Annotated in this window: 45 protein-coding genes and 1 pseudogene (1 of these 46 running past the window's edge); 17 read left to right on the top strand and 29 right to left on the bottom strand. The window is 58.9% G+C overall.

Annotated elements, in window-relative coordinates:
* The 5 genes from L8K08_RS25015 to L8K08_RS25035 all read right to left on the bottom strand — a co-directional run.
* Nucleotides 1-901, bottom strand: a 901-nt coding sequence (locus tag L8K08_RS25015) for an MFS transporter (RefSeq protein WP_242200596.1), incomplete at its 3' end; no start/stop codon positions are given.
* A complete protein-coding gene (locus tag L8K08_RS25020) occupies nt 891-2,492 on the bottom strand; it encodes a carbamoyltransferase C-terminal domain-containing protein (protein ID WP_242200599.1) in 1,602 nt (533 codons plus the stop codon). The genes L8K08_RS25020 and L8K08_RS25015, both read right to left, overlap by 11 nt.
* A 10-nt stretch (nt 2,493-2,502) precedes the next feature.
* Nucleotides 2,503-3,582, bottom strand: coding sequence for a SagB family peptide dehydrogenase (locus tag L8K08_RS25025; RefSeq protein ID WP_145157619.1), 1,080 nt, complete (start codon nt 3,580-3,582; stop codon nt 2,503-2,505).
* A 920-nt stretch (nt 3,583-4,502) separates the two neighbouring features.
* Nucleotides 4,503-4,796, bottom strand: coding sequence for a fructose-bisphosphate aldolase (locus L8K08_RS25030; RefSeq protein WP_242200600.1), 294 nt, complete (start codon nt 4,794-4,796; stop codon nt 4,503-4,505).
* 1,092 nt (nt 4,797-5,888) lie between these two features.
* On the bottom strand, nt 5,889-6,554 hold the full coding sequence (locus L8K08_RS25035) for a polysaccharide lyase family 7 protein (RefSeq protein ID WP_242200602.1): 666 nt from the start codon (nt 6,552-6,554) through the stop codon (nt 5,889-5,891).
* A 309-nt stretch (nt 6,555-6,863) separates the two neighbouring features.
* Between L8K08_RS25035 and L8K08_RS25040 the strand changes: the two genes are divergently transcribed.
* The 3 genes from L8K08_RS25040 to L8K08_RS25050 are packed head-to-tail and all read left to right on the top strand — an operon-like array spanning nt 6,864 to nt 9,828.
* Nucleotides 6,864-8,969 carry an EAL domain-containing protein gene (locus L8K08_RS25040; RefSeq protein WP_242200604.1) on the top strand — a complete coding sequence of 702 codons (2,106 nt, stop codon included), beginning with the start codon at nt 6,864-6,866 and terminating at the stop codon, nt 8,967-8,969.
* Between the two features lie 42 nt (nt 8,970-9,011).
* On the top strand, nt 9,012-9,512 hold the full coding sequence (locus L8K08_RS25045) for a M48 family metallopeptidase (RefSeq protein WP_094949103.1): 501 nt from the start codon (nt 9,012-9,014) through the stop codon (nt 9,510-9,512).
* 19 nt (nt 9,513-9,531) lie between these two features.
* The gene (locus L8K08_RS25050) at nt 9,532-9,828 is read left to right on the top strand and encodes a winged helix-turn-helix domain-containing protein (RefSeq protein ID WP_106575620.1); all 297 of its coding nucleotides are present in this window, start codon (nt 9,532-9,534) and stop codon (nt 9,826-9,828) included.
* A gap of 105 nt (nt 9,829-9,933) precedes the next feature.
* Here L8K08_RS25050 and L8K08_RS25055 read toward each other — a convergent pair whose 3' ends face one another.
* The gene (locus L8K08_RS25055) at nt 9,934-10,386 is read right to left on the bottom strand and encodes a GNAT family N-acetyltransferase (RefSeq protein WP_242200606.1); all 453 of its coding nucleotides are present in this window, start codon (nt 10,384-10,386) and stop codon (nt 9,934-9,936) included.
* A 198-nt stretch (nt 10,387-10,584) separates the two neighbouring features.
* Between L8K08_RS25055 and L8K08_RS25060 the strand changes: the two genes are divergently transcribed.
* Nucleotides 10,585-11,322 (top strand): transporter substrate-binding domain-containing protein, encoded by a 738-nt coding sequence (locus L8K08_RS25060; protein WP_242200609.1) that lies wholly within the window; start codon nt 10,585-10,587, stop codon nt 11,320-11,322.
* A 277-nt stretch (nt 11,323-11,599) separates the two neighbouring features.
* On the opposite strand, the gene yccS is transcribed toward L8K08_RS25060, so the two are convergent.
* The 10 genes from yccS to betI form a co-directional block, all read right to left on the bottom strand.
* Nucleotides 11,600-13,783, bottom strand: coding sequence for a YccS family putative transporter (gene yccS / locus L8K08_RS25065; RefSeq protein ID WP_145157603.1), 2,184 nt, complete (start codon nt 13,781-13,783; stop codon nt 11,600-11,602).
* 215 nt (nt 13,784-13,998) lie between these two features.
* On the bottom strand, nt 13,999-15,177 hold the full coding sequence (locus L8K08_RS25070) for an NAD(P)/FAD-dependent oxidoreductase (RefSeq protein ID WP_242200611.1): 1,179 nt from the start codon (nt 15,175-15,177) through the stop codon (nt 13,999-14,001).
* A gap of 164 nt (nt 15,178-15,341) precedes the next feature.
* Nucleotides 15,342-16,679 (bottom strand): ATP-dependent RNA helicase DbpA, encoded by a 1,338-nt coding sequence (dbpA, locus tag L8K08_RS25075; RefSeq protein WP_232626477.1) that lies wholly within the window; start codon nt 16,677-16,679, stop codon nt 15,342-15,344.
* A gap of 130 nt (nt 16,680-16,809) precedes the next feature.
* A complete protein-coding gene (gene mdtD, locus L8K08_RS25080) occupies nt 16,810-18,237 on the bottom strand; it encodes a multidrug transporter subunit MdtD (protein WP_242200613.1) in 1,428 nt (475 codons plus the stop codon).
* 36 nt (nt 18,238-18,273) lie between these two features.
* Complete coding sequence (locus tag L8K08_RS25085; protein WP_242200615.1) at nt 18,274-19,164, bottom strand: alpha/beta hydrolase; 891 nt, start codon at nt 19,162-19,164, stop codon at nt 18,274-18,276.
* A gap of 297 nt (nt 19,165-19,461) precedes the next feature.
* Complete coding sequence (locus L8K08_RS25090) at nt 19,462-20,778, bottom strand: TldD/PmbA family protein (RefSeq protein ID WP_242200617.1); 1,317 nt, start codon at nt 20,776-20,778, stop codon at nt 19,462-19,464.
* Nucleotides 20,778-22,220: a TldD/PmbA family protein gene (locus tag L8K08_RS25095; RefSeq protein WP_242200619.1), complete on the bottom strand. Its 1,443-nt coding sequence runs from the start codon at nt 22,218-22,220 to the stop codon at nt 20,778-20,780. Before L8K08_RS25095 ends, L8K08_RS25090 begins: the two co-directional genes overlap by 1 nt.
* A 195-nt stretch (nt 22,221-22,415) precedes the next feature.
* A complete protein-coding gene (betA, locus tag L8K08_RS25100) occupies nt 22,416-24,119 on the bottom strand; it encodes a choline dehydrogenase (protein WP_242200623.1) in 1,704 nt (567 codons plus the stop codon).
* A 141-nt stretch (nt 24,120-24,260) separates the two neighbouring features.
* Entirely contained in the window at nt 24,261-25,733 is a 1,473-nt protein-coding gene (betB, locus tag L8K08_RS25105; protein WP_106575609.1) for a betaine-aldehyde dehydrogenase, read from the bottom strand.
* Between the two features lie 110 nt (nt 25,734-25,843).
* The gene (betI, locus tag L8K08_RS25110; RefSeq protein WP_145157581.1) at nt 25,844-26,437 is read right to left on the bottom strand and encodes a transcriptional regulator BetI; all 594 of its coding nucleotides are present in this window, start codon (nt 26,435-26,437) and stop codon (nt 25,844-25,846) included.
* 391 nt (nt 26,438-26,828) lie between these two features.
* On the opposite strand from betI, the gene L8K08_RS25115 reads away from it, so the two are divergent.
* Entirely contained in the window at nt 26,829-28,763 is a 1,935-nt protein-coding gene (locus tag L8K08_RS25115; protein WP_242200749.1) for a BCCT family transporter, read from the top strand.
* Between the two features lie 188 nt (nt 28,764-28,951).
* Here the strand turns inward: L8K08_RS25115 and choV are convergent, their stop codons facing one another.
* The 3 genes from choV to L8K08_RS25130 all read right to left on the bottom strand — a co-directional run bounded on the left by choV (nt 28,952) and on the right by L8K08_RS25130 (nt 31,986).
* Complete coding sequence (gene choV, locus L8K08_RS25120; RefSeq protein WP_106575606.1) at nt 28,952-30,130, bottom strand: choline ABC transporter ATP-binding protein; 1,179 nt, start codon at nt 30,128-30,130, stop codon at nt 28,952-28,954.
* Nucleotides 30,127-30,972 carry a choline ABC transporter permease subunit gene (gene choW / locus L8K08_RS25125; RefSeq protein ID WP_242200625.1) on the bottom strand — a complete coding sequence of 282 codons (846 nt, stop codon included), beginning with the start codon at nt 30,970-30,972 and terminating at the stop codon, nt 30,127-30,129. The genes choV and choW overlap by 4 nt, the downstream gene beginning before the upstream one ends.
* Before the next feature lie 66 nt (nt 30,973-31,038).
* A complete protein-coding gene (locus tag L8K08_RS25130; protein WP_145157577.1) occupies nt 31,039-31,986 on the bottom strand; it encodes a choline ABC transporter substrate-binding protein in 948 nt (315 codons plus the stop codon).
* Between the two features lie 210 nt (nt 31,987-32,196).
* Here L8K08_RS25130 and L8K08_RS25135 point away from each other — a divergent pair, with 210 nt between their 5' ends.
* The 3 genes from L8K08_RS25135 to L8K08_RS25145 all read left to right on the top strand — a co-directional run bounded on the left by L8K08_RS25135 (nt 32,197) and on the right by L8K08_RS25145 (nt 35,388).
* Nucleotides 32,197-32,349, top strand: coding sequence for a hypothetical protein (locus tag L8K08_RS25135; RefSeq protein WP_178119641.1), 153 nt, complete (start codon nt 32,197-32,199; stop codon nt 32,347-32,349).
* A 51-nt stretch (nt 32,350-32,400) separates the two neighbouring features.
* Nucleotides 32,401-33,777, top strand: a complete 1,377-nt coding sequence (locus tag L8K08_RS25140) for an L-serine ammonia-lyase (protein ID WP_242200627.1) — start codon at nt 32,401-32,403, stop codon at nt 33,775-33,777.
* Between the two features lie 507 nt (nt 33,778-34,284).
* Nucleotides 34,285-35,388, top strand: coding sequence for a GlxA family transcriptional regulator (locus L8K08_RS25145; protein WP_005792167.1), 1,104 nt, complete (start codon nt 34,285-34,287; stop codon nt 35,386-35,388).
* A 150-nt stretch (nt 35,389-35,538) separates the two neighbouring features.
* Here L8K08_RS25145 and L8K08_RS25150 read toward each other — a convergent pair whose 3' ends face one another.
* The 6 genes from L8K08_RS25150 to L8K08_RS25175 all read right to left on the bottom strand — a co-directional run bounded on the left by L8K08_RS25150 (nt 35,539) and on the right by L8K08_RS25175 (nt 40,967).
* Complete coding sequence (locus tag L8K08_RS25150; RefSeq protein WP_145157573.1) at nt 35,539-35,802, bottom strand: hypothetical protein; 264 nt, start codon at nt 35,800-35,802, stop codon at nt 35,539-35,541.
* A 377-nt stretch (nt 35,803-36,179) separates the two neighbouring features.
* Nucleotides 36,180-37,340: a gamma-butyrobetaine dioxygenase gene (locus L8K08_RS25155; RefSeq protein ID WP_242200630.1), complete on the bottom strand. Its 1,161-nt coding sequence runs from the start codon at nt 37,338-37,340 to the stop codon at nt 36,180-36,182.
* A 9-nt stretch (nt 37,341-37,349) separates the two neighbouring features.
* Nucleotides 37,350-37,829 carry a thioesterase family protein gene (locus tag L8K08_RS25160; protein ID WP_242200633.1) on the bottom strand — a complete coding sequence of 160 codons (480 nt, stop codon included), beginning with the start codon at nt 37,827-37,829 and terminating at the stop codon, nt 37,350-37,352.
* Between the two features lie 118 nt (nt 37,830-37,947).
* The gene (locus tag L8K08_RS25165) at nt 37,948-38,913 is read right to left on the bottom strand and encodes an L-carnitine dehydrogenase (protein ID WP_242200637.1); all 966 of its coding nucleotides are present in this window, start codon (nt 38,911-38,913) and stop codon (nt 37,948-37,950) included.
* A 144-nt stretch (nt 38,914-39,057) separates the two neighbouring features.
* Complete coding sequence (locus L8K08_RS25170; RefSeq protein WP_242200639.1) at nt 39,058-39,945, bottom strand: 3-keto-5-aminohexanoate cleavage protein; 888 nt, start codon at nt 39,943-39,945, stop codon at nt 39,058-39,060.
* 77 nt (nt 39,946-40,022) lie between these two features.
* Nucleotides 40,023-40,967, bottom strand: a complete 945-nt coding sequence (locus L8K08_RS25175; protein WP_242200640.1) for a choline ABC transporter substrate-binding protein — start codon at nt 40,965-40,967, stop codon at nt 40,023-40,025.
* Between the two features lie 194 nt (nt 40,968-41,161).
* Here L8K08_RS25175 and L8K08_RS25180 point away from each other — a divergent pair, with 194 nt between their 5' ends.
* Together L8K08_RS25180 and L8K08_RS25185 are read left to right on the top strand one after the other, a co-directional pair.
* Nucleotides 41,162-42,106, top strand: a complete 945-nt coding sequence (locus tag L8K08_RS25180; RefSeq protein ID WP_242200642.1) for a GlxA family transcriptional regulator — start codon at nt 41,162-41,164, stop codon at nt 42,104-42,106.
* Between the two features lie 68 nt (nt 42,107-42,174).
* The gene (locus L8K08_RS25185) at nt 42,175-43,341 is read left to right on the top strand and encodes an AAA family ATPase (protein ID WP_242200644.1); all 1,167 of its coding nucleotides are present in this window, start codon (nt 42,175-42,177) and stop codon (nt 43,339-43,341) included.
* 124 nt (nt 43,342-43,465) lie between these two features.
* Here L8K08_RS25185 and L8K08_RS25190 read toward each other — a convergent pair whose 3' ends face one another.
* The 3 genes and pseudogenes from L8K08_RS25190 to L8K08_RS25200 form a co-directional block, all read right to left on the bottom strand.
* Entirely contained in the window at nt 43,466-43,882 is a 417-nt protein-coding gene (locus L8K08_RS25190) for a DUF3010 family protein (RefSeq protein WP_242200646.1), read from the bottom strand.
* A gap of 155 nt (nt 43,883-44,037) precedes the next feature.
* The gene (locus tag L8K08_RS25195) at nt 44,038-46,098 is read right to left on the bottom strand and encodes a hypothetical protein (RefSeq protein ID WP_242200647.1); all 2,061 of its coding nucleotides are present in this window, start codon (nt 46,096-46,098) and stop codon (nt 44,038-44,040) included.
* Between the two features lie 161 nt (nt 46,099-46,259).
* Nucleotides 46,260-46,660, bottom strand: a pseudogene (locus L8K08_RS25200) (lysozyme inhibitor LprI family protein).
* 218 nt (nt 46,661-46,878) lie between these two features.
* Here L8K08_RS25200 and L8K08_RS25205 point away from each other — a divergent pair.
* From L8K08_RS25205 to L8K08_RS25230, 6 genes are all read left to right on the top strand, one after another.
* Nucleotides 46,879-47,856, top strand: coding sequence for a dipeptidase (locus tag L8K08_RS25205; protein ID WP_119737560.1), 978 nt, complete (start codon nt 46,879-46,881; stop codon nt 47,854-47,856).
* Between the two features lie 77 nt (nt 47,857-47,933).
* Nucleotides 47,934-48,464 carry a DUF5943 domain-containing protein gene (locus L8K08_RS25210; protein ID WP_016977793.1) on the top strand — a complete coding sequence of 177 codons (531 nt, stop codon included), beginning with the start codon at nt 47,934-47,936 and terminating at the stop codon, nt 48,462-48,464.
* A gap of 16 nt (nt 48,465-48,480) precedes the next feature.
* Entirely contained in the window at nt 48,481-50,541 is a 2,061-nt protein-coding gene (gene dgcA, locus L8K08_RS25215; RefSeq protein WP_145157554.1) for a dimethylglycine demethylation protein DgcA, read from the top strand.
* Between the two features lie 158 nt (nt 50,542-50,699).
* Nucleotides 50,700-52,643: a dimethylglycine demethylation protein DgcB gene (gene dgcB, locus L8K08_RS25220; RefSeq protein WP_242200649.1), complete on the top strand. Its 1,944-nt coding sequence runs from the start codon at nt 50,700-50,702 to the stop codon at nt 52,641-52,643.
* The gene (locus tag L8K08_RS25225; RefSeq protein WP_145157549.1) at nt 52,643-53,863 is read left to right on the top strand and encodes an electron transfer flavoprotein subunit alpha/FixB family protein; all 1,221 of its coding nucleotides are present in this window, start codon (nt 52,643-52,645) and stop codon (nt 53,861-53,863) included. The genes dgcB and L8K08_RS25225 overlap by 1 nt, the downstream gene beginning before the upstream one ends.
* 10 nt (nt 53,864-53,873) lie before the next feature.
* Nucleotides 53,874-54,644, top strand: a complete 771-nt coding sequence (locus tag L8K08_RS25230) for an electron transfer flavoprotein subunit beta (protein WP_242200652.1) — start codon at nt 53,874-53,876, stop codon at nt 54,642-54,644.
* Nucleotides 54,645-55,508: 864 nt separating this feature from the next.
* Here L8K08_RS25230 and gbcA read toward each other — a convergent pair.
* Complete coding sequence (gene gbcA / locus L8K08_RS25235; protein WP_145157545.1) at nt 55,509-56,804, bottom strand: glycine-betaine demethylase subunit GbcA; 1,296 nt, start codon at nt 56,802-56,804, stop codon at nt 55,509-55,511.
* A gap of 283 nt (nt 56,805-57,087) precedes the next feature.
* Here gbcA and gbcB point away from each other — a divergent pair, with 283 nt between their 5' ends.
* Nucleotides 57,088-57,671: the 5' portion of a glycine-betaine demethylase subunit GbcB gene (gene gbcB / locus L8K08_RS25240; protein ID WP_106575585.1), read on the top strand. It continues 517 nt past the right edge of the window; only the first 584 of its 1,101 coding nucleotides appear in the window; its start codon is at nt 57,088-57,090; its stop codon lies beyond the right edge, outside the window.

Here is a 57,671-nt window from a genome sequence, read left to right on the forward strand (position 1 = left end):
CAGGGACTTGGAAAAATACTAAGGCAGCAGTCAGTATTAATGCCGCGGAGAAAATAGCTAATGCGTGTGATCGAAGTAGAATCTCATCGACATTGTTCAATTTTAACTTCATCAGCAGCGCGGCACCTATCGCGCCTCCGGCTGTTGCGGAAACGATTACTGAAAAATTAACTGGAGGTAAGCCTTCGTAGGCTAGAAAGGACGCCAGATGCGGGTCGTAAATTCCCAAAGCCAGCGACGTCAGTAGGGAATACAAAAAGCCTATGCGTAGTTGAAAGGGCAAGGCGTTGAATATGGAAAGCCCTCTTGCTATGTCGCGATAGAATGAGAGAGTGTTCGTAGAGCAGTCGTTCATTTGCGTTTGAAATGTCAGACAAATAAGCCTTAGGGGTGGAAGGGTTAATAAAACGGCGGCAGCAGACAGAAAGAATAAATCCTTAGGTGATAATACTAGCGTTAATAAACCTGCAAATAGCGGCGCAAAAATTTTGGCGGATTGATCAAATATACTAACGTAGCTGAAGAAAGATTTACGCTCTTCAGAGCGTATCAGCTGTCGAACCATAATGGTTATTGAGGGGAAGTAGAATAAGTTTGACACACCTTTGAACAAAACGAAGAACAGAAAGCTCTGAAGGTCTGGAGACAATGCTAGCGCTACAGTAGATAGTGTGCGGAGTAAGGCGCCAAATACCAGTGTTTTCCTTACGTCATGCCGATCTATCAGCGTTCCGACGATAGGGCCAAGAAACAACATTGGGGCGCCCAAGCAAAAAGCCAGAAGCGCTATCGAGGAAGGAGAGGCATGCCATAGATAAACGGGAACCGTGAAAATCAAAAAGATATCAAGCCATAGTGATAGGCTAGATAGCGCTTGCACGTAAATGATTTTACTTGACATTTTCATTGTGCCGCACTGGATTAAGAAAAAGTGTGTCTTCGAATACGAAACCGTCGAGTTCATGTTCTCTGGCGAATCGATACAGGTCGCTCAACCTATTAATAAAGCCGCGGCCGTTAAAGTTTAGGGAGGTATTACAAAGTACTCCGACTCCTGACACATCACGATAGGCGCTCAGTAACTGGTGCATGCGAAGATTCTGCGATGCATTCACTGATTGGGGTCGCGCAGAGTTATCAACATGCGTTACAGCTGGAATTTTAGATGAAATAACTTTGCGAAATTCCAGCATGAAGGGTGAGGGGTTAGACGGGTAGAAGTATTCAGACATGCATTCTTCTAAACATATCGGCGCAATAGGCCGAAATCCCTCGCGCTTCTTGATTGTGTTCAATCTAACGAGGTTTTCTCTAGGGTAGGGCGCCGCTAATATTGAGCGATTTCCCAAGGCCCTAGGCCCCATTTCATATCTGCCTTGTACCCAGCCAAATATGCAGCCTTCATGAAGCAATCGCGCAACACGTCGCCTATCATAGGGTTCACTAATGAAGGTGCCGGTGCTATCTATGTCAGTGTGTGATGGCTCACCTGCATAGGGTGACCAAGTTATCTTAGCAAGTCCCTTGGTATGCAATAACGCATCAATCGCAGTTCCAATTGCAGATCCACTGTCGTTTGTGCACGGAGGAATAAATACATCAGAGAATAGTTGTGTTTCTTTCCATTTGGAGTTCCAGTCACAGTTTAATCCGCATCCGCCGACGATCAATAAAGGGGCATCATCAAAAACTAGTTGCTGTACGGCGTCACGAAATAGATTGAAAATTGCGTTTGACAGGTGATGTGCAAGTGATGCAAGTCGAGGGTCGTCAAGTCCAATGTTGTAATATTCACTGTTGCGGAAATGTTGCTTGTGAAGCTGTCTAAATTTCATGTTCTCGTCGAGTAGTGTCGCTATTATGTGCTTGGCGTCCTCATCAATTTCACCGTTTTCACAATAAGCAGCGAGCGCCATGAGTTTGCCAGCATCACTCAAACGAATTTGTCCGGCGCCAAGATTAAAAGTAGGATCCGCGAGCGCATATAAAAAAGCAAATCTGTCCCCGGGGTTATCAAGTGCACTACCTAATTTAATAATATTCACGTTCTCATCGATTCGATAGAATGCACCGAAGTAGCCCTCCCAGAGTAATGCGTAGCAAGGTTGTCCTTGTGGGAAGGGGGAGAGCCCGTATCCGCATAAAAGGTGTGAGCGCTCATGGGAAGATGAAAAATAAGTAACGTCGTGACCAAATATTGAGCGTTTGTGATGAATGATCTGCTTTAATCCAGAGTAACCTGCGCCAATGCTGTCGCTTTCTGAGCTCAGGCCTGTACTCCATCCACTCTGAGCTACTATGTCCACGGGTTTATTGATCATGTGAAAAATTTTCAACAGTGTGTCGGCCGTCACACTTGAAAAACGAAGGCCGTTATCTTTTTCTGCTTCGACGGAAAACTCCAAGTGGTTACCAATAATGAGAGCTACTGCCCCGTCATGTCCATCTTTAAGGCCAAGAATTACAATGTCATCATGTTTTACATTGAACATGCCCAGTCCCTCATCTGATTCCGTCTAGCAGTTCCCTTACTTCGGTGGTGTACGAACTCCCCGTTCCATGCCCCGCCCCCACCAAAAAAATGACTTGTTCCGAGGGAAGGTTTACGTCTAAGAGTTCATTTATTTCTTTGTCATGAAAGTAACCGGTCAACCAAGGATGTAAGCCAAGCGCGGTGATTAGCAAATTTGCAGTTTGTGATAAATGTCCAACGTCCAGCAGCATTGGGCGATAGGCACGAGAGTGGGGGTATTTCCACCAAAGCTTGTCAAAGCGAGAGGTGAAAAAAATTGCGAATGCTAAATTATTTGCCCAGTGCTGGCCGCATAAATAAGTAGACATCACTTCAGGAGGAAGATCACGTACTTTCTCCAACGTATGCTGCTCACTTATATAATGATAAATGCCAGGTGCGAGATCCTCGACGTTTCGTACCCATACATAACCCTCCGTCGCCTGTAGACCTCCGGCTGAAGGAGATGTCCTTCTGAAGCCGAACTTTTGAGCGCCAACCGGAGCGTCGTAATCGGTATCTTTTTTGTCTGCTAAAGTTCCATACAGTATGGTTGCCAGTGACAATATTGACACTGAAGTATCAAAGAAGTCTCGGCATGTATGACGTGCCAAAAGGGTCTCCCAAAGGCTCGCTTCCTTAATGGCTGAAATGTTTGGAGGTGGCAGTAATGTTCTTTCGCCACCTTTTATTAAAGAAATATTAGGTTCGTTTTTATGTATTGACTCACAAAAATTCAAGTAGCTTTTAGCGTATTCAATGTACATTTCAGGCTTGGCTGGAGTTGGCGAATTTGGATGAGATGTTCCAATATGGAATATTTTTGATAGCACGTCCCAACCCCATTCATCGGTTGGTTTGACTTCATGCAGTACTCCAGATGTGTCTATGGCTATGTCATCGTCTGTGTCCGATACGTAATCGCCTGCGGAAAAATTCACTAGCCGCTCAAATTCTCCAGTACTTATTTGATATTGAGCGTGATTTCTATAATCCCACAAATAAGCCGCGCCATCTTTAAGCACCAGAAATATGTCGTTCGAGAGCCATTTTTTTTTCGCAGTACACATAGCCGCCTGACCACCTATTAGTGAAGTTTATTTTTTGTGGCTGCCTGGTCCGGAGCCCAGGCGGTACATCATTATTTAACGTCTAGCTTTCTGCTGTCTGAAGCTTCGACAATGCTCCTCCCGTCGTTGGGAGTAAACTTGTAGTGGGGCACAGTCACCGTCTTGATTGAGAAGTGAGGGGTCTGGTATGCGTCGTTTGACTGATTGTTAAGCGTCGGTTCTATAATTACTCGTTTCATATATAGTTCCTCAGGGGTATTGCATTCGCAGAGTTGCGATGCGCTTAAACCGTATGAGTGCCTATTGTAATTGTCAATTTCAATTTTTGAAGTTTTATTGTTTTTCAGTTGAATCTTTGTGTGTTTTTTCGGAAGCGTGTCGGAATGTTCTGGTTGGTATTTCCTACATATAGCCCCACCATTGGTTTTAAAAAATACTGATTTTTATACAGTCCTGTAATATCTGGTTGCATTTAAGTCAAGGACCCAATGACGTCGTGGTACACATATGTTTTTCGCGGGTGGTCAATGCTAGAAGCGTTGAGTCGAGGACACCAAGCATGGCCATGGGGAGCCCACGTTGATTTTGACCTGTGGCTGGCAATTACCCTGCGGCCGATACCGGCGTACGTGATATCTATTGCGCGTTATGATGCGTTCGGTACTGCGGGTAGTTCTTCGAAGAACCAGCCGATCTTGAAGGGAACGATGTGCCAGCGCTCTTTAAAAGGCGAATAGAACGCCAAGATGAACTGAGTATCAGATGTTAAAAATTAAGCCCGCACTAATGCGGGCTTATTTATGGTCGGGATTTATCTGTTGTATTTATTGAAATGTCCGTTAAAGCGGACATTTGGGACGCTTTTCCCAAAAATGTCCGATATAGGGGACATCTGGTTTTTTTTTGAAGTGAGGCCTTGATTAGCCAGCAGTTGGCCTATCGAAGCCTCGATGTTCGATGACACGAAACACATCGCTCACGTCCTGCACCAGAATGCGCGCGGTGTTGGCTATGTTATTCAGGTCGCGCTCGGCGAAGTCCGGCAGGCTGGAGCAGGCGATCAGGTTGAGGTGTTCAAGGGCTGCGTTTAGGCGTTCGCGCAGGCAGGCGTGGAGGTCGAGCAGTGGGGCGTCGCTGTCGATTAATAGCACGGGGTAATCGGTGGCGGTTTCGGTGCATGGGGTGAAGCGGCGGGGTGGTAGTTGTTGGGTCATGGTGAATCCTTAACTCGAGAGAAGAATGACCACCGTTTGCTGCGAAACAAATTGGGTGGCAGCTGTACGCGGGTTCGCAGACCGAGGAGTTAAGACCCGGCAGACCCGAAGGTCTCCCACGCACAGCCGCCATAACAAGACGGCCGTTGGCAGGAGCGCCAGGGCAGTTTTGACGGGTGCGGAATTAACTCTGTAGGGCTGCGAAACCCTATCGCCGGTCAATGCCAGCGACGGGGCGAACTATAAGCGCCGATCTGGCCGGCCGCAACGGCTGCGTAGGACGAACACTGGACCTTCTGCCAAAGCCTAACCCCTGTGGGAGCCGGGCTTGCCCGCGATGGCGGTGTGTCAGTTAACGTAAATAATGGCTGAACCACCGCCATCGCGTGCAAGCCCGGCTCCCACAGGGAATAGTGAAGGGTTTGATCGTTTGGATTAACCGGTGAATTGTTCTTTAGCTAATCGGACATTGCCTACAAATCGAAAGGCCCCCGAATTCACAATCAGAAGTTTCCGTGAAGAGATATGTTATTTTCTCTTTGTTTCTCCAGTTTTTCTGTTTTAGTCGTGCGTCATTGAAAGTGCGCTTTTATCGGCATCGAATCATTTAAGGTTCGGCCTTGATGATATTCAATGATGGAGAATTGATGATGAATTTTATTTAAGTCGTTGGCGCTGTTCTGGTGTTGGCGGCAACGGGGTCTTTTGCCTACGCGGATGGCCGGATATTCACCGAGTCTGTTGATAATAAAGGCCAGGTCATTGCGCAATCGCCCCAGTGGCTGAAAGAGGTGAAGTTAACGGCGCAGCCTGATTACTTCTCAGAATACAAAGTCCGCTTTGTGCCCGGCGTTTTCAAACAGCCGCCACTTTCTGTTCAGTTTCAGTAACAGATGTAAGCTCCAATGATCATATCTTCTATGGCCATGCGAAGTTGGGCAGTCTGCCGGCAATTAACTACGTGAATGTCTTGACACTTAAGGTGGGCGATAATAAACCGGCGGGTGATTCGTCGATGGGTTTCATGTTGATGTGTGTTGAATAAATATTACTTCTCAGAAGCCCCGGTATTGCCGGGGCTTCTCTCAATCATTACTCGTGATCAATATCCAACTTCGCAAACGTCACCCGCGCGCCTTCCTTGCTATTACCGCTGTTGTCCTGCACATACGCCCCCGCCTTGAAGTACAACGGCTTGGCACCCCATGCGGCACCAATGCGCTCATTCCACTGGCCGTCAGCGGCCTCGACGGTCAACAGCCCGGCTTTATTGAGGTTGATCACGTAGGTGAAACTCTTCTCCAGCGGCACATTGGAGGCCACGATAATCACGCGGCCGTCATCCTCGTCCGGGCGCATGCGCACTTTGGCGACAATATTGCCGGTCTGGGTCTTTTCCTTGAATTGGTATTCGAGCTTGATCAGGGGTTTCTGGCTGTCATAGGCGTGGATCTGACCGATGACCACTTTGCCGCTGGAGGGCACCTGGTTGACGGCCAGGGTGGCGCGCAGAAAGTTGTCGGCATCGGGGTAGGTCCAATTGCGCAAACGCCCGTCGGCGTAAGTTTCGCGCAATTCGCTGCGCGGGTAGACGGCGTTTTCTGTGCGCGTGCCGGTCACGGGTGTCCAGAATTGCACGTCGCTGCCTTCGGCCTGGAAATATTGGTCCTTGAAGCCGCTAAGCAGTTTCGGGGTGTCGATGGTCGTGGGCGGCGAGCCGACCGGAATGCTCAGGTTCCAGGTGGAAAGGTCGATCATGGTGTTGGCCTTTTTACAGAGGTGAGGCTTTGGCCCGGGGGCCATTCAGGTTCTTTATAGGCGGTGATCGTCCGGTTGTTAAACAATTGCTGGCAATTTATTGGCGTCAGAGGAATGCCAAAAAGCCATGTTTCCCATGGGCCGCGGGCTGTAGCGCTTGACCGTTAGTCGGCTTCCTGAGCTTTGGCGCAATGATGGCACCCGGGTCACTTCTGCTTTTTTAGAACCGGGGCTAGAGTGAGGCCTCAGTGTTTGTCCGGTTTTTATATCAGAAGTGACCGGTACAGCCCTTCAAGGAAGAGACGTAGCATGGATTGCGCTCCACACCCCGGCGACGGCAGTTCGGTTCTTCTGGTGGTTGATGACTACCCGGAAAACCTCATCAGCATGCGTGCGCTTTTGCAGCGTGAAGATTGGCACGTGATGACCGCCGCTTCCGGGCTGGAAGCGTTGGAGTTACTGCTCGCACACGAAGTCGACCTGGTCTTGCTGGATGTGCGCATGCCCGGCATGGACGGCTTTGAGGTTGCGCGCCTGATGCGTGGCAGCCAACGCACGCGCATGACGCCGATTATCTTCCTGACCGCCCATGCCCAGTCGCCTGCCTCCGTATTGGAAGGCTATGCCAGCGGCGCCATTGATTACCTGTTCAAGCCCTTCGACCCACACATTCTCAAGCCCAAGGTGCAGGCGTTGCTGGAACACCAGCGCAACCGCCGTGCCTTGCAGCGCCTGAGCCATGACCTGGAATCCGCGCGCGCCTTTAACGCCTCGGTGCTCGACAACGCCGCCGAGGGCATCCTGGTGGTGGGCGAGGGCAGTGTGATCGAGTACGCCAACCCGGCCATTTCTCGGCTGCTGAATGCGACGATGGCCGAGTTGCAGGGCGAAAGCTTTTTGAGCTTTCTGCAAAAGCCCCATGTGCCGGCCTGGCTGGGGTTCCCGATGTACGAGGCGTATCGCAAGGGTGAGACATGGCGCCAGCACGACGCCATTTTACGCACCAGTCGCGGCCAGCAGGTGCCGGTGGCGTTGTCCTGCGCGCCGTTACCCGCCGAGCAGAAGGCTATGGTCGTGACGGTGCTGGACATGTCCGAGGTGCGCCATCTGCACCAGCAACTGGAGTTCCAGGCGGTGACCGACCCGTTGACCGGCCTGCTGAACCGACGCGGCTTTCACCAGGCAGTGGAAAACACGTTGCTGCGCAACGAGCGAAACGAGCAGTCGCTGGTGCTGCTCTACCTGGACCTCGACGGCTTCAAGCGGGTCAACGATTCGTTGGGCCACGACGCCGGAGATCGGGTGCTGCGTTGGGTCTCTGAACAAATGCAGGCGTGTCTGCGTTCCTACGACATTCTTGGGCGGATGGGCGGGGATGAGTTCACCGCATTGGTGGAGCTGGAATTCCCGGAACAGGCGGCGAAGATTTCGGAAAAACTGATCGAGCGCGTGTCGGTGTGTCAGCAGGTCGACGGTTTGGATGTGATGCTCGGCGTCAGCATTGGCATTGCGACTTTCCCGGACTGCGGCTCTGACCTCAATGGCCTGCTGCGCGCGGCCGACATCGCCATGTACGAAGCCAAGCGTGCGGGGCGTCAGCAATATCGCTATTACGATCAGGAAATGAACGGCCGCGCCCGCTCGCGTCTGATGCTTGAAGACAGCGTGCGTACCGCGATTCAAAACAAGGATTTCACCTTGGTGTACCAGCCCCAGGTCTCGCTGGAAGACGGACGCTTGCGTGGCGTCGAAGCGTTGTTGCGCTGGCAGCACCCGAGCGTCGGCGATGTGCCGCCGGGCTTGTTTTTGCCGTTGCTCGAAGAGGCGCGGCTGATCAGCCAGTTGAGCGCCTGGATCTACCAGCAGGTCGCCGCCCAACGCCAGGCCTGGCAAACCAGCTTCGATGAAGAACTGGTGCTGAGCGTGAGCCTGAGCAGCAGTCAGTTCAACATGCCCAACCTGGCCGGCCAGCTGCAGCAGGTACTCGAGCGACATGGGTTGCAGGCGCGGCAGCTGGAGGTGGAAATCAGTGAAGACAGCCTGATGAGCAACCTTGATGAAACCAACAAGCAGCTCAGGTTGCTGCGGCGGATCGGCGTGCGTATCGCCCTGGATGACTTTGGTTTGGGCCAGTGTTCCCTGGCCCATCTGCGTGACCTGGAGTTCGACACGTTGAAGCTTGACCCGCAATTGGTGGCGCGTCTGCCGGGTTCGGTGCGGGACGCCGCGATGGCCCGCAGCATCATCCAGTTGTGCGGGCATTTTGATGTGTTGGTGATCGCCGAAGGCGTGGAAACACTCGAGCAGGCGCAATGGCTGAAGGCCAATGGTTGCTCGTTCGTCCAAGGAGCATGGGCGGCTCAGCCCCTGATTGCTGACGAAGTGGCCGATTGGTCTCACCCCCGTCTGCTTTGAATTCGCTACACTGGCGCCCATTCGAACCCTGTTGCAGACCCCATGACCGCGCTGAAATACCTCCAGGCTTACCCCGCAGCGCTCCAGGAGCAAGTGCGCCAGATGATCGCCAAGGATCAGTTGGGCGCCTACCTGGAGCAACGCTACCCCGAGCGCCATGCGGTGCAAAGTGACAAGGCGTTGTACAGCTATGCCCTGGCCTTGAAGCAGGAACACCTGCGTAACGCGCCGGCCATCGACAAAGTGCTGTTCGACAACCGCCTGGACCTGACCCACCGCGCCTTGGGCCTGCACACCACGATTTCACGGGTGCAGGGCGGCAATCTCAAATCCAAGAAAGAGATTCGCATCGCGGCGTTGTTCAAAGAGGCGGCGCCGGAATTTCTGCGCATGATCGTGGTGCACGAGCTGGCGCACTTCAAGGAATCGGACCACAACAAGGCGTTCTACAAACTCTGCGAATACATGATGCCCGGCTACCATCAGGTGGAATTCGACCTGCGGGTGTACCTCACGTATCGCGACTTGCAGGGCAAGCCCTAACCTCACCAGGCGACCAAGCATGGACGTGAGCAAGACCAAAAGCAGTTTCTATCGCCGCCTGTACGTGGCGTACCTGATCGACAGCGGGCTGGCCAGCAGCGTCCCGGCGTTGACCGACGCCACCGGCATGCCGCGGCGCACGGCGCAGGACACGATTGCGGCATTGGCCGACCTGGATATCCTGTGCGAGTTCGAGCAGGAAGACGGCGCGCGCAATCATGCCGGGCGCTATCGGATTCGTAGCTGGGGGGCGATTGACCGCAAGTGGATCGAGGCGAATCTGGGGGCGATCAAGCAGGTGTTGGGTTATCCCTGACACCGGCTGGTGGTTGGTCTGGCCTCATCGCAGGCAAGCCAGCTCCCACCTGTTAAGTTGTGAACGCTGCCAAAGGTGGGAGCTGGCTTGCCTGCGATGGCGCCCTCACTGACGCCGCATACCAATGTGCGGAATATCGTCCTCCAGGTATTCCTCACCCTCCGCCACAAACCCGTACCGCCCGTAATACCCCTGCAAATGCGCCTGGGCTGACAGAAAGATCGGCGTTTCAGGCCAGATGTCGTCAATGCGCTTGAGGGCTTCTTCCATCATTTGATGGCCCAGCCCGGTGCCGCGTGCCACTGGCGCGACGATCACTCGGCCAATCACCACATCACCGCCCTGGGATTCGGGGTCCAGCAGCCGCAGGTAGGCCACCAGCTCATCATCTTTCCAGGCCATCAGGTGGTGGGTATCACCCGAAAGGTCCTGCCCGTCGAGGTCCGGATACACGCACTGCTGTTCAACGACAAAGACCTCGCTGCGCAGGCGCAAAAGAGCGTAGAGCTGGTTCTTGCCCAAGTCTTCCTGGTGTTTGCAGACCCAACTAACCGTCATGGTGTGTTCTCTTGTTAATGGCTGGAGCCGATAGTAAGCGTGACGGTCAGAGCTGTCTAAATTCAGCATTTTTGTGAATGGCGTCAATTTGCCATCATTCCGTACGCGCGCGGCCCGGTTCTTTGTGTAATCTGCAATGCAGGCTCATTGATGAGCTACTGTTATCAAGCCACTGCCTGCCCGCCAAGGACTTTAAGCATGCCGCGATTTTCTCGTGCCGTTGCTTTGATAGGAGTGTTGTTGCTGACCACGCCAGCGGTCGCACAACGTCTGCGTTTGGTGGCGGATGCCTGGCCACCGTTTACTGATTCGACATTGATCAACGGTGGGTTGGCCACCGACATTGTCAGCACGGCCCTGGCGCGCGCCGGCTACGCCAGTGACTTTGAGCAGGTACCTTGGGCACGTGCGTTGATGGGCGTGGGTGATGGCCGCTATGACGTGTTGATCAATGCCTGGTACGACGAGGCGCGCACGCAACTGGGGCAATTTTCCGCTGAGTACCTGCTCAACCGCGTGAGGTTTATCAAGCGCCGGGACGACCCCATTGAGTATCAGAACCTTGAACAGCTGCACGGTGAGCCCATCGCCGTGGTGCGCGGGTATGCCTATTCGGCGGCGTTCGACCAGGATGCGCAGTTGCAGAAAGTGCCGGTGCATAACTTCGCCATGGCCGTGCGCATGCTCGCGGCGCAACGCGTGAGGCTGACGCTGGAGGACGAATATGTCGCCCGCTATTACCTGGCGCGCGAGTCGCCACGGGTGCGCAATGCGGTGGAGTTTTTACCCCAGGCGTTGAGCGAAAACAGCCTGCATATTCTGGTCAGCCTGAAGAACCCCGAGCATGCGCAGATTGTTGCCGGTTTCGACCGGGAAATTGCCAAGATGAAGGTCGATGGCAGTTATGCGCGGCTGATGAAGGCGCATGGGATGTGAACGGGGTGAACGCTTTATTGTGCCAAGCAGGCTTCTCGTGGCAAGCGGTCTTCCTGTGGTAAGGCGGCTTCCTGTGGCGAGCGGGCTTGCCCCGCGTTGGGCTGCGCAGCAGCCCCAATACCTGACACCTTGATTTACCTGATGCACCGTGGCGGTCTTTTCTGGGGCCGCTTCGCGCCCCAACGCGGGGCAAGCCCGCTCGCCACAAGAAGCCCGCTCGCCACAAGAAGCCTGCTCGCCACAGGAAGCCCACCCGCCACAGGAAGCACCGCAGCCATTAAGCCGCGCGGGTGTCCTTGATCAGGTGCGCCGCCAGCGTGCGCAGCGGCCCCAGTTGCCGGCAGATCAACGCCAACTGCGTCTGCACCAACCGCTGCCCTTCATCGATCTCATCCGGCATCTGCTCCAGGTCCGCTGCCAGGGCTTCTTCGGCGTCGCTTTGAATCGCGATCGGCTGCTTGTTGGCCAGCCCCGTGGCGATCTCGTCGATGCTCGCTGCCAGGCTGTTGCCGGCGCCGTCGATCAAGTGCTCACGCACTTCGGCCGGCAGTTGGGTTTCGCGGTGTGCGCCCAGACCCGACAGGTAACTGAGCAGGGTGTGCGACAGCACCAAAAAGCGGAAGCCTACGTCAGCTTCTTTGCGAAAGTGCCCAGGCTCCATCAGCATGTTCGCCAGCGTGGTGGACAGCGCCGCATCGGCGTTGTGCGCGTTGCGCCGGGCCAGGCGGTAGGCCAGGTCGTCGCTCTTGCCGGCGGCGTATTGCTGCATGATCTGGCGCAGGTAGATGCTGTTGCAGGTCAGGGTGTTGGCCAGCACCTTGTTCAGGCGCCGGCCCTGCCAGTCCGGCAGGAACAGGAATACCGCCAGGCCCGCGATCAGGCTGCCAATCAGCGTATCGAACAGCCGTGGCAGGAACAGCCCGTAGCCATCACCCACCTGGTTGAAGCAGAACAACACCATCAAGGTGATTGCCGCCGTGGCCAGGGTGTAGCGGGTGGTGCGGTTGATAAAGAACACCAGGCCGGCGGCGATGGCGAACAGCGACTGCACCAGCGGGCTTGGGAACAGGTCGAACAGTGCCCAGGCCACGGTCAGGCCGATGGCCGTGCCGATGATCCGTTGGCCGAGTTTGCGCCGGGTGGCGCCGTAGTTGGGCTGGCACACGAACAGGGTGGTGAGGATGATCCAATAACCCTGGGAGGCGTGAATCGCATGCAGGGTGCCGTAGCCAATGGTCAGCGCCAGGGCCAGGCGCAAGGCATGGCGGAACAGCAGCGAGGTCGGCGTCAGTTGCGTGCGCAGCCGCGTCCACATTTCCTTGAGGTTGCGTGGCGCACGGTCCAGCAGGTTGCTGTCGGTGGCGTCCGCGAGGGCGTCGGGGTTGCTGGCGTCGCCGAGCAGGCGGTCGAGGGTCGACAGGTTGGCTGCCAGGGCGCGCAACGAGCGCAGCAGACCGCGCCAGGCCGGGTTGCTCTGGATGCGCAGGTGTTCCAGCGAGGCATTCAGGTCGCCCAGCGCTTCGGCAAAGCTGTCGTCATAAATGAACGGCTGGCGCAGCTGGATCGACTCGCCCAGGGTCTGGCAGGCCTTGCCTTGCTGGCGCAGCAGGCGCTGACAGCGGAACAGCACGTCGCTGTGGAAAAAGGCGTCAGCCAGGGCGTTGTACGGGTAGTGCGAGGAGCTGGCGCGTTCGTGGATGTCCTGGGCGAGGAAGTACAGCTTCAAGTAGCGGCTGACCTTCGAGCCGGGCCGACCATTGCCCACGCGGTGCAGGATGATTTCCTTCGCCGCATTCAGCGCTGCCACAACGCGCCCGTTTTGCTGGGCGAGTTCCAGGCGGCGCGCTTCCACGTCCAACTGGCGGATCGGTTCGAACAGCGACGATTTGAGCTTGAGATAACGCCCCAACTCGCGAAACAGCCGCGCCAGGCTTTGCTGCACCGGCTGGTTGGAAAACAGCACCTGCCACAGCACCGAGAGCACGCCATACCAGGCAGCACCGGCCACCAGCAGCAGCGGCTCATGCCAGAAATCAGAGACGGCGCCACCGCGCTGGTCCACACCAATCATGGTGTACACCGACAGAATCAGCGTCGCCGAAGCAATCGCGCCATAGCGTTCGCCCAGCGCACCCAGCATGGTCAGGCAGAAACTGGCCAGGGCCAGGGCGATCGCGAACATCCACGGGTAAGGGAACAGCAGCTCCACCGACAGCGCGGCGATGCTGAAGCACACCAGCGTCACCGCCAGAGCGTTGAGGCGGCCTTGCCAACTGTCATCGGTCTCGGCCAGGGCGCTGGCGATAATCCCCAGGAACAGCGGGATCAGCAGCGTCATTTCGTCCTGATACCAGCACAGCGCCATGCTGCCGGTGAGGGCGATGAACACCCGTACGCTGTAGCTGAATTTATCCAGCGCCCACAGGCGCCGCATGGACTGCTTGAACGAGGTCGATGACATGAAGTCTGGAGTCTTCCGGGACGATGCCGCTAAATTGAGCTATCAAGGACGCCACGGCAAGCGTAGCGATCACATCGATGCGCAAAATAACTTCCAGGCACACCACAAGACAAATGTGGGAGCTGGCTTGCCTGCGATAGCGATGTTGGATTCACCACCGCTATCGCAGGCAAGCCAGCTCCCACAGGGTTTTGCATTTCAAGGTTTAAGCGGCGTCAGGCATATTGCGCGGCGGCATAACCCGACGCCCAAGCCCACTGGAAGTTGAACCCGCCCAGGTGACCGGTCACATCCAGCACTTCGCCGATGAAGTAAAGCCCCGGGCTTTTCAGCGACTCCATGGTCTTGGACGACACTTCGCGCGTGTCAACGCCACCCAGCGTTACCTCGGCCGTGCGATAGCCTTCAGTGCCCGCCGGCACCAGTTGCCAGCTCGACAGCTTTTGCGCGATGTCGGCGATTTCGGCGTGGGTGTACTGCTTCATCGGTTTGGATGCAAACCAGGTGTCGGCCAGCAAGTTGGCCATCTTCTTGGTGAAGATCTCACCCAGCAGGGTTTTCAACTCGCTGTTGGGGCGCTCGACCTGTTGCTGTTGCAGCCAGGCGTGGGCGTCGTGGTCGGGCAGCAGGTTGATTTCCACTGTGTCGCCGGTTTCCCAGTACGAGGAAATCTGCAGGATCGCCGGCCCGCTCAGGCCGCGGTGAGTAAACAGGATGTTCTCGCGAAAACTCTGGTCGTTGCAGCTGACCAGGCAGTCCACTGAGGTGCCGGACAGCTCGCCGCACAAGTCCTTGAGCTGGTTGGTGATGGTAAACGGCACTAATCCTGCGCGGGTCGGCAGCAGTTCGTGGCCGAACTGCTTGGCTACCTGATATCCGAACCCGGTAGCGCCCAGGGTCGGAATCGACAGGCCGCCCGTGGCGATCACCAGGGATTCGCAGCGCAGCTCACCCAGGGTGGTTTGCAACTGATAACCGGCTTGCAGCTTGGCAATCTCCTGAACCGACGTGTCCAGGTGCATGCTCACGCCGGCTTGAATGCATTCATCGAGCAGCATGCCGAGGATGTCGCTGGACTTGTTATCGCAGAACAACTGGCCGAGCTTTTTCTCGTGGTACGGCACGCCGTGCTTGGCCACCAGCCCGATGAAATCCCATTGGGTGTAGCGGGCCAGGGCAGACTTGCAGAAGTGCGCGTTGTGCGAGAGGAAGTTGGCCGGCTCGGTGTACATGTTGGTGAAATTGCAGCGGCCACCGCCGGACATCAGGATCTTTTTGCCGGCCTTGTTCGCGTGGTCGATCAACATCACCTTGCGCCCACGCCCGGCGGCCGTCAGCGCGCACATCAAGCCTGCGGCGCCGGCGCCAATGATCACAACTTCGGTCGAGCGCACAGCAATGTCCTCACAAAAAAATTGATCTGAAATGCAATCAAATGTGGGAGCTGGCTTGCCTGCGATGGCATCAACTCGGTCGATCTGTCAGACCGAGTCGCCTGCATCGCGGGCAAGCCCGGCTCCCACATTGATTCGGTTCCTTCAACAGGAACGCGGTGCTGTTACAGGATGCGCACGCGCAACGAACGGCCTTTGATCTTGCCGTCATTCAAACGCTGCAGCGCCTGCTTGGCGATCCCGCGCTCCACGGCCACAAAGGCCTGGAAGTCGAAGATCGCGATCTTGCCGACCTGGGCACCAGGGATGCCGGCGTCACCGGTCAATGCGCCGAGGATGTCGCCCGGGCGAACCTTGTCTTTACGGCCGGCGGCGATGCACAGGGTGCTCATCTGCGGCAGCAACGGGCCGCCGCTTTGTGGCTTGAGGTTGTCCAGCTGGTCCCAGTTCAGCGGCGACTTCTGCAGTTGCTCGATGGCCTGGGCGCGGTGCGCTTCGGACGGCGCCACCAGGCTGATGGCGATGCCGGTTTCGCCAGCGCGGCCGGTACGGCCTACACGGTGAATGTGGATTTCCGAGTCGCGGGCCAATTCGACGTTGATCACCATGTCCAGCGAGTCAATGTCCAGGCCACGCGCGGCCACGTCGGTGGCGACCAGCACCGAGGTGCTGCGGTTGGCGAACATCGCCAGTACCTGGTCACGGTCGCGCTGTTCCAGGTCGCCATGCAGGCCGACGGCGGAGATGCCCTTGGCCGTCAGGTGATCCACGGTTTCCTGCACTTGCTGCTTGGTAAAGCAGAACGCCACGCACGAGGCCGGGCGGAAATGCGCCAGCACCTTGGTCACGGCGTCCATGCGCTCCTCCGGCGAGATCTCGTAAAAGCGCTGCTCGATCTGGTCGTCGGAGTGGAACGCTTCAGCCTTCACTTGCTGCGGCGCGCGCATGAACTTGGAGGCCAGCTGCTTGATGCTCACCGGGTAGGTGGCCGAGAACAGCAGGGTCTGGCGGCGTGGCGGGGTCTTGCTGATGATGTCTTCGATGGCGTCGTAGAAGCCCATGTCGAGCATGCGGTCAGCTTCGTCGAGGATCAGTGTGTTCAAACCGTCCAGCACCAGCGAACCCTTGCGCAGGTGCTGCTGGATACGGCCCGGGGTGCCGACGATGACGTGGGCGCCGTGTTCCAGCGAGGCAATCTGCGGGCCGAGGGACACGCCGCCGCACAGGGTCAGCACCTTGATGTTGTCTTCGGCACGCGCCAGGCGACGGATTTCCTTGGCGACCTGGTCGGCCAGCTCACGCGTCGGGCACATCACCAGCGCCTGGCAGCCGAAGTAGCGCGGGTTGATCGGGTTCAACAGACCGATGCCGAAGGCGGCAGTTTTGCCGCTGCCGGTCTTGGCCTGGGCAATCAGGTCCAGCCCCTTGAGGATCACCGGCAAGCTTTGCGCCTGGATCTGCGTCATCTCGACATAACCCAGCGAGTCGAGGTTAGCCAGCATGGCGGCGGAGAGCGGCAAAGTATTAAAAGCGGTGGCGATGGTAGTCACGGGACTGGCTCTGCAAAACAAAATGTCGCGCAGTGTACCAGTCTCGTGGGAATTTCCCCGCAAGTTCTAGACGAGAAGCCTGTTAATGCTCGATGTCGTGCTCGGGGCTGACCACGCGTTTGCCGTCTTTTGGCGACAATTGCAGGAAGATCGCCGCCGCCAGCATCGCCATGATGCCCACGGTGAGAAAGGTCAGCTGGAACGCGCCGAGCACGCTTTCCACCCCGTCGTTGCCCGCTTCGGCAGTAAAACCGCCGAGCAGCGCACCGGCGCACGCTACCCCAAGGCTCAGGGACAGTTGCGCCACCACCGAGAGCAAACTGTTGCCGCTGCTGGCCTGGGCGTCATCGAGGTCGATCAGGGTGACGGTGTTCATCGCGGTGAACTGCAAGGAGTTGATCGCGCCCAGCACCGCCAGCATTCCCAGTAGAAGCGGATAGGGCGTGTGCTCGCTGACCAGGCCCATGCTCGCCAGCATGATGCCCAGCGCCAGGGTGTTGCCGGTCAGCACGATGCGGTAGCCCAGGCGCTCGATCAACGGCCGGGCGATGGACTTGGCAAACATCGCCGCCGCCGCCAGCGGCAACATGCTCATCCCGGCTTCCGAGGGCGAATAACCCAGCGCCACCTGCAACAGCAGCGGTACCAGGAACGGCAGCGCGCCGCTGCCGAGCCGCGCAAACAGGTTGCCTAGAATGCCCACGGCAAAGGTGCGCGTCTTGAACAGCACCGGCGAGAACAGCGGGTTGTCGATATGCCCGGCGCGCAGCCAGTACGCCGCCAGGCACGCCAGCCCGCCAAACAGCAGCAACATCACGCGCAAATGCGGCAAGTGCAATTCGCCCAGGCCTTCCATGGCGATGGTGATCAGCACCATCGCCGCGCCAAACAGCACGAACCCCACGCTGTCGAAACGCGTGCGCTCGCTGCCGCGCAGGTCGGGGATCAGTTTCCACACGGCGTAGCAACCGATCATGCCCACCGGCAGGTTGATCAGGAAGATCCAGTGCCAGGTCAGGTATTGCACCATCCAGCCGCCCATGGTCGGGCCGAGCAACGGGCCGAGCAGGCCGGGGATGGTAATAAAGCCCATGATCCGCACCAGTTCGGAGCGCGGATAAGCGCGTAAGACCACCAGCCGCCCCACCGGCAGCATCAGCGCGCCGCCCAAGCCCTGGATGACCCGCGCGCCTACCAACATGGTCAAGCTGCTGGACAGGGCGCACAGCAGCGAGCCAATGCTGAACAGCATGATCGCGCCAAAGAAGATTTTCTTGGTGCCGAAGCGGTCGGCGACCCAACCCGAGGCCGGGATCAGCAAGGCGACGGTGAGCATGTAAGCAATCACCACGCCTTGCATGCGCAGCGGGTTTTCCGCGAGGTCCCGGGCCATGGCCGGCAGTGCCGTGTTGAGAATCGTCCCATCCAGCGACTGCATGAAGAAGGCAATCGCCACCACCCAGGGGAGCCAGCGGGCGGTCTTGGCGTCGAGAGGGGCGCGATTGGGCATGAGCTACCTTTTTGTTAGCAGGCTATGTGTCGGCGATTATGCGCCATCCGTCGCTCCTTTTCCCACTGGCGGTTCGTCTAAATCTGACAATGTCGCGTGCGCTCCGACCAGATAATCCAGCAGCGCCCGGTGCACCGCCAGCGCAGCCTCGCGGGATTCAAGGTCGAGCAAGTGGCCGGTGTGTTCGGCGACGGCGAAGGTGCTGCGGCCCACGTATTTTTTGAACAGTTGGGCCTCCGCGGCCGGGGTGTACTCATCCAGCGCGCCGTTGATGAAATGCACCGGCGTTTCGATCTGCGTGAGCGCCGGCAAGTAGTTGCCATCGCCCAGCCCCAGTACCTGGTGGATATGAAAGCGCGCTTGGCGGTACTCGGTGGTGGCCATGTTCGACAGGTGCCGGTGGTTATTGCGCTTGAGGCGCGGTGACAGGTACTTGCCAACGGTCTCGTTGAGCAGGTGGCCAACGGCAGACTTGTCATCCGCTTCGATCAGCACGCGCACGCGCTCCACATAGTCGAGCATGGCCTGGTTGAGATTGGGCGCCAGGGCCATCACCACCGAGCTTTCGATAGAGGGCGGGTTGTGCGCCAGGGTCAGCAGCGTGGAGATGCCGCCCCAGGAGGCCGACACCAGGTGGCTGACCTGGAAGCGTTCCACCAGGGCACGCAGGATTTGGACTTCGTCGTCCTTGGTGACCAGGTCAAGGTTGCTGTTGTGCTCGCGCGAAAGGCCGGAGAACGGCAGATCGAACAGCAGCACATTGAAGTGTTCCGCCAGGCACTTGCTGGTGCGGGCGAAGGAGCGGGTGGTGGACAGTGCCCCATTGACCATCAGGACGGTTTTCTTTTCCGAATCGTTACCGAGCTGCTCAACGTGAACGTTGTAGTGTTTGAACAGCCCTTCTATGACAAAACTTCCATGGTCCATGTCAACGCTCCAGCTTGCCCAATCCAGGCAAGGTCATGCATCACGTGCGCACACGTGGGGTTGGTGGCGGGGTGCCACTAACCGTTATAACGAGGTTTTTTACGGGCGACAACATGCCGCACGGGGAGAAGTATGAGATGGGATTTTTCGGTAGGAAGGAGCTAAACGAGGGTGTAAGGAACGAGCACAGAACAGTGTGGGAGCTGGCTTGCCTGCGATGCAGTCACCTCGGTGTATCAGTGACACCGCAGTGATGCTATCGCAGGCAAGCCAGCTCCCACAGGGGGGTCGCAGTGCTTATAAGGTGAGAGTCAGGCGTTTGACCAAGGCGCCTGGCAACAAGTTGGACGCGGTATTGCGCTGGCTATACGTACTGGCCGACAACAGCAACTCACGCTCAGCGGTCAGCGCCTCGAGCTGCGAGCCGAGCAAACTGTAGACGCTGTCATCAAAGCGCATGGTGCTGACCGGCGCCTTGATCTCGCCGTCTTCCACCCAGAACGTGGCAAAGCGCGTCATGCCGGTCAGGCGGGCGGCCGGCAAATCCGAATAGTTCAGGTACCACAGGTTGCTGATGTACAGCCCGGTACCCAACTGCTTGAGGATATCGGCCTGGGCGAGGCCGCCCGCCGCCATCTGCAAGGCGCTGGGCGACTCGTCGCTGCTGGCGCCGTTGGTGCTCAGGCCGTATTCGGCGGCGCTGCGCGAGTTGATCAACTGGCCCTCGGCCTTGCCCGCGTTAATCAGCGTCACGTCCCCGCGCGGGTAGCCTTCGGTGGAGAACGCCTGGCTCAGCGAGCCGCTGATCTGCTCATCGACTTTGACCAATGGGCTCAACGACTGCTCACCGGCATACAGCTTTTGCAACGAGCTGGCTTTGCTGGCGATGGCCTGAGCGGAAAACCCGCCCCAGGTGATGATGCTGATGATTTCTTCCAGCGCCGCGGGGGCGAGGTAGGCGCGGTACTGCCCGGGGGCGAGCTTGTGCAGTGGGCGGCCAAGAAACTCTAGTTGCTCGCGAGCCTGCTGCAAGCGTGCGCTGAATTCGGCGCTGTCCCAGGTGTGCCCGGCGTAGCTGGCTTTGACCGCTTCGCCGTTGGCGTGGAACAGGCTGAAATCGAAGTTGAAGCTGTTGGCCTGATGCCAGCCAAACGCGCCGTCCGAACTGGCGAACCCTCGGGTGATCGGGCCAGCAGCGTAAAAGCCGACCAGGTCCACGCCTTCTGCGGCCTGGCTGATGTCTTCCAGCACTTGGGCCAGTTCCGGCAGCGGTCGTAGCTGCTCGTTATGGCTTTGCCAGGCATTGTGGTTCAGCAGCAGGTACGGGTCCTGTGGCAGCAAAGGCAAGGTTTCGCGCAACTGTTGCAGGCCATCGGCGAGGCGCTGGCGGTCCAGTTCCGGCTCACCGGCCAAGGTAATGCCGAGGTCGGCGTGGCGGCCGTCGTTGATCAGCTTGAGGTTGAGGCTGGCCTGTTGCACCTGGCCGGCCTGGCGCACCTGGGCGTGGTTGAAGCGTACGAACTCGGATGATTCGTCTGCGTAGCCGAGGTGAAATTGTTCCTGGTCGGTGATGGCCTGCTTGAGCCAGTCCACCAGTGCCTTGAAGTTGTTCATCAGGCATCTCCCCCAAATACGTCGACATCACTGAATACACACGCCGGTGACGCGTGACCCACGCGAATCACCTGGTTGGGCTCGCCTTTGCCGCAGTTCGGCGTGCCCAACACCTTGAACGTGCTGGCGTCGCCGACGGCGCTGAGCTTGCGCCAGAACTGCGCAGAAATTGCACGGTAGTTGGGGTTCTTCACCACGCCTTTAAGCTCGCCGTTTTCGATCAGTTGGCCCCACTCGCAGCCGAACTGGAACTTGTTGCGCGCATCATCAATGGACCATGAGCGGTTGGTGCTCATCAGAATGCCGTGCTCGATGCCGCTGATCAGCTCGGCCTGGGTTTTGTCGCCGGCCTCGATGTTCAAGTTGGCCATGCGGTCGATCGGCGCGCGGTTCCAGCTGCACGCGCGGCTGTTAGCGACCCCGCCGAGCCCCGAGCGAAATTGCGACAGCGCGCCGCCCAACGGCTTGAGCAGCAGGCCATCGCGGATCAGGAACTGCTTGGTGGCGCGGGTGCCGTCGTCGTCATGGCTGTAGCTGGCGAGCTGCTCGGGGATGTCCGGGTCGAAGGTCACGTTGAGCAGCGGTGAGCCGTATTGCAGGTGGCCGAAGTCGCTGGCCTTCACAAAGCTGGTGCCGGCGTAATTGCGCTCATCACCCAGGATGCGGTCCAGTTCCAGCGGGTGGCCGATGGACTCGTGGATCTGCAGGATCATCTGGTCGGGCATCAGCAGCAGGTCGCGCGGGCCGTTGGGTGTGTTGGGCGCGAGCAGCAGTTGCAGGGCTTCGTCGGCCACCTGGCGGGCGGCGCCGGCCAGGCCGAAGCGGCGAATCACGTTCGCACTGCCTTGCTGGCCGAAGTTGGTGCCGCCCAGGGTGCGGGTCTGGCTGTCGTTGCCGTCAAACGCGGTGACGCTCAGGCCCGGGTAGACGAAACGCTGAGCCTGGCGCAGTTCGGCACCGGCGCTGTTGAGGTAGATCTGCTCCACACGGGTGGTGCCCAGGCTGACTTCCCAGCTGACCAGGCGCTCGTCCTTGGGCACGCTGGCAGACTCATCGCCCAACAATTGGTAGCAGTCGCTCAAGGACGGGAAGGGCTGGTCGAGGTCCGGTGACAGGTAGTCGGCGACGTCACTGGAGACCGGCTGCGTGTGCAGGTCGAGCAGGGCGTGGGGCAAGATCCGCCGGGCTTGCTGTTCAGCGCGCTCAAGGGCGGCTTGCAGGCCGGCAAGCGAGATGTCGTTGGTAGCGGCGTAGGCTTCCACGCCGTTGAGACGCACGGTGAGCATGGCGCCCTCGTCGTGGTTCAGGTGTGGTGGCTCGGCGACGTTCTTGCGGACCGACAGGTATTGGCCGGATTCGCGGACGTAACGCAGCGAGAAAAATTCGGCGCGGGTGCGCAGGGCACTGAAGTGCTTTTTGAGAGTGGCGTGGTGATCGAACATGGGGCCTTCCTTGTGGGCGGCTCATCGCGGGCAGGCAACAGAGTAGGCCTGGGCTGGGAGCTGATCAAGGAAAGAGGTTTTGCAGCGTCTGGTCGGGCCCTATCGGGGGCAAGCCCCCTCCCACATTTTGACCCTGTGCACCCGATCAAGTGTGGTAGGGGGCTTGCCCCCGATAGGAGCGCCGCGGTGTATCAGTTACTGCGCGGTCGGGCCGACTTCACGCATCGGCTTGCCACGCACCGGCGCATCGCCTGCGACGTAGTAGTCGGCGGTGCTGCGCGGCAACGGTTGGCGGCCACGGATCTTGTCGGCGATTTTCTCGGCGATCATGATCGTCGGCGCGTTCAGGTTGCCGGTGGTGATGATCGGCATGATCGACGCATCCACAACGCGCAGACCCTGCATGCCATGCACACGGCCTTCGCCATCCACTACAGCCATCTCGTCGGTGCCCATCTTGCACGAGCAGGATGGGTGGAACGCGGTCTCGGCGTGCTCGCGGATGAACTTGTCGAGTTGCTCGTCGGTTTGCACTTCAATACCCGGGCTGATTTCGCGGCCACGGTAGGGGTCCAGCGCCGGCTGCTGCATGATTTCACGGGTCAGGCGGATGCCGTCACGGAATTCCTGCCAGTCCTGCTCAGTGGCCATGTAGTTGAAGAGGATGCTCGGGTAGTCCCGTGGGTTCTTCGACTTCAATTGCACGCGGCCACGGCTTGGCGAACGCATGGAACCCATGTGGGCCTGGAACCCGTGCTCTTTCACACCGTTGCTGCCGTTGTAGTTAATCGCCACCGGCAGGAAGTGGTACTGGATGTTCGGCCATTCGAATTCCGGACGCGAACGGATAAAACCGCCGGCCTCGAACTGGTTGCTGGCGCCGATGCCGGTGCCGTTGAACAGCCACTCGGCACCAATCGCAGGCTGGTTGTACCAGAGCAGCGACGGGTACAGCGACACCGGTTGGGTGCAGGCGTATTGCAGGTACAGCTCAAGGTGGTCCTGCAGGTTTTCGCCGACGCCTGGCAGGTCATGAACCACCGGGATGTCGAGGCTTTCGAGCAGTTTGGCCGGGCCCACACCGGAGCGTTGCAGCAGTTGCGGCGAAGCGATTGCGCCGCTGCACACCAATACTTCTTTGCGCGCGCGGGCTTCAACGCGCTCTTCGGCAGCGCCGATCAGGTAACGCACGCCAACGGCACGCTTGCCTTCAAACAAGACTTTGTCGGTGAGGGCGTGGGTGACGATGGTCAGGGTCGAACGCTTTTTAGCTGTGTCCAGGTAACCGCGTGCGGTGCTGGCGCGACGGCCTTTAGGCGTGACAGTACGGTCCATCGGGCCGAAGCCTTCTTGCTGGTAGCCGTTCAAGTCTTCGGTGCGCGGGTAGCCGGCCTGCACGCCGGCTTCAACCATGGCGTGGAACAGCGGGTTATTGCCGGCTTTCGGCGTGGTCACGCTGACCGGGCCTTCGCCACCGTGGTAGTCGTTCGGGCCGATGTCGCGGGTTTCGGCTTTACGGAAATACGGCAGGCAGTCGAGGTAAGTCCAGTTTTCCAGACCTGGCAGCTTCGACCAGTTGTCGTAGTCCATCGCGTTGCCACGGATGTAGCACATGCCGTTGATCAGCGAGGAGCCGCCCAGGCCCTTGCCGCGACCGCATTCCATCCGGCGACCGTCCATGTGCGGCTCTGGATCGGTTTCGTAGGCCCAGTTGTAGCGGCGGCCTTGCAGCGGGAACGCCAGCGCGGCCGGCATTTGGGTACGGAAGTCAAAACGGTAATCCGGGCCGCCGGCTTCCAGCAGCAGGACGGTGACGCCTTCGTCTTCGGTCAGACGGGTCGCCAGGGTGTTACCGGCGGAGCCGGCACCCACAATGATGTAATCGTATTCTTGGGACATTGGATGCACCCTCTTTGAAGTGTGGTCAGGTCGGGCCTCATCGGGGGCAGCCCCCTCCCACAATTTGAATTGTGAATACCTTCAAATGTGGGAGGGGGCTTGCCCCCGATGAGGCCTCGCAGGCAATACAACGCTCGGGTGTTAGAACACCGAGGCGTAGTCGCCCAGCTCAACCTGTACCGATTTGATGCGGGTGAAGTTGTTCAGCGAGCTGATGCCGTTCTCACGGCCCACACCGGATTGCTTGTAGCCACCGACCGGCATCTTGGCGTCGGATTCGCCCCAGGCGTTGATCCAGCAGATACCCGCTTCCAGCTGATGAATCACGCGGTGAGCGCGGTTCAGGTCTTTGGTCACAAGGCCAGCAGCCAGGCCGAAGTCGGTGTCGTTGGCACGGCGGATCACTTCTTCTTCGGTCTCGTAAGTGAGGATGCTCATCACTGGGCCGAAGATTTCTTCACGGACGATGGTCATCTCGTCGGTGCAGTCGGTGAACACGGTCGGGGCCACGTAGGCGCCTTTGGCGAAGTTGCCATCGGTCAGACGGTCGCCGCCGCACAGGACGCGGGCGCCTTCTTCCTTACCTTTGGCGATGTAGCCGAGCACGCTTTCCATGTGGGCGAAGCTGACCAGCGGGCCGAAGTTGGTGTTCTCGTCTTGCGGGTCGCCGATGCGGATGCGCGCAACACGCTCAACAATCTTGGCTTCGAAGGCCGCCTGCAGGTGCTTAGGCACGAACACGCGAGTGCCGTTGGTGCAGACCTGGCCGGAGCTGTAGAAGTTGGCCATCATCGCGATGTCGGCCGCGCGATCCAGGTCGGCGTCTTCGAACACGATCAGCGGCGACTTGCCGCCCAGTTCCATGGTGACTTCTTTGAGCGAGGAGCTCGAAGCGCTGGCCATGACTTTCTTGCCGGTGTCGGTGCCGCCGGTGAACGAGACTTTCTCGATGCGCGGGTGCTCGGTCAGCCAGGTGCCGACTTCACGGCCGCTGCCCGTCAGGACGTTGAACACGCCAGCCGGCACGCCAGCTTCGGTGTAGATCTCGGCCAGTTTCAGGGTGGTCAGCGAGGTGACTTCGCTTGGTTTGAAGATCATCGCGTTACCGGCAGCCAGGGCCGGTGCGGATTTCCACAGGGCGATCTGGATCGGGTAGTTCCACGCGCCGATACCGGCCACCACGCCCAGCGGCTCGCGGCGGGTGTAGACGAACGACGTGTCGCGCAGCGGGATCTGCTCGCCTTCGATGGCCGGCACCAGGCCTGCGTAGTATTCCAGCACGTCGGCGCCGGTGACGATGTCGACGTATTGGGTTTCGGAGAAGGCTTTACCGGTGTCCAGGGTTTCCAGCGCGGCCAGCTCATCGTTGCGCTCGCGCAGGATGTCGACGGCACGGCGCAGGATGCGCGAACGCTCCATGGCGGTCATCGCGGCCCAGATTTTCTGGCCTTTTTCGGCGCTGACCACGGCACGTTCAACGTCTTCCTTGGTAGCACGTTGCACTTGGGCGAGAACTTCACCGTTAGCCGGGTTGATGGCTTCGAAGGTGGCATCGCTGCCAGCGTCGCTGTAGCCGCCGTCAATGTAGAGTTTTTGCAGTTCGAAACGGGCCATAAAGTCCTCGCAAGTGCATAAGTGGTTGGCGTTACCCGCCGCCGGTGAGCCATGGGGTTTCTGGCAACACTGAGCGGCAGACGTTCAGGGGTTGAGCGGTTATGTGTGCTCTAACTCACCTGCTTGGCCAATTGGAAATCCATGTATTCGTAAGCGATCCGTTGCGCCTGCTCCGTGTCGAAAGCGTCTCCCGACAGGGCGCCGCGCAACCACAAACCGTCGATCAGGGCCGCCAGTCCTCTGGCTGCTTTGCGTGCGTGCGGCAGCGGCAGCACTCGGCGGAACTGGCAGCACAGGTTGGAATACAGACGTTGATCGTTGATCCGCTGCAACCTGTGCAATGACGGGTGATGCATGCTGGTGGCCCAGAAGGCCAGCCAGGTTTTCATTGCCGGTCCGTTGACCTGGCTGGCGTCGAAGTTGCCCTCGATGATCACCCGAAGGTGCGCCCGTGGGCTGTCGTCCTTCAGCGCTTGCCTGCGTTCGTGGACGTTCTCGATCAGCACATTCATCAAGTACCGCATCGTCGCGGCGATCAGGCCGTTCTTGTCCTGAAAGTAGTGACTGATGATGCCGTTCGAGACGCCGGCCAAACGGGCGATCAGCGCAATGCTGGCATCTCCCATTCCGACCTGATCGATGGCCGTCAAGGTGGCTTCGATCAACTGCTGGCGGCGTATGGGTTGCATACCGACCTTGGGCATGTAGCACCTCTCCTTAGGCCTGCCGTTGGGCGATAAACGTCCGTCGGCTTGAAGGCCAGTCTATTTTGTTTTGATTGAACGTTCAATCAACAAAGAATAAGATCTGCGACAAATGGTCGCGACCTGCAGATATTTCCTACCTGTGAGCCACTGCCTCTGACACCTGCAAAAACCCTTGAAACAGGCCGTATCAGGGCCTGGCCGCTGCTTCGGCGCGGCTCAAGAATTTTCGGGGTGTCTTTATAACACCCGTCCGTCGACTGCCGAAAAATCGATGTCCCGGGATAACCGTTGCCTTGTGTTTCTCTCTCGCACTGCCCGGAGCATCTGCGCCATGAGTTCTGCCTCTCTTATAAAGACCCCGCCGGAAAAGGTCCGGGTCAACGGTTGGGTGTTCTACACCTCCACCGCGCTCATTCTATTGTTGACCGCCATTCTGATCATCGCCCCGCAGGAGGCCGGGCGCATGCTCGGCGTAGCACAGGCGTGGCTGTCGAAAAGCTTCGGCTGGTACTACATGGTGGTCATCGCTGCCTACCTGGTGTTTGTGGTCGGCCTGGCGTTTTCGTCCTACGGCAAGTTGAAACTGGGCAGCAAGGACGACACCCCGGACTTCAGCTACGGCGCCTGGGCCGGCATGCTGTTCTCGTCGGGCATCGGCATCTCGCTGTTGTACTTCGGTGCCTCGGAGCCGTTGGACCACTACTTCAACCCGCCCGAAGGCGCGGCTGCCAGCAATAGCGCGGCACGCCAGGCGCTGCAACTGACGTTCCTGCACTGGGGCCTGCACGGCTGGGCGATCTATGCCTTGGTCGGCCTGGCCGTGGCGTACTTCGCGTATCGCCATAACCAGCCGCTGGCCTTGCGTTCGGCGTTGTACCCGCTGGTGGGCGAGCGTTGGGTGAAGGGCGCGGCCGGCCACGCGGTGGACGGCTTCGGCATGTTCGTGACCCTGCTGGGCCTGGTGACCAACCTGGGGATTGGCGCGATGCAGGTGTCGTCGGGGCTTGAAAACCTGTTCGGCATGGCGCACAGCAACACCAACCTGTTGATCGTGATCATCGTGATGAGCACCGTGGCGACCATCGCCGCCGTGTCGGGTGTGGAGAACGGCATTCGCCGCCTGTCCAACCTCAACATCGTGCTGTTCAGCGGCTTGCTGATCTTTGTGCTGTTGTTCGGCCCGACCCTGCACCTGCTCAATGGCTTGGTGCAGAACACCGGTGACTACCTCAACGGTATCGTGCTGAAAACTTTCGACCTGTATGTGTACGAAGGCGACGCCGACAAGACCGAGCGCTGGATGGGCCTGTGGACGCTGTTCTACTGGGCCTGGTGGATTTCCTGGGCGCCATTCGTGGGCATGTTCATCGCGCGTATTTCCCGTGGCCGCACCGTGCGTGAACTGGTGGCCGGCGTGCTGCTGATCCCGCTGGGGTTCACCTTGGCGTGGTTGTCGATCTTCGGTAACTCGGCGCTGGACCTGGTGCTCAACCACGGTGCCGTGGAGTTGGGCAAGACGGCGCTGGAACAACCGTCGATGGCCATCTACCAATTGCTGGAGCATTACCCGGCGTCGAAAATTGTGATCGGCGTGTCGATCTTCGTGGGCTTTGTGTTGTTCCTGACCCCGGCGGATTCCGGCGCGGTGATGATGGCCAACCTGTCGTGCAAAGGCGGCAATGTGGACGAAGATGCGCCGCACTGGCTGCGGATCTTCTGGTCGGTCGTGATCACCCTGGTGACCATCGGCCTGCTGTTTGCCGGCAACTTCGAAGCCATGCAAACCATGGTGGTGCTGGCGGGGCTGCCGTTTTCGGTGGTGCTGATTCTGTTCATGTTCGGTTTGCACAAGGCCATGCGCCAGGACGTGGCCATCGAACAGGAGCAAGCGCAATTGGCTGAGCGTGGCCGCCGTGGTTTCAGCGAGCGTCTGACCGCGCTGGACCTGCAACCGAGCCAGGCCACCGTGCAGCGCTTTATGGACAAGCATGTCACGCCGGCGTTGGAAGAGGCGGCGACGGCGTTGCGTGAGCAAGGGCTGGAAGTGCAGACCTTGTTGGGCAAATCCAAGCGTTGCATCGGTGTGCGCATCGAGATGGAAGAGGGCAACCCGTTTGTCTATGAGGTGAGCCTGGATGCTTACTCGTCGGCACCGAGCGACTTGCCTGAAGAAGAGCGCACGCGTTACTACCGGGCCGAGGTCTACCTGCACAACGGACCTCAAGAGTACGACCTGATGGGCTTTGCCCAGGAACAGATCACCCGGGACGTGCTCGATCAGTTTGAAAGCCATCGGCAGCTCCTTGGCCGTGTCTATAGCTGATAGTTGAAGACGGGTGGTGTCCTCACCGACACCACTGAGTCCAAATATGTAAACAGCACTAAATGTGGGAGGGGGCTTGCCCCCGATAGCAATGTGTCAGTCAGTACTTCTGTTACTGATACACCGCAATCGGGGGCAAGCCCCCTCCCACATTGACCCAGTTTCTACATTGAGATGTGCAGTGTTTGTCAGCCCAGGTTCTTGCCTAGCAGGGCATGGTAAAGCTCGCTGTCCCCCAAAATCCCCACCACCTGGTTGTTGTTATGCAGCACCAGCTTGTTGCCGGTGTGATAACGAATCTGCAATGCATCGCGCATGCCGATATTGGAATCCACCAGCGTCGGTACCCGGCCCAACCCTTCCACGGCTTGCCCCGGTGCCCAGTTCTGCAGGTTCATCACCGCGCCATTCTGGCGGGCGCCCTGGATCGTGTTGCCTTCGGCCAGGTCCAGCCAGGAATCGCCGCCCGGATCGAGGCACACCGAGCCGTTGACCCGCGTGCAGTTGTCCAGCGTGCGCATCAGGCTACGGCCGCACAGCACGTTCAGCGGGTTGGTATGCGCGACGAAGGTGCGCACATAGTCATCCGCCGGGTTCAGCACGATCTCTTCCGGCACGCTGTACTGGATGATCTTGCCGTCTTTCATGATCGCGATGCGGCTACCCAATTTGAGCGCCTCATCCAGGTCGTGGCTCACAAACACAATGGTCTTGCTCAGCTTGCGTTGCAGCTCCAGCAGTTCATCCTGCAGGCCCTGGCGGATCAGCGGGTCGAGGGCGGAGAAGGGTTCGTCCATCAGCAGGATATCGGCGTCCATCGCCAACGCGCGGGCCAGGCCGACGCGCTGCTGCATACCGCCGGACAACTCGTCGGGCTTCTTGTTGCGCCATTGGGCCAGGCCCACCAGTTCGAGCTTTTCATCCACCAGCGCGCGGCGTTCTTTCTCCGGACGGCCCTGCATCTCAAGGCCGAAGCTGATGTTTTCACGCACCGTCAGCCACGGCATCAATGCGAATTTCTGGAACACCATGGCGATGCGCTTGGTGCGCATCATTTTCAGCTCGGCCGGCGTGCATGAAGCGATGTCGATCTGGCGACCTTCATGCTCCACAAACAGTTGGCCACGGCTGACGGTGTTGAGGCCGTTGATGCAGCGCAGCAAGCTCGACTTGCCGGAGCCGGACAGGCCCATCAGCACGCAGATCTCGCCTTTCTCGATGTCCAGGCTGGCTTTTTCAACGCCGACAATCTGCCCGGTCTTTTTCAGGATTTCGTTGCGGTGCATGCCCTGGTCGAGCAGCTTGAGGGCTTCGCGCGGGTCTTTGGAGAAGATCACATCGACATTGTCGAATCGGATAATGCTCATGCATCACCCCCTACTTTGGCGTCGGGTTGTTTGCAGATGCGGTCGAGCATGATGGCCAGCAACACGATAGCCAGGCCGGCTTCAAAGCCCAGGGCGATGTCGGCGGTGTTGAGTGCGTTGACCACCGGCTTGCCGAGGCCGTCAGCGCCCACCAGGGCCGCGATCACCACCATCGACAACGACAGCATGATGCATTGGGTAATGCCGGCGGCAATGCTCGGCATGGCGTGGGGCAGTTCAATGCGTGAGAGCAACTGACGGCGCGAGCAGCCAAAGGCCTTGCCGGCGTCCATCAATTCTTGCGGCACATCACGGATGCCCAGGTAGGTCAGGCGGATCGGCGCGGCAATCGCGAACACCACCGTGGAAATCAGCCCAGGCACCACACCCAGCCCGAAGAGGGTCAGGGTAGGGATGAGGTAGACGAAGGTCGGCACGGTCTGCATCAGATCGAGCACCGGCCGCATCAGGGTGTAGAACATCGGTTTGTGCACGGCAACAATGCCCAGCGGCACGCCGATGACCACGCAGACCAGGGTGGCGAACAGCACCTGCGCGAGGGTTTCCATGGTTTCCTGCCAGTACCCCAGGTTCAGGATCAGCAGGAAGGAGGCGATGACAAACACCGTCAGGCCCCATTTGCGTTGAATGAAGTGAGCGAGTAGCGCAATCAGACCGATCAATGCCAGCGGATTGAACCAGGTCAGCGCAAACGTCACGCCGTGGATCATCGTTTCCAGGGTCGATGCGATTGCGTCGAAGTAGTTGGCACCGTGTTGGGTCAACCATTCGACGAAGGCAGCGATGTACTGGCCTAGTGGGATTTTATGTTCAGTCAGCATGGTAGTGAATGTCCACATGCGAAGGGGAAAACATCCCGGGCCAGCGCACCGGCCCGGGGTCAGCGATTACTTGTCCAGGTAAGCTTTGACGGCCTCCAAACCGGGTTTGCCATCCACGGTGGTCACACCGGCCAGCCAGGTGTCGAGCACTTGCGGGTTCTTCTTCAGCCAGGCTTTGGCCGCGGCGTCAGGCTTCATCTTGTCGTCAAGGACGTTACCCATCAGGGTGCTTTCCATGTTCAAGGTGAACGACAGGTTTTTCAGCAATTGGCCAACGTTGCTGCATTCCTGGGTGTAGCCCTTGCGAACGTTGGTGTAGATGGTGGCCTGGCCGTAGTTGGGGCCGAACGAGTCGTCACCGCCGGTCAGGTACTTCATCTTGAAGCGGGTGTTCATCGGGTGCGGTTCCCAGCCCAGGAACACGATGGCCTGGTCACGCTTGGAGGCGCGTTCCACTTGCGAGAGCATCCCGGCTTCGCTGGACTCGACCACTTTGAAGCCGGCGGTTTTCAGGCCGAAGGCGTCTTTGTCGATGAGGGTCTGGATGGTGCGGTTGCCGTCGTTACCCGGCTCGATCCCGTAGATCTTGCCGCCCAGTTCATCCTTGAATTTGACGATGTCGGCGAAGTCTTTCAGGCCCTTGTTGTACAGCGCCTCCGGGACCGCCAGGGTGTATTTGGCGTTTTCCAGGTTGGCGCGCACGGTTTCCACGGTGCCGGCATCACGGTACTGCTTGATGTCGTTTTCCATGGTCGGCATCCAGTTGCCGAGGAAGATGTCCATGTTCTTGCCGTCGGCCAGTGACTTGTAAGTCACCGGTACCGAAATCATCGTGGTGCGCGGCTTGTAGCCCAGGCCCTTGAGGACTTCGCTGGTGGTCGCGGTCGTGACGGTGATGTCGGTCCAGCCGACATCGGAGAAGTTGACGGTCTTGCACTGTTCCGGTTCTGCAGCGTGTGCCACAACTGGCAGACTCAGCATGGCGGCCAACAACAACGAGGGTGAACCTTTCATCGGGGTAGACTCCTGTGTCTTTTCTGGCGGCATTCGCCGCGCTTTATATGTGTTGCGGTTGGGGCGTGCATCGAGGCGACGGCACGGTGCCTTGCAAACGAGTCGAGACTGATCATGTACCAGTGAAAATCTGACGCCTACAGGGGGCGTCGTATCCAGTACAGGGATGGTCGTATCCAGTGTCGGTGACGTCGCTTACAGGTTTTTCCAATGGCAAAACCGCAGTTTTTACCGATCTGCACCGCTAAAAACGGCCAAAACGCCCGATCGCACGAGGGCGGCGTTGGTGAGCATGGTTACGTCGGTGTGAGACGCCGTGAGGGCAAGCAAAAGCTTGATGATGCCGCCATCTGGGCGATCTGAGCGTAGCACCTCGTTCAAGCCTGGCCGTGCTTATCGAGGAGTTCTACCGCAATGGCTATCAGTGTTTTCGACCTGTTCAAGATCGGCATCGGGCCTTCTAGTTCTCACACCGTCGGCCCCATGCGCGCCGCGGCGTTGTTCGTCCAGGCATTACGTGAACGTGAACTGTTGGAACAGGTCAGGCGCGTTGAAGTTCAGCTGTACGGCTCCTTGTCGGCCACCGGCATCGGCCACGGCAGCGACACCGCCACCATCATGGGCCTGATGGGCGAATGGCCGGACGCAATCGACCCGACGCACATCGGCCTGCGTATTCATACCCTGCGCGAGACCGACACGCTCTTGCTCGACGGCCGCCTGCCGGTGCCCTTCGTCTGGGCGCGCGACATGCGCCTGCTTGACGAAAACCTGCCGTTTCACCCTAACGCCATGACCCTTGTGGTGTTCGGCGATGACGGCGAGCTGCACCGCGATACCTACTATTCGGTCGGCGGCGGTTTTGTGGTGGACCAGGCCCAGGCGCAAAGCGGCGTGGCGGATATGGACCGCACCGAGCTGCCGTACGATTTTTCCAGCGCTGTAGAGCTGTTGCAGCTGTGCAAAACCCATAACCTGCGCGTGGCCGAGTTGATGCTGGCCAACGAAAAGACCTGGCGCGGCGAAGAAGAAATCCGCAGCGGCCTGATGAAACTCTGGCGCGCCATGCAGGATTGCGTGGAGCAGGGCCTCAAGCACGAAGGCATCCTGCCCGGTGGTTTGAACGTGCGGCGCCGCGCCGCCAAGTTGCACCGCAGCTTGCAGGAGTTGAACAAGCCGAATGTGATTGGCTCGACCTTGAGCGCGATGGAGTGGGTCAACCTGTTCGCCCTGGCGGTGAATGAGGAAAACGCAGCGGGTGGGCGCATGGTCACCGCACCGACCAATGGCGCGGCGGGGATCATCCCGGCGGTGCTGCACTACTTCATGAAATTCAGCGACGAGGTGACCGAAGCCAACGTGGTCGACTATTTGCTCAGCGCGGCGGCCGTGGGAATTTTGTGCAAAAAGAACGCCTCGATTTCCGGCGCCGAAGTCGGCTGCCAGGGTGAAGTGGGTTCGGCGTGCGCCATGGCCGCGGCGGGGCTGGCGGAAATCCTTGGCGCCACGCCGGAACAATTGTGCAACGCCGCCGAAATCGGCCTGGAACACAACCTCGGCCTGACCTGCGACCCGGTGGGCGGGCTGGTGCAAGTGCCGTGCATCGAGCGCAACGCGATTGCCGCGGTAAAAGCCATCAACGCGGCGCAGATGGCGCTGCGTGGCGATGGCCAGCACTTTATCTCCCTGGACCGGGTGATCCGCACCATGCGCGATACCGGCGCGGACATGCACGACAAGTACAAGGAAACCTCGCGGGGCGGGTTGGCGGTGAGTGCTGTCGAGTGCTGAGACCGAGTTGCGGCTAATCGGGGGCAAGCCCCCTCCCACACTTGAAGGTATTCACAATTCAAAAGGTGGGAGGGGGCTTGCCCCCGATAGCGGTAGTCCGTCCAACACTGCTCATAAAGTGAACACCCGGCCCCAAAAGCGCCACCTTTTAGCGCGTCGCAAACAGACAAGTAGCCCTCAGACGATTCCTCGCCCGACCACCCGTCACCTGTGCGTGCGGTGACAGACTTTTCCCACGCGCTCAAAGCGCCTTCCCACAAGTGCTACCGATCTGCTCACACCCCGTGAGCAGGCTCACTCCAGCGGCCTTTTCGGGGCCTATCCCGCACTCCTTACGCGGGCTTATATAGACGCGTCATCAGGTCGTTTTCAGGAGTTATTGAATGGCCATTCAATTTTAGGCATGGCATTTGCTCTATCAATTCAAAGCCTCTCCTTTCCAGGGTGAGCGCAATAACAAGAGCCTCGCCTGAGGCCATCACCCGCTTTGTGTGAGGAGATACCGCGATGACGTCGTTCAACTCCGGGGCTCAACCCCAGAACCGTGCGCCTCAATCCATCGGCTTTTTGCTGCTGGACAATTTCACGCTGATTTCCCTGGCCTCGGCAGTGGAACCGCTGCGCATGGCCAACCAGCTGTCCGGCCGCGAGCTGTATCGCTGGACAACCCTGAGTGTCGACGGCAACCAGGTGTGGGCCAGCGACGGTCTGCAAATCACCCCCGATGCCTCCATGCACAAAGCCCCGGCCCTGGACACTGTGATCGTGTGCGGCGGCGTGGGAATCCAGCGTACCGTTACCCGTGAGCACGTCTCGTGGCTGCAAAGCCAGGCGCGTCAGTCGCGTCGTCTTGGCGCGGTGTGCACCGGCAGTTGGGCCCTGGCCTGCGCCGGTTTGCTCGACGGTTTTGATTGCAGCGTGCACTGGGAATGCCTGGCGTCGATGCAGGAAGCCTTCCCGCGCGTGGCCATGAGCACGCGCCTGTTCACCCTCGACCGCAACCGCTTCACCAGCTCTGGCGGCACCGCGCCGTTGGACATGATGCTGCACCTGATCAGCCGCGACCACGGCCGTGAATTGTCCGCCGCCATCTCCGAAATGTTTGTGTACGAACGCATCCGCAACGAACAGGATCACCAGCGCGTGCCGCTCAAGCACATGCTCGGCACCAACCAGCCGAAGCTGCAGGAAATCGTCGCGCTGATGGAAGCCAACCTCGAAGAGCCGATCGACCTGGACGAGCTGGCGGTGTACGTCGCCGTGTCGCGTCGTCAGCTGGAGCGGTTGTTCCAGAAATACCTGCACTGCTCGCCGTCGCGCTACTACCTTAAGCTGCGCCTGATCCGTGCACGGCAGTTGCTCAAGCAAACACCGATGTCGATCATCGAAGTGGCCTCGGTGTGCGGGTTTGTGTCCACGCCGCACTTCTCCAAGTGCTACCGCGAATACTTCGGCATTCCGCCGCGCGATGAGCGCGTAGGGTCCAACACTACCCAACAAGTGGCGATGATGCCGATTCCACAGGCGCTGGTGTTGTCACCGTTGTCCGGGCCGATGTCGGCGTTGAGCCAGGCCAGGAACGAGTCTACGTTTGCGAGTGTCAGGCTCTAACCCAACCTGGTGGCGAGCGGGCTTGCCCCGCGTTGGGCTGCGCAGCGGCCCCAAAACCGCGTGTTGAGGTTCGTCTGATACACCGCATTGCCTGGATTGGGGCTGCTGCGCAGCCCAACGCGGGACAAGCCCGCTGGCCACAGGGGATTGTCAGGCGCCGGAGTTCTGCTTGAACTGCACCAACGCCGGCAACAACTGCTTGTCGATCGCCTGGCGTACGGCCGGCAAGATCGTCGCACTGCCGGTGTACATCTGTTCCACCATGCTCTTGAGCGCCTTGGCCCGCGCAGCGCTCAAACCACGTACCGCGCACTCGCAAGCCTGCTCGGCGGTGGCACCGCTGGAGACTTCAAAACCCAGCGAGCGCAGTTGGCCCAGCAGGTCATCCTGGTCAATCAAATCCGCGTGCATCATGACGTTCATCCTGGTGTAGGGAGCGGGGACTGACTGGGATTCTGGTAGGCCCCCGGCCGGTCGGCAAGGGCAGAATTGACGAATGGCTCATATGGCTATGAGCAGGTCGTTTTCGGGTCATTTACCGACAGAAGTATTAGGCACACTGAATGCCAGGCACGCAGCTTGAAGGTTTGGTCACCCTCGGGATGTCACGCTCACACCAAGCACTCTGCCCCGGTCTTGTCACGGCTTGATCGGGGCTTTTTTTGCCTGGGTTTTGTGGTGACTGCACTGGCCTCTTCGCGAGCAAGCCCGCTCCCACATTTGACTGCATTCCAACTTTGGAACTCGGTCTAATGTGGGAGCGGGCTTGCCCGCGAAGGCCGCACCTCGGTCTACCTTTGCAACACCAATATCCTGGACAACAACTCATCCCGGTCGATGTAACACCCCTGGAAATGCCGCGCCCCGGAGGCCGGGTCAAACGCATTGCGCGCATGCAACGTGCGGTGGTTATCAAAGCACCACAACTCCCCCGGATTCAGCCGTTTGACCAGCCTGAAACGGTCCTCGCGGGTCATCGCAATAAAGCGCCGATACGCGCGATACAACAACGGCATCTGCTCCACCGGCGCCTCGAACGGCCCGCGCAAAAAGTTGGCCATGCGGATCTCCGCCACGTCTCCCAAGGCATCCAGCGCAATGATCGGCGCCAGGCGGCGGTAGTCGCTGTGACGGTCTTTATTGCGAAACTCCACGGGGATTTCACACAACGCACGAAACGCTTCAGGGTCTTCGCTGCGCAGTGCATGGGCGATGGCGAACCCGTCGACAAAAATGCTCTCGCCGCCGGTGGCCTCGTTCACCAGGCAATGCAGAAATTGCAGCCCCGGTTGCAACTCCCGCGTTGGCAAATCGCTGTGCAACGGCAGGTTGAAAGCGGTGTAGGCATTGCTGTCGGCATCGGCCTTGGACCGCACGTTGAACAGCACACCGAAGTTGCTCTCGCGGATAAACGAAATGCGCTTGGCGATCAGCGCCAGCGAGCCAGGTTCGGTGGGCACGCCACGGATTTGCGTGAGGCCCGCGTCACGCAAGGCCAGCAACCATTGCAGCAAGATGTTCGGATCCTCCATCACGCCCACATAGTCGAAAACGGGCAACGCGAAGGTGCTGTCCCATCGCTGCGATGCTGGTTTGGCTGCACGGCGTTCGGCGCGTGATGCGTCGTCATAGGCATGGGCGCGCAACCAGCCCGGATCGTAGTGGCTGCGATGGCCGCCGCTCCATTGCACGCTCAGGCATCCCTGATCGATCTGCGCGCTGACGGCAGTCAGGTGTTCGTCCACATCGACAATCTCGAACACCTGCTCGCGGGTCACGCTGTACACGCATTGCGCGCACGGGCAGTTGTCGCGCAGCCACTGATGATGAAATGGGCTAACCCGGCCATCGGCCCATCGCACGCGTAGCTGATCGGTCAGCACCTGCACCTCGGCGAGGTTGCTGATGGTTGGGTAAGTACGAAAATCGGCAACAGCGGCGGCGGTTTGCATGGGGGCTCCTTATTGTTTTTTGGGCGGCAATCCAATCACGCGGCCGAGGAGAGCGGGGCGTGGCAACTCGGCCTGCTGCGCGCGGATCGCGCTGAGTTTTTCCAGGGTGGCCTCGGTGAACGGCGCCGAATGCGGACCGGCGAGGTCGACGTGCAGCAGCATCTGTTCGTTGCCGGCCAGTTCCTTCTCCTCTGCGACCAGGTGCAGGCTGTGATAGAGGTGCAGGCGCTTGGCATCGTGGGCGATCAGCTGAGTGCGCACCTCGACCTCGGCACCGAGTTTCACCTCATGCAGGTAATTCAGGTGCAGTTCCAACGTGAACAGTGAATGGCCGCTGGCCTCACGGTTTTCACTGTCCAAACCCAGGGTGTCCATCAGCGCGTCGGTGGCGTAGCTGAAAATCAACAGGTAGAACGCATCGCGCAGGTGGCCGTTGTAATCCACCCAGTCGGGCTGGATCTTTGTGGTGTAGGTGGTCAGTGCAGGCATGTCTGGGATTCCAGGTCATTACTCGGTCAACTGTGGGAGCTGGCTTGCCTGCGATGGCGGCGGTGAGTCGTACACCGCTGTCGCAGGCAAGCCAGCTCCTACAGGAAATCAACAGCAGTTACTCGGCGAAGCTCATACCGTGCTTGGCTTTGGTGGTCTTCACCGCCTCCAGCACCGCCAACAGGCAATCATCACGATAGCGCTCCAGCGCCGAAATGCTGTGTGTGCCCAACTGATCGCTGGTGCCATCGACCACATCGTCGATCAACTTGTCGGTCAACTCCGGTGCCGGCAAATACGTCCACGGCAATTGCAGCGCCGGGCCGAACTGCGCCATGAAGTGGCGCATACCGGCATCGCCGCCCGCCAGCGTGTAAGTGAGGAAGGTGCCCATGAACGACCAGCGCAAGCCGGCGCCAAAGCGGATCGCATCGTCGATTTCGCCAGTGGTCGCCACGCCGTCATTCACCAGGTGCAGCGCCTCACGCCACAACGCTTCGAGCAAGCGGTCAGCGATAAACCCCGGCACTTCCTTACGCACATGCAGCGGGCGCATGCCAAGGGATTCATACACCGTGATCGCCGCCTGAATCGCTTCGGGCGCGGTGTTTTGGCCGCCCACCACTTCCACCAGCGGCAGCAGGTAAACCGGGTTGAACGGGTGGCCGACCACGCAGCGTTCCGGGTGGGTGGAACCTTCGTAGAACTCACTCGGCAACAGACCCGAAGTACTCGACCCAATCAGTGCATTCGGCTTGGCCGCTGCGCTGATTTTGCTGTGCAGTTCCAGTTTCAGCGCCAGGCGTTCCGGGGCGCTTTCCTGGATGAAGTCGGCGTCTTTCACGCACGCTTCAATAGTGTCGACAAAGCGCAGGCGGTCTTGGGATGCACCCGGTGCCAGGCCTTGTTTTTCCAAGGCGCCCCAGGCATTGTCGACGCGTTTGCGCAGGGCCGCTTCAGCGCCGGGCGCCGGGTCCCAGGCGACCACATCCAGGCCGTGGGCGAGGGCGCGGGATACCCAGCCGCTGCCGATAACGCCGCTGCCGAGGGCGGCGAAGGTTTTGATTTCGGTGATAAAGCGCATGTCGACGTTCCCTGAATAATTCGGTGATCAATGTGGGAGCTGGCTTGCCTGCGATTGCGGTGTGTCAGTTGGAGTATTCGGTGCTGGTGTACCGCTATCGCGGGCAAGCCCGGCTCCCACAGGGTGCAGTAGTGTTTGGAAAAATTAGCCGCGCTTGGTCAGGCCCATCTTGATTCGGCCTTGCGCCGGGGTCATGACCCGCGCGCCCAGACGGCTGAGGATTTCGCTGGCGCGTTCCACCAGTTGGCCGTTGGTGGCGAGCACGCCCTTGTCCAGCCACAGGTTGTCTTCCAGGCCGACTCGCACGTTGCCGCCCAGCAGCACCGCTTGGGCTGCCATCGGCATTTGCATGCGGCCGATACCGAAGCCGGCCCACACCGCGTCGGCGGGCAGGTTGTCGACCATGGCTTTCATGGTGGTGGTGTCGGCCGGCGCGCCCCAGGGGATGCCCAGGCAGAGTTGGAACAGCGGGTTGTCGAGCAGGCCTTCCTTGATCATCTGCTTGGCGAACCACAGGTGGCCGGTGTCGAAGATTTCCAGCTCAGCCTTAACGCCCAGCTCCTGGATGCGCTTGGCGCCAACACGCAACTGGGCCGGGGTGGACACGTAAATGGTGTCGCCATCGCCAAAGTTCAGGGTGCCGCAGTCCAGGGTGCAGATTTCCGGCAGCAGCTCTTCAACGTGCGCCAGGCGCGTCAGCGGGCCGACCAGGTCGGTGTTGGGGCCGAACTCCATCGGGTTCTCGCCGCCGCCGATTTCCAGGTCGCCGCCCATGCCGGCGGTGAGGTTGACGATGATGTCGATGTCGGCCTCGCGGATGCGCTCCATCACTTCGCGGTACAGCGCGACGTCGCGGCTGAACTTGCCGGTTTGCGGGTCACGTACGTGGCAGTGCACCACGGTGGCGCCCGCCTTGGCGGCTTCCACGGCGGCGGCGGCGATTTGTTTGGGAGTGACCGGCACGTGTGGGCTTCTGCCGGTCGTGTCGCCAGCACCGGTGAGTGCGCAGGTGATGATGACGTCGTGGTTCATGAGTCGGTTCCTTACAGGCGGGCGTAGTGATGCCGCTCGCAGCCCACAGCGGCTGCGACACGGTGATTCGAATAGGGTTATTGGCTGGTCAGTTGCAGGTTGGCCGCGGCGGGCTTGCCGTCGAAGGTGGTCACGCCTTCGAGCCAGCGCTGCTGGTCTTGCGGGTGGTCCTTGAGCCACTGCTTGGCGGACTCAATGGCGTCCTTGTGATCCAGCAACGGCTGCATCATCCGGCTCTCGTCGGCGGCGGTGAAGGTCAGGTTGGTCAGCAGCTTGTGCACGTTCGGGCACTGTTCGGCGTAGGTCGGCGACGTGACGCTCCACACCGTGGCCATGCCTTCGTTCGGGCCCAGGGCGTCGTCGCTGCCGGTGAGGTAAGTCATCGCGACGTTGACGTTCATCGGGTGTGGCGCCCAGCCAAAGAACACCACGGCTTCCTTGCGGCGTACCGCGCGGTCGACGGCGGCGAGCATGCCGGCTTCGCTGGATTCCACCAGCTGGAATTTGCCCAGGCCGAACTGGTTTTTGGCAATCATCGCCTTGATCTGGGTGTTGGCGCCTGAACCTGGCTCGATGCCGTAGATCTTGCCGCCCAGTTCCTTCTCGAATTTGGCGATGTCGGCGAAGGTTTTCAGGCCCTTGTCCGCCAGGTAAGTCGGCACGGCGAGGGTGGCGCGCGCGTCTTCCAGGCTGGGTTTCTCAAGGACTCTGACTTGCTTGGCGTCGACGAATGGCGTGATGGTCTGGGTCATCAGCGGGTTCCAGTAACCCAGGAACAGGTCCAGGCGTTGGTCGCGAATGCCGGCGAAGATGATTTGCTGGGACGCGCTGGTCTGTTTGGTCTTGTAGCCGAGGCCGTCGAGCAACACTTGGGTCATGGCGCTGGTGGCGATCACGTCGGTCCAGTTCACCACGCCCATGCGCACGTTTTGGCAAGACGCCGCATCGGCTGCCATCACGTGGGTGCTCAAAATGGCGCTGGCGCTGAGTGCAAGCACGCAGCGGCTGATCAGTCGGTTCATGGTGGATCCCTCGGCAGGTCGTTATTGTGGGTTCCGGCGTCTTTGTGCGCCGTGGGATCAAGTTACGCAGCTTGAGGGGCGGCAAAGCGCACGGCGGCGACCAGCTCTTGCACTGCAGCGACCTGTGCTCTTGAATGGCCGGTTGAACTGGCGTATCACAGTGACCACGCTGCCCGTCCTACGAGAGCGCCACCATGTCCCAGGATTTCTACTTTCTGCTGATGCCGGGTTTCTCGGCCATCGGCTTTATCTCTGCGCTGGAACCGCTGCGCGTGGCCAACCGCTTTCGCGGCGAGCTGTACCGCTGGCACGTGCTGAGCGCCGACGGCGGCGCGGTGTTGGCGAGCAATGGCATGTCGGTCAACGCCGACGCCGCATTGGAGCCGCTGAAAAAAGGCGCGACGCTGATGGTGGTCGCCGGCTTCGAACCCTTGAAGTTCACCACACCCGCACTGGAACACTGGCTGCGCCGCCTCGACCATGAAGGCGTCACCCTCGGCGCCATCGACACGGGCGCCTGTGTGCTCGCTGAAGCCGGTTTGCTCGACGGCCATCGCCTCACCCTGCACTGGGAAGCCATCGACGCCTTCAAGGAGTCCTATCCACAGCTCACCGTGACCCAGGAACTGTTCGAGATCGACCGCCGCCGCATCACCTGCGCCGGCGGCACTGCGTCCATCGACCTGATGCTCGACCTGATCGCCCAGGCCCACGGCCCGGAGCTGGCGATCCAGGTTTCCGAACAATTCGTACTCAGCCGCATCCGCCCACGCAAAGACCACCAGCGCATGCAGATCGCCACGCGCTACGGCATCAACAACAAGAAGTTGGTGCAGGTGATTGGCGAGATGGAACAACACACCGAACCGCCGCTGACCACCCTGGCATTGGCCGAGGCGATCAAAGTCACCCGGCGCCAGTTGGAGCGGTTGTTTCGTCTGCATCTGAACGACACACCAAGCAATTTCTACCTCGGCCTGCGTCTGGAAAAAGCCCGGCAGCTATTGCGTCAGAGCGACATGAGTGTGCTGGAGGTGAGTATTGCGTGCGGGTTTGAGTCGCCGTCGTATTTCACGCGCAGCTATCGGGCGCGGTTTGCCAAGTGCCCAAGGGAGGATCGGCGACGGGAGGTGGTTTGATGGGCAATTATAGTCAATTATACTCGATACTATAATTTATAGTCCTTTCCATAATTGAGTATAAAAGCATGTCGAAGAACAGCGGCTTCGTATTCCGCCGCCCCGCCCTGGCAGGCAGCATTGCCGACGGTTTGGTGGGGGCCGGTATTCAGGATTTTACCTCTGGCCTGTTTCTCGCGGCGCCGCGCCGCACCGGCAAAAGCACTTTTTTGCGTGAAGACCTGATCCCCGAGTGCCAACTGCGGGGTTGGCTGACGGTGTATGTCGATCTCTGGGCCGACAAAGAGAAAGATCCGGCGGAGTTGATCGCCAGCGCCATTGCCGCTGCGCTGGTGCCTTATGAAAAGGGCATTCGCAAACTCGCCAAGAACATCGGCATCGAGAAACTAAGCTTTTTGCGCACCCTGTCCTGGGACTTCACCAAGCCACAACTGCCCGTCGGTGCAACACTGACCCAAGCCTTGGAGTTGCTGCACAGCGCCGCGGAAAAACCCGTGGTGCTGGTGATTGACGAAGCGCAGCATGCTTTAACCACCGAGTCCGGTATCAACGCGATGTTCGCGTTGAAAGCTGCCCGGGATCAGCTCAACCAAGGCCGTGACGAAGAGGGCAGCGGCTTGCGCCTGGTGTTCACCGGGTCCAACCGCGACAAGCTGGCGCATTTGGTGTTGGGCAAAAGCCAGCCGTTCTTCGGCTCCAGCATCACGCCGTTTCCCTTGCTCGGCAAAGCGTTCACCCAAGCCTACACCGCGCACCTCAACGCGCATTTGGCCAGCACCAATCAATTCGACGCGGCGGATATCGACGAAGCCTTCGAGCTGGTAGGCCGTCGCCCCGAGATGCTGCGCACCATTATTGGCGAAGTGGCGCTGGAGCTGGGCGAAGCGAGCAACTTGGGCCAGTTGCTGCACAGTCGCGCCGAATTCCTGCGCGCAGGCGTGTGGACGGAGTTCGAAAGCGCCTGGAACAACCTCACCATCCCCCAGCGCGCCGTGTTGGAAGTGATGGTGGAGCGTTCGCAGAACAACGAACCCTTTGCGCCGTTTACCGACAGCACGCTCACGGCAGTGAGCAAGGCGCTGGAAGACATGGGCAGCGATGTGGTGCCGGGCACCCAGACCATCCAGGCCTGCATCGATGCTCTGCGCGACAAAGAGCTGGTGTGGAAGTCGAGCCGGGGCGGTTATGCCCTGGAAGACAAGTCATTCGGGGATTGGCTGCTGCACAAGCGCTGAAGCGCACCACAAAACCAATGTGGGAGGAGGCTTGCCCCCGATAGCGGTGGGTCAGCAGCCTATAAGTGACTGAAACACCGACATCGGGGGCAAGCCCCCTCCCACATTTGATAGGCGTCGTGGCTTATTTTTTCAGCAGGCCCGAACACGCCGCTTTGTAAGCCTCATGCTGATACTTGTTCAGCGTCGCCGGCAGATCAAAGTTGTGCTTCTTGTTCTGCGCGTTGATGGTCTGCGGCGACAGCAACGTCACCTCAACCCCCTCCAGCAGCTGAAACACGCCTTCAATCTTGAACGTGGTCGGGCCACCGGCGAACTCGCCTTTCTTGCTGCGCTTCTTGATCGCGATGCGGGTGATGGCATTTGCCTGCACAAACGCCTTCACCTGCGCGGCGAAGGCTTTGACGTTGGCCGCCTCATCGTCGTCTTCCAGGGCGATTTTCTTGGTGGCCAGGGCGACGTGGCTCAGCGCCTGGTTGTCCAGGGAGGCGACGGCGATGATGGCTTCGCTGCCTTTGATTTCGATGCCGCAGATGTTCATGGGGAATTCCTCGACGTGAAGAGGGCAACTTACAGCTCTAGCTGATTGGCGGTGGATTGCGATTCAGTCGTGATTCATAAAAAATTTAATAGCGAAACTGTTTAGCAGACTGTGGGTTCTGAAATTAGCTTCGCCAGCAGGCTCACGTTGTTGAATCAAAAATCTTGATCTGTAAAGTTGTTTTGTAAATCATCCATGTGCCGGATTGTAGAGCCACTCAATAATACAATGTTGGAGTCGAATATTGGGTCGACTAATATCTTGGAAGCTTTTTCTCTTATTTTGAATATCATGAAGTCAAACTGCTTGTCGTCCTCAATTATCCTAAGTTTGTAGTTTTCTGAGTGCTTGAAAATTGGTGACCAATTATTTAAGAAGTGTTTTAGCTGAATGGGTTTTGTTATTAGGAATGCCATTCCATTGAATAGTACAGGGTTGTTATGCTCGTCCGCAATCAAGACGAGTGGAGCGTAGAAGTTTTTACATTTATCGTGAACTATGGATAAGCCACGTGTATACGTGGTTTTTTCAAAATTTTGGCACTCTACAGGCTCTTCGATTCCTTGCTGGTTGTGCATGATGGCGTTTTTGTCGCTAAAGACATCTCCATCGAATGAATAGCACATGGGGTTTTCATCGAGTTTTGAGATTCTTGCTTGTTCAATAAATGCGGTACATTGGATCTCGGCATTTTCGGACGAAAATCTTTGTATTTTTCCTCTGTGTTGTATGTACCGTATCGAGTTGTCTTCCAAAGTGACTTTTATGCAGTAAGCGCCGGTTGTTGTTTCTTGGTCCGGTGTCCAAAGGATATGGCGTACCCTTGTATTTATAGCATCGAGGCTGCCCCAGATGGCTTGGCTTTCAGGTAGTAAGGTGAACCACTTTTTATAGTCAAAGTTTTTAAGTTCTGGAAATAAATCCATGCCTGGATTTGAACCTGTCCCTAGAACTCTGTCTGTAAACCGCCGGCAATTTTTGTGAATGGCCCCCGTATCAAAAGGGATGCCTTCCTCTTGCACCTCAATAAAGATAATGTCATGTGAAAGGCCTTCTCCGCAATGAATACACTTTGAAACTTCGGAGTTGCTCATAATGAGAGATCTGATTTTCTCCGAGTAGGCCAGAGCTATGGGGGTATTGTCGATTGTTGAAATTGAAGCAGCATCTGGTAAAAGCAAAGTTTTAGACGACGATTCGGGGACTGTTTGGAATAGTCTAGCGGCACCTTTTATTGTCGCTGCTCTACCATATAGCTCATATTTATCACCGTTAGACAGCACGACAGAGTCTTCAATAAATTTTAGCTTAAACTGACCGTTATTATCGAATCTCTCTAGTTCGATCAGTGCTATCTCATTTTTTTTAACGGGCGATTTTATTAAAATAACTTCGCGTCCTGAGCTGATTTTAAAATTTTCTGGATCAAATGCAAAATGGAAGTAATCGTCCCGCTTTGGTTCGCTCAATTGATCTATCTTGATGAATTTGTCAAGAAGTTTTTTCGTTTCAATAAAGGTAACTGACTGCCTGTTTTTTGACCAGTCTAGGCATTTGGAGATAATGTAACTCCAAACAAGTCGTGGTTGGATCGAAAGCTGACAAGCTATTGATATTAAAAAACCGCTTTCGTAACTGCCGCCTTCCTCTAGGTCCATTGTTATAATGTGAGTTTTTTTCAGTAGTTTATTTATTTCGTCATCTGATATTTTTGTCTCTTGGTTTTTCAAAGCTACAGCACGAACGATTTTTTGAATTTTCTGAAGCGTTTCCGATTCTGCTTGGGATAGAGGGTTGTCGATTAGCGCGTCGGTATTTAACCGTAGCGATTTTGTTATTTTTTTCAATTCGGTGATGATTTTTTTTGATGAATCACCGGTGGTTATCAATGCGTAGCTATCTTTTGGGTTTTGAGAGTATTTATGCTGATTGTAAAATTGTTCGATTGTTTTGAAAAAGTCTGAGTTCTGTGATTCTGACAAAGATAGTTGGCGTTTTGCTTGGATGTACGTTATCGAAGACTTATGGACTAGCTTGATGTCATCAACTGAATCGCTGGTTTCGAAAGATATTTTTTTAATTTTAATTGATTTTTCATAACCTAGAGCGATGGAACAGTCTAGATTTAAGCCCATGCTAAGAGTAAAAAAAGCCGCTACTCGTTGTTGGAAATCGACCCCGCTATTTGTTGCAGAACCCCCGCCAGTGTTGTTCACTTGTTAATTCCTTTTAATATCTTTTAGTTCAGGTCTGATTTTTGTGTTTTGTTGTGGGGTATTTTAGGTTGGCTTGTATTTGCCGAATTTTTCTCGTACTGCTACTGGCGTCGTTGGTTTTTGCTTTTTAATAAAGGCGATGTATAGCGACCATCCTTGTATCACTCCTGCCCAATCGACTCCAAAAACTCCGACCGCTCATCACTCATCCGTGCCAGGCAGTCATTCTGCTGGATCGCGTAGTCCTTGCTGCCATTTACCGCCGGGAAGGTGTCCACTGCGCAATCGGCGTCACGCAGTTTTTCCCACTTTTGCTGAGCATCCTTCAGACGAGCGGTATGTCGGCCAGTTGCGACTTGTTGCTGCCATAGGTCGAACCCATGCGTTCCAGCAGGCCTTGATAGTTGTCTTTGAGCAATTGTTCAGCGGTGGTTTTGTTGTAAGTGGCGCATTCCAGGGTTTGTTTGTCGTTTTCGATGCCATCGCAGGGCGTGTTGTCGGTGTCTTCGGCCGCGTGGACGCCGGTTGCGATGAGTGCCAAAGCCAGGAAAATCGATTTCATTGCGCCGTCTCATATCAGGTGATGCGGAATTCTGGCTCAAGCGTAAGACAAAGAACAGTCGTCAGTCAGACGTGTCATGTAGGCCTTTGTCGCGGATTGACGCTTTCGGCAATTCCCCTGTCGTTTTTGCACCCGGTTCGTTCAGCCCCTGGGCATATGCTGGCCCCAAAGCGCCGGCAGACGATTCGGCGCATGAATCGCCAATAAGGGGACGCCTGATGAGCCCAGCGCAATTGCACGCCGACAGCATCGTTATCGACGGGCTGATCATTGCCAAGTGGAACCGCGACCTGTTCGAGGACATGCGCAAAGGTGGGCTGACCGCCGCCAACTGCACCGTGTCGGTGTGGGAAGGCTTCCAGGCCACGATCAATAACATCGTGGCCAGCCAGACCCTGATCCGTGAGAACAGCGACCTGGTGATCCCGGTGAAAACCACCGCCGACATTCGCAAAGCCAAGGAACAGGGCAAAACCGGCATCATCTTCGGCTTCCAGAACGCCCATGCGTTCGAAGACCAGTTGGGCTACGTCGAGATCTTCAAGCAGCTCGGGGTGGGCGTGGTGCAGATGTGCTACAACACCCAAAACCTGGTCGGCACCGGCTGCTACGAGCGCGATGGCGGCCTATCGGGTTTTGGCCGTGAAGTCGTCGGCGAGATGAACCGCGTCGGCATCATGTGCGACCTGTCCCACGTCGGCTCCAAGACCAGCGAAGAAGTCATCCTCGAATCGAAAAAGCCGGTGTGCTACTCCCACTGCCTGCCGTCCGGCCTGAAAGAGCACCCGCGCAACAAGTCCGATGAAGAGCTGAAGTTCATCGCCGACCACGGCGGTTTTGTCGGCGTGACCATGTTCGCGCCATTCCTGGCCAAGGGCATCGATTCGACCATCGACGACTACGCCGAAGCCATCGAATACACCATGAACATCGTCGGCGAAGACGCCATCGGCATCGGCACCGACTTCACCCAGGGCCATGGCCAGGATTTCTTCGAAATGCTGACCCATGACAAGGGCTACGCCCGTCGCCTGACCAGCTTCGGCAAGATCATCAACCCGCTGGGCATCCGCACCGTGGGCGAGTTCCCCAACCTCACCGAGACCCTGCTCAAGCGCGGCCACAGCGAGCGCGTGGTGCGCAAGATCATGGGCGAAAACTGGGTCAACGTCCTCAAGGACGTCTGGGGCGAATAAGCCACCGCCAACACTTCTTTTCCCCAGGCCATTCGGTGCCTGGGGCATTCAAACGAATTTTCTGGAGTTAAGTTTCCATGGCCAAGATCGCCCCGCAATTGCCAATCGAAGTCGACAGCGAAACCGGTGTCTGGACCTCCGACGCCCTGCCGATGCTGTACGTGCCGCGCCATTTCTTCGTCAACAACCACATCGGTATCGAGGAAGTGCTGGGCGCAGATGCCTACGCCGAAATCCTCTACAAGGCCGGCTACAAATCCGCCTGGCACTGGTGTGAAAAAGAAGCTGAATGCCACGGCCTGGAAGGCGTCGCGGTGTTCGAACACTACATGAAGCGCCTGTCGCAACGCGGCTGGGGCCTGTTCAAGATCCAGGACATCGACCTCGACAAAGGCACCGCCAGCGTCAAGCTCGAGCACTCGGCATTTGTCTACGTGTACGGCAAGGTCGGGCGCAAGGTCGACTACATGTTCACCGGCTGGTTTGCCGGCGCCATGGACCAGATTCTGCAGGCGCGTGGCAGTCAGATCCGCACCGTGGCCGAGCAAGTGTACGGAGGCTCCGAAGAGGGCCACGACGACGGCCTGTTCACCGTCAAGCCGTTGTAAGTCGAGGAACCGTGCCATGGCTTTCGAAGCAATGTTCGCGCCGATCCAGATCGGCAAACTGACCATCCGCAACCGCGTGCTCAGTACCGCCCACGCCGAGGTGTATGCCACCGACGGCGGCATGACCACCGACCGCTATGTGAAGTATTACGAAGAGAAAGCCAAGGGCGGGATCGGCCTGGCGATCTGCGGCGGTTCTTCCAGTGTGGCCATCGACAGCCCGCAAGGCTGGTGGAAATCGGTGAACCTGGCCGATGACCGGATCATCCCGCACTTCCAGAACCTGGCCGATGCCATGCACAAGCATGGCGCCAAGATCATGATCCAGATTACCCACATGGGCCGTCGCTCGCGCTGGGATGGCGAGCATTGGCCCACATTGTTGTCGCCGTCGGGCATCCGCGAGCCGGTGCACCGCGCCACCTGCAAAACCATCGAGCCGGAAGAAATCTGGCGGGTGATCGGCAACTACGCCAGCGCGGCGGCGCGCGCCAAGGCCGGAGGCCTGGATGGCGTGGAACTGTCGGCGGTGCACCAGCACATGATCGACCAGTTCTGGAGCCCGCGCGTCAACAAACGCACCGACGAATGGGGCGGCAGCTTTGAAAACCGCATGCGTTTCGGCCTTGAGGTATTGAAGGCTGTGCGGGCTGAGGTCGGCCCGGATTTCTGCGTGGGCATTCGCCTGTGCGGCGATGAATTCCACCCGGACGGCCTGTCCCACGAGGACATGAAACAGATCGCCAAGTATTACGACGACACCGGCATGTTGGACTTTATCGGCGTGGTCGGCTCGGGCTGTGACACCCACAACACCCTGGCCAACGTGATCCCGAACATGAGTTATCCACCGGAGCCCTTTTTGCACTTGGCGGCCGGGATCAAGGAAGTGGTCAAGGCCCCGGTGCTGCACGCGCAGAACATCAAGGACCCGAACCAGGCAACGCGCATTCTGGAAGGCGGCTACGTGGACATGGTCGGCATGACCCGCGCCCACATCGCTGACCCGCACCTGATCGCCAAGATCAAGATGGGCCAGATCGACCAGATCAAACAGTGCGTCGGCGCCAACTACTGCATCGACCGCCAGTACCAAGGGCTGGATGTGCTGTGCATCCAGAACGCCGCGACCTCGCGTGAATACATGGGCGTGCCGCACATCATCGAGAAATCCACCGGGCCCAAACGCAAAGTCGTGGTGGTCGGTGCCGGCCCTGCCGGGATGGAAGCGGCGCGCGTTGCCGCCGAGCGTGGCCATGACGTGACGTTGTTCGAGAAGAAAGACTTTATCGGCGGGCAAATCACCACCGCTTCCAAAGCACCGCAGCGCGACCAGATTGCCGGTATTACGCGTTGGTTCCAGCTGGAGCTGGCGCGCTTGAACGTCGACCTGCGCCTGGGCGTGGCGGCAAACGCCGATGCGATCCTCGACCTGCGCCCGGACGTGGTGGTGCTGGCCGTCGGTGGGCACCCGTTCCTGGAGCAGAACGAACATTGGGGTGCAGCAGAAGGCCTGGTGGTCAGCAGCTGGGACGTGCTCGATGGCAAGGTCGCGCCGGGCAAGAACGTGCTGGTGTACGACACCATTTGCGAATTCACCGGCATGTCGGTGGCGGACTTTTTGGCGGACAAAGGCAGCCAGGTCGAGATCGTCACCGACGACATCAAGCCGGGTGTGGCCGTGGGCGGTACGTCGTTCCCGACCTACTACCGCAGCATGTACCCGAAAGAAGTGATCATGACCGGCGACATGATGCTGGAAAAGGTCTACCGCGAAGGCGACAAGCTGGTGGCGGTGCTGGAGAACGAATACACCGGCGCCAAGGAAGAACGCGTGGTCGATCAAGTGGTGGTCGAGAACGGCGTGCGTCCGGATGAAGAGATCTACTACGCGCTCAAGCAGGGTTCACGCAACAAAGGCCAGATGGACATCGAAGCGCTGTTCGCGATCCAGCCGCAGCCGTGCCTGAGCGAGCCGGGCGAGGGGTACTTGCTGTTCCGCATCGGTGACTGTGTGGCGCAGCGTAATACCCACGCCGCGATCTATGACGCCCTGCGCCTGTGCAAGGATTTCTGACGAGGTGAACTCGGTCAAAAAGGTGGGAGGGGGCTTGCCCCCGATGGCGGCGGGTCAGGTGATACAGCTGTAGCTGACCCACCGCTTTCGGGGGCGAGCCCCCTCCCACATTCAGGCCAGTTTCACAGTAGATATGTGCGGTTTGTGGGAGCTTCACCATGTTGAACACCTTGCTGCCTGTTCTTTTGTTCGCGGCGCTGGGCCTGGCTTTGCTGGGCGCCCTGCGCCGGGTGAACATGTGGCGCCGCGGCCGCGCCTCCAAGGTCGACCTGCTCGGCGGTCTGCTGGCCATGCCCAAGCGTTACATGGTCGACCTGCACCACGTGGTCGCCCGCGACAAATACATCGCCAACACCCACGTCGCCACCGCCCTGGGCTTTGTGCTGTCGGCGTTGCTGGCGATTCTGGTGCACGGTTTCGGCCTGCATAACCGCATCCTCGGCTACGCCTTGCTGCTGGCGTCGGTGCTGATGTTTGTCGGCGCCACGTTCGTCTACCTGCGCCGTCGCAACCCGCCGTCGCGCCTGTCGAAAGGCCCGTGGATGCGCCTGCCGAAAAGCCTGATGGCGTTCTCGGTGAGCTTCTTCCTGGTGACGTTGCCGGTGGCCGGGATTCTGCCGGCCGACTTCGGTGGCTGGCTGCTGGCGGCATTGCTGAGCCTGGGCGTGCTGTGGGGCGTGTCGGAAATGTTCTTCGGCATGACCTGGGGCGGCCCGATGAAACACGCCTTCGCCGGTGCGCTGCACCTGGCCTGGCACCGCCGCGCCGAACGTTTTGGTGGCGGCCGTTCCACCGGCTTGAAGCCGCTGGACTTGAGCGATAAAACCGCGCCGCTGGGCGTGGAAAAACCCAAGGATTTCACCTGGAACCAACTGCTCGGCTTCGATGCCTGCGTGCAATGCGGCAAGTGCGAAGCCGCCTGCCCGGCGTTCGCCGCCGGCCAGCCGCTGAACCCGAAGAAGTTGATTCAGGACATGGTCGTCGGCCTGGCCGGTGGCACCGATGCCAAGTTCGCCGGCAGCCCGTATCCCGGCAAACCGGTGGGCGAACACGGCGGCAACCCGCACCAGCCGATCGTCAACGGCCTGGTGGATGCCGAAACCCTGTGGTCGTGCACCACCTGCCGCGCCTGCGTGGAAGAGTGCCCGATGATGATCGAGCACGTGGACGCCATCGTCGACATGCGCCGCCACCTCACCCTGGAAAAAGGCGCCACGCCGAACAAGGGCGCCGAAGTCCTGGAAAACCTGATCGCCACCGACAACCCCGGCGGTTTTGCACCGGGCGGCCGCCTGAACTGGGCGGCGGATTTGAACCTGCCGCTGTTCAGTGAAAAAGGCAGCGCCGACGTGTTGTTCTGGGTCGGCGACGGTGCCTTCGACATGCGCAACCAACGCACCCTGCGCGCCTTCGTCAAAGTGCTGAAAGCGGCCAAGGTCGACTTCGCGGTGCTCGGCCTGGAAGAGCGCGACAGCGGCGATGTCGCGCGGCGCCTGGGCGATGAAGCCACCTTCCAGCTGCTGGCCACGCGCAATATCCAGACGCTGGAAAAATACTGCTTCAAGCGCATCGTCACTTGCGACCCGCACAGCTTCCACGTACTTAAAAACGAGTACGGCGCCTTCAACGGTAACTACCGGGTGCAGCACCACAGCACCTTCATGGCCGAACTGATCGGCGACGGCGCGTTGAACCTGGGCCAGCACAAAGGCGACAGCGTGACCTATCACGACCCTTGTTACCTGGGCCGCTACAACGGCGAATACGAGGCGCCGCGCCAAGTGCTGCGCGCGCTGGGCATCGAGGTCAAGGAGATGCAACGCTCGGGCTTCCGTTCACGCTGCTGCGGTGGCGGTGGCGGTGCGCCGATCACCGACATTCCCGGCAAGCAACGCATTCCCGATATGCGCATGGAAGACATCCGCGAAACCGGCGCCGAGCTGGTGGCTGTGGGTTGCCCGCAGTGCACGGCGATGCTCGAAGGTGTGGTTGAACCGCGCCCGTTGATCAAAGACATCGCCGAACTGGTGGCTGACGCTTTGCTCGAAGACGCCGCCCCGGCAAAAGCCCCGATTAAGCGTGAACCTGCGGAGGTGCACTGATGAGCGACATTATCCGCCGCGACCCACGGGCCGAATGGATTGCCCGCAACCGCCTGCACCCGCTGCATGCGGCGATGCAGCCGCTGCAACACAGCTGGATGGGACCCAACGGCGTCATCCGCAAGAACATGCATGGGGTCGGTTTTATCGGCCCCAACGGCATCAAACGCATTGACCGCAGCGGTGCCCAGCAGGGCGGCGCGGCCAAGCGCACAGCGGCGGTGCAAGTGCAGTTGCCGCTGCATCAGGTACCGGCGCCGGCGTTTTATATCAGCGTGGTGCCGGACATGGTCGGCGGCCGCCTGAGCAGCCACGACCGCGACGTGCTCGGCCTGGCGCGGCAACTCGCCGGCAGCGACGGCGCTGTGCTGGCGGTGGTGTTTGGCGAACACAAGGAAAGTGCCTTTGCCACGGCCGGCGTTGATCGCCTGCTGGTGTTGGAAGGCCACGAATTCGACGGTTATTCACCGGAGCAACGCGTGCAGGGCCTGCGGGCTGTGGATAACCAGTTCAACCCGCGCCACTGGCTGCTGCCGGACAGCCGCAGCGGCGGTGGAGAGTTGGGCCGGCGTTTTGCCGCCAGCCTCAAGGAGCGCCCGGCCACGCGGGTCTGGCAGATCAAGGGCGAAGAATGCATCGGCCGCGCGGGTGCGGGCCAGGAAGACTTGGCCCGGCCATTGCCGCGCCTGATCCTGGCGGCCGTGGAGTGCGCCGAACCGGTCAGCGAAACACGTCACGAGGCATTGCCCGTGGAGTTATCCACACCCTTGGCGCGCAGTTTGCCGCGTATCGAAGACCTCGGTGCGGTGGCGGTGGACCCCGGCGCGATTCCCATGGCCGAAGCGGAGTTTATTTTCTCAGGCGGCAATGGCGTGAAGGACTGGGCACTGTTCCACCGGACCGCCGCAGCCCTGGGCGCCACCGAAGGCGCCTCGCGGGTGGCGGTGGACGATGGCTTTATGGCGCGTGATCGCCAGGTCGGCGCCAGTGGCACCTGGGTCACGGCGCGGGTTTACGTGGCCGTGGGCATTTCCGGGGCGATCCAGCACCTGCAAGGCATTGGCGCCTGCGACAAGGTGGTGGCGATCAACCTCGATCCGGGCTGCGACATGATCAAGCGTGCCGACTTGTCGGTGATCGGCGAGAGCGCCGCGATTCTGCAAGCCTTGATCGCTGCGGTCGAGGCCTACCGAAACGGCGCCAAGCGCGATGCGGCTTAAGGACATGACCATGACAACACCTGTAATCAGCTTGGTATCCATCGGCGCCCACCCCACTTCCGGCCGGCCACGCCGCGCGGAGCAGGATGCTCGCGCCGTCGAGTTGGGCCTGCAAATGGCTGGGGATAAGTTGCAGGTGCTGCACGCCGGCAACATTCACGAGCCGACGTTGCGCAGTTACCTGGGCATGGGTTTGCCGCAATTGCACGTGCTTGAGCAGCCGGACGGCGCTGACGCCTTGCCGGCCCTCAGCGATTACCTGCGCGGTGCCGGTGCCCAGGTGGTGCTCACCGGCAGCCAGGCGGAAACCGGCGAGGGCTCGGGCATGTTGCCGTTTCTGCTGGCCGAGCAACTGGGCTGGCCGCTGATTGTCGGCCTGGCGCAGGTGGAGTCCATCGACGGCGGCATCGCCCACGTGCTGCAAGCCTTGCCGCGCGGGCAGCGGCGGCGCTTGAAGGTGCGCCTGCCGTTTCTGGCCACGGTGGATAACGCCGCGCCCAAGCCACGGCAAAGCGCCTACGGCCCTGGGCAGCGCGGAGAATTGGCCGCCCATGAAGTCGAGATTGAGCAAGACGAGTTATTCACAGGTGCGGTGCTGCAGCCGGCCAAGCCGCGGCCCAAGCGCCTCAAGGTGATCAAGGCCAAGAGCGGCGCCGACCGCATGAAGGCTGCTACGGCCAAGGCCAGCGGCGGCGGGGGGCAAGTGCTCAAGGGGCTTAGTCCCGAGGCGGGTGCCGAGGCCATTCTCAAGCTGCTGATTGAGGAAGGCGTGGTGCGCTGATGCCCTGTGGGAGCTGGTTTGTGTGGGAGCTGGCTTGCCTGCGACAGCCTCACTTCGGTCTAGCTGATAAACCGAGTTGCCTGCATCGCGGGCAAGCCCGGCTCCCACATTTGATCTGTGGGCTTACCCACAATCCCTGTTGACCCGTCTGTGGATAACCTGTTCGCGGTTGTCCACAGCCCCGGTAAATCAAGCCCTGTAGCCCCCTGTACGAAAAACAACCAGGCTAACCAGCGGTTTTTCCTGGGGTTTTTCTATGAATAACTTCTTTTGCCCGTACCGACTTGCCCCCAAAGTCTGTTGGCGCTTCTGTGGATAAGATGTTCGCTACCGGCTGCAGGCCACGTAGGTAAAGGCTTTCATTGATGCGATCAAAATTTGATCAATTCGCGCTGTTTGCTCAATTAAAACCTTGAAACCTCCGATTTATGAAGGGTTGACGCGGTTTTCCACAGCATCGGTAAAGTTGCCCCCAAAGTCTGTTGGTGCTTCTGTGGATAAGGTGTTCGCGTACTGCCACAGGCCACGTATTTAGAGGCTATCAGAGAGTTGATCAATAAGTGATCAAGCGATTGCGAAAGCGCACGGCTGGAATAAGTCACGGATTTTCTTCATTTATTTTCAGAAGACCGCGCACTTGCCCACAATTGCTGTGGGTGGCTTTGTGGATAAGTTGTTGGGCGAAGGCTGGAGGGCAAGGCGGGAAAGGGTTGCAAGGGAGTTGATCAATTCTTGAGCAGTGTGGAAACCTGATGTGGGAGCGGGCTCGCTCGCGAAGGCGGTGTGTCAGTCACCCGATGGGCTGGCTGATCCACTGCATTCGCGGGCAAGCCCGCTCCCACATTTTGATCGGTCGCGTGTCAGTTACTCGTGTGCGGCCACGCCCTTGAGGTAAGGCGCCGGCGCAGCGCCCAGGTTGCTCAGCAAGCGCTCGCTGTACCAATCCACAAAATTCACCACACCAAACTCATACGTCTTGGAGTAAGGCCCTGGCTGATAGGCGGTGGAGTTGATCCCGCGCTGGTTTTCTTCGGCCAGGCGACGGTCCTGGTCGTTGGTGGCGTCCCACACTTTGCGCATGCGCTCCACGTCGTAGTCCACGCCTTCGACGGCGTCCTTGTGCACGATCCACTTGGTGGTGACCATGGTTTCCTGGGCGCTGATTGGCCACACGGTGAACACGATGATGTGATCGCCCATGCAGTGGTTCCACGAGTGCGGCAGGTGCAGGATGCGCATCGAGCCCAGGTCCGGGTTCTTGATGCGGCCCATCAGCTTGTTGCAGCCTTGCTTGCCGTCCAGGGTCATCGACACGGTGCCCTTGAGCAGCGGCATGCGCACGATGCGGTTACGCAGGCCGAAGCTGGCGTGGGCGTAAGGGATCTTCTCGGCATCCCAGGCGGCGGCGGAAGCGGCGACGTGGTCCTTGAAGGCCTGGTCGGCGCGCGGGTCGGTGACGTCGTCCCACTCCAGCAGAGTTTTCAACAGTTCCGGGTGCGAGGCGTTGCAGTGGTAGCACTCGCGGTTGTTTTCCAGCACCAGCTTCCAGTTGGCTTTTTCGAACAAGGTGGTCTGGATCGCCACCTTGGTGTTTTCCATGTCGTAGGGTTCCATGTAGTGGTTCAGCGTCGACAGGAAGTCGTCGATGGCCGGCGGGTTCTCGGCCAGGCTGATGAAGATGTAGCCGCCGGCGGTCTTCACGTTCACGGGTTTCAAGCCGTACTGCTTCATGTCGAAGTCGGCGCCCATCTCGGTGCCGGCGAACAGCAGGCGGCCGTCGAGCTCGTAGGTCCACTGGTGGTAGTGACAGACGAGTTTGGCGACCTTGCCCTTGTCGCTGGTGCACAAGCGCGACCCACGGTGGCGGCACACGTTGTGAAAGGCATGCACCACGCCTTCGGCGCCACGGATTACGATGATCGGGTTCTTGCCCACTTGCAGGGTCAGGTAATTGCCTTTGGTGGGGATCTCGCAGGTCATGCCGGCGATCAACCACTCTTTCTGGAAGATCTCCTGCATGTCGATATCAAACAGCCGCTCGTCAGAGTAAAACGGCTGCGGCAGCGAAAAAGTGCGCTCGCGCTCTTGCAGCATTTGCGCGGTGGCCTTGCGTGCGGGTTCCAGCGGATCGCCCAAGCTTAAGGTTGCGGTGACGTCCATCGTGTGTGTCCTCAGGGCCATTCTGTGTGGCCGGCGAATAGTGGCTGATCAGGTTTTGCAGCAAGGCGTAAAGAAAGCGTCGTTGTTGGGAGCGAGTGTGGGCCCGGCAAAGGCCAGAACCTTGTCCATTAGCGACATGGCCCACTCTGATCCCGACGCGCAACCCCCGTGGTATGGGGGCTGGTCGCGATAAGTATGTGAATGTCGCAGATAGGTAAATGGACGTTTCTCGCGTTACGCAGAATCGCCACCATCAGGCCGATATACGGCTGCGGAGAACAGCATGTCCAACAGCTTCCTGAATCCGGTCACCACCCAGACCTGGGCCAATGGTCGGCACATTGTCCGTTGCGTCAAAGTCATCCAGGAAACCTGGGACGTGCGCACCTTCTGCTTCATGGCCGACCAGCCGATCCTGTTCTTTTTCAAGCCGGGGCAGTTCGTCACCCTGGAGCTGGAAATCGACGGCCAGCCGATCATGCGCTCCTACACCATCTCCAGTTCACCGTCGGTGCCGTACAGCTTTTCGGTGACGATCAAACGCGTGCCGGGCGGCAAGGTTTCCAACTGGCTGCACGACACGCTGCACGAAGGCCAGGAGCTGGCGGTGCACGGGCCGGTCGGGTTGTTCAATGCCATCGACTTCAGCAACCCCAAGGTCCTCTACCTCAGCGGCGGCGTCGGCATCACGCCGGTGATGTCCATGGCGCGGTGGTATTACGACACCAACGCCAATGTCGACATGACCTTTATCCACAGCGCGCGCTCGCCCAAAGACATCATTTACCACCGCGAGCTGGAACACATGGCGTCGCGGATCGACAACTTCAGCCTGCACCTGATCTGTGAAAAACACGGCCTGGGCGA

Source organism: Pseudomonas sp. TREG-RG-20F-10-E-6-01, assembly GCF_022662455.1.
Lineage (GTDB): Bacteria > Pseudomonadota > Gammaproteobacteria > Pseudomonadales > Pseudomonadaceae > Aquipseudomonas.

What these genes read in the sequence shown, in the direction of transcription:
- L8K08_RS25185 (WP_242200644.1), top strand. Translation starts at nt 42,175, where the DNA reads ATGTCGAAGAACAGCGGCTTCGTATTCCGCCGCCCCGCCCTGGCAGGC.
- L8K08_RS25225 (WP_145157549.1), top strand. Translation starts at nt 52,643, where the DNA reads ATGAGCGACATTATCCGCCGCGACCCACGGGCCGAATGGATTGCCCGC.
- L8K08_RS25160 (WP_242200633.1), bottom strand. Translation starts at nt 37,829, where the DNA reads ATGCCTGCACTGACCACCTACACCACAAAGATCCAGCCCGACTGGGTG.
- mdtD (WP_242200613.1), bottom strand. Translation starts at nt 18,237, where the DNA reads ATGCCCAATCGCGCCCCTCTCGACGCCAAGACCGCCCGCTGGCTCCCC.
- L8K08_RS25205 (WP_119737560.1), top strand. Translation starts at nt 46,879, where the DNA reads ATGAGCCCAGCGCAATTGCACGCCGACAGCATCGTTATCGACGGGCTG.
- dgcB (WP_242200649.1), top strand. Translation starts at nt 50,700, where the DNA reads ATGTTGAACACCTTGCTGCCTGTTCTTTTGTTCGCGGCGCTGGGCCTG.
- betI (WP_145157581.1), bottom strand. Translation starts at nt 26,437, where the DNA reads ATGCCCAAGGTCGGTATGCAACCCATACGCCGCCAGCAGTTGATCGAA.
- gbcA (WP_145157545.1), bottom strand. Translation starts at nt 56,804, where the DNA reads ATGGACGTCACCGCAACCTTAAGCTTGGGCGATCCGCTGGAACCCGCA.
- choW (WP_242200625.1), bottom strand. Translation starts at nt 30,972, where the DNA reads ATGCTGACTGAACATAAAATCCCACTAGGCCAGTACATCGCTGCCTTC.
- betA (WP_242200623.1), bottom strand. Translation starts at nt 24,119, where the DNA reads ATGTCCCAAGAATACGATTACATCATTGTGGGTGCCGGCTCCGCCGGT.
- L8K08_RS25055 (WP_242200606.1), bottom strand. Translation starts at nt 10,386, where the DNA reads ATGACGGTTAGTTGGGTCTGCAAACACCAGGAAGACTTGGGCAAGAAC.
- L8K08_RS25155 (WP_242200630.1), bottom strand. Translation starts at nt 37,340, where the DNA reads ATGCAAACCGCCGCCGCTGTTGCCGATTTTCGTACTTACCCAACCATC.
- L8K08_RS25170 (WP_242200639.1), bottom strand. Translation starts at nt 39,945, where the DNA reads ATGAACCACGACGTCATCATCACCTGCGCACTCACCGGTGCTGGCGAC.
- L8K08_RS25210 (WP_016977793.1), top strand. Translation starts at nt 47,934, where the DNA reads ATGGCCAAGATCGCCCCGCAATTGCCAATCGAAGTCGACAGCGAAACC.
- L8K08_RS25050 (WP_106575620.1), top strand. Translation starts at nt 9,532, where the DNA reads ATGGACGTGAGCAAGACCAAAAGCAGTTTCTATCGCCGCCTGTACGTG.
- L8K08_RS25130 (WP_145157577.1), bottom strand. Translation starts at nt 31,986, where the DNA reads ATGAAAGGTTCACCCTCGTTGTTGTTGGCCGCCATGCTGAGTCTGCCA.
- dgcA (WP_145157554.1), top strand. Translation starts at nt 48,481, where the DNA reads ATGGCTTTCGAAGCAATGTTCGCGCCGATCCAGATCGGCAAACTGACC.
- L8K08_RS25145 (WP_005792167.1), top strand. Translation starts at nt 34,285, where the DNA reads ATGACGTCGTTCAACTCCGGGGCTCAACCCCAGAACCGTGCGCCTCAA.
- L8K08_RS25030 (WP_242200600.1), bottom strand. Translation starts at nt 4,796, where the DNA reads ATGACCCAACAACTACCACCCCGCCGCTTCACCCCATGCACCGAAACC.
- L8K08_RS25060 (WP_242200609.1), top strand. Translation starts at nt 10,585, where the DNA reads ATGCCGCGATTTTCTCGTGCCGTTGCTTTGATAGGAGTGTTGTTGCTG.
- betB (WP_106575609.1), bottom strand. Translation starts at nt 25,733, where the DNA reads ATGGCCCGTTTCGAACTGCAAAAACTCTACATTGACGGCGGCTACAGC.
- L8K08_RS25230 (WP_242200652.1), top strand. Translation starts at nt 53,874, where the DNA reads ATGACAACACCTGTAATCAGCTTGGTATCCATCGGCGCCCACCCCACT.
- L8K08_RS25020 (WP_242200599.1), bottom strand. Translation starts at nt 2,492, where the DNA reads ATGTTCAATGTAAAACATGATGACATTGTAATTCTTGGCCTTAAAGAT.
- L8K08_RS25140 (WP_242200627.1), top strand. Translation starts at nt 32,401, where the DNA reads ATGGCTATCAGTGTTTTCGACCTGTTCAAGATCGGCATCGGGCCTTCT.
- L8K08_RS25175 (WP_242200640.1), bottom strand. Translation starts at nt 40,967, where the DNA reads ATGAACCGACTGATCAGCCGCTGCGTGCTTGCACTCAGCGCCAGCGCC.
- L8K08_RS25150 (WP_145157573.1), bottom strand. Translation starts at nt 35,802, where the DNA reads ATGATGCACGCGGATTTGATTGACCAGGATGACCTGCTGGGCCAACTG.
- choV (WP_106575606.1), bottom strand. Translation starts at nt 30,130, where the DNA reads ATGAGCATTATCCGATTCGACAATGTCGATGTGATCTTCTCCAAAGAC.
- L8K08_RS25025 (WP_145157619.1), bottom strand. Translation starts at nt 3,582, where the DNA reads ATGTGTACTGCGAAAAAAAAATGGCTCTCGAACGACATATTTCTGGTG.
- L8K08_RS25165 (WP_242200637.1), bottom strand. Translation starts at nt 38,913, where the DNA reads ATGCGCTTTATCACCGAAATCAAAACCTTCGCCGCCCTCGGCAGCGGC.
- L8K08_RS25090 (WP_242200617.1), bottom strand. Translation starts at nt 20,778, where the DNA reads ATGAACAACTTCAAGGCACTGGTGGACTGGCTCAAGCAGGCCATCACC.
- dbpA (WP_232626477.1), bottom strand. Translation starts at nt 16,679, where the DNA reads ATGCTGGCTAACCTCGACTCGCTGGGTTATGTCGAGATGACGCAGATC.
- L8K08_RS25190 (WP_242200646.1), bottom strand. Translation starts at nt 43,882, where the DNA reads ATGAACATCTGCGGCATCGAAATCAAAGGCAGCGAAGCCATCATCGCC.
- L8K08_RS25135 (WP_178119641.1), top strand. Translation starts at nt 32,197, where the DNA reads ATGGCAAAACCGCAGTTTTTACCGATCTGCACCGCTAAAAACGGCCAA.
- L8K08_RS25180 (WP_242200642.1), top strand. Translation starts at nt 41,162, where the DNA reads ATGTCCCAGGATTTCTACTTTCTGCTGATGCCGGGTTTCTCGGCCATC.
- L8K08_RS25095 (WP_242200619.1), bottom strand. Translation starts at nt 22,220, where the DNA reads ATGTTCGATCACCACGCCACTCTCAAAAAGCACTTCAGTGCCCTGCGC.
- L8K08_RS25040 (WP_242200604.1), top strand. Translation starts at nt 6,864, where the DNA reads ATGGATTGCGCTCCACACCCCGGCGACGGCAGTTCGGTTCTTCTGGTG.
- L8K08_RS25085 (WP_242200615.1), bottom strand. Translation starts at nt 19,164, where the DNA reads ATGGACCATGGAAGTTTTGTCATAGAAGGGCTGTTCAAACACTACAAC.
- L8K08_RS25045 (WP_094949103.1), top strand. Translation starts at nt 9,012, where the DNA reads ATGACCGCGCTGAAATACCTCCAGGCTTACCCCGCAGCGCTCCAGGAG.
- L8K08_RS25035 (WP_242200602.1), bottom strand. Translation starts at nt 6,554, where the DNA reads ATGATCGACCTTTCCACCTGGAACCTGAGCATTCCGGTCGGCTCGCCG.
- yccS (WP_145157603.1), bottom strand. Translation starts at nt 13,783, where the DNA reads ATGTCATCGACCTCGTTCAAGCAGTCCATGCGGCGCCTGTGGGCGCTG.